Source organism: Marivirga tractuosa (assembly GCF_042140215.1).
GTDB lineage: Bacteria > Bacteroidota > Bacteroidia > Cytophagales > Cyclobacteriaceae > Marivirga > Marivirga tractuosa_A.
On the sequence record NZ_CP159478.1, the window covers coordinates 2,841,102 to 2,898,772 of the forward strand.

Below are 57,671 nucleotides of genomic sequence, written 5' to 3' on the forward strand. Positions count from 1 at the left end.
AAAGGCCCAATAAATGATTTTAGGATTAATTTATCTATTTTTTTCATTCAAATATTATGGATTTGAAATGCAAAATTATTTCTGTTATAAATCTATGCTGCAAATAAACAAGAATTATGCTAAAGATTTAAAAATAGCGGAAAATGAATTATTTTTTTACTTTAAGGCTGATTTTAGAAAACTCCAACTACTATCCCTCACTCCAATCCAATCTTTGGAACGAAGGTCGCTGGCGATAACATGGTTTCCAGTTTTAGGAAATGCAAGTGCTTTTTTATTGGAAGATTCTAACTGGACAAACATTTCTTCCATGGCAGGTACTGAAACTACATCATCTTGATTTTCCTCATCTTTATAGTAATAAGCCATAAAAACTGGACATTTTACTTTTTCAAAGATTTCAGGTTTCATAGTTTCACTTATCATGCTAAAGAGAGAAAAATAAGCATCTAAATGATAATCTTCAGACCAAAAAGCAGCTACTGAATCGGGTCTAATTTCATGGTTTACCTCGCCACCCATCACCATCTTTGTTAAATTCTTTCCCCAGGGTCCTAAAACTAATTTTTCGTTAGAAGGATCTTTTAATGAAATATAGGGGGAATATAACACTAATGCTTCCACTAATTCCGGAAATTGAGCCGCTAGCCAAATAGCTTGGGCTGCACCAGTGGAAGTACCAACCAAAATGATTTTTTCACCCAATTGTTGTCCAATAGCAAGTGCCTCCATAGCAGATAACATATAGGATTCTGCTGTTAATCCTTTAAAAGCTTCCTCAGAAGATAAGCCATGTCCTTTCTGCCGAGCTAAAAATAAATTAGCTTTTAGGCTATCGGCTAAGTTTTTATGAACCGGAGAACCTTCTTGATGGCTTGCACCAAACCCGTGAAGATAAACTAGTGCATATTCCGTCTGAATTAGTTTCTCATCATACCATATAATTTGAGCTTGATTGTTCGGCTTAATGTCATTTTGAAGTGCTTCCTTCTCTTTAAGCCAACTTTCTAATGTGATGATATCAGCTGGAATTTCAGGTAGATTCTGAGAGAAATTTGGCGATTTAATTTTAGGTCCGGCAAAGTATATAATGACCAAAACAACTATAACAGCAATTAATCCAATTAAAATTCTCTTCAATATCTTCATAATTTCTGTTAATTGTTTTTAAAATAATGCCCCAAAATAAATGCCCCACCGGCAAGAGCAATGTCTTTTAATAGTGAGCTTGCAGCTAATTGATCTCCCTCCAGTGCCAATGGAAGATGGACGAAAAGTGCAAATACTAAAAGCATTATTGCTAGTAGATTTGAAATTAGTTGTACTCGTTTTTTAATAATAATGCTTATTCCCGCTGCAATTAAGGCTGCTCCTGTTAGATAAACCCAAAAGGTTTGTCCAGGAATAAAAGAGGGTACTACATTTTGTAAAGTTCTAGTGTTTACAAAATGAAATACCCCAAAAATTACCATAGGAATGGCAAATAAAAATCTTCCGATGTTTGCAATTAGGCTCATTTTAATTCAGATTTATTAAAACAACCCAATATAAAAAAAATTATCCTCTAATCTTATCTAATGCTTCATTAACTGCGGCTGCATCTTTTTCAGATAAAACCATTTCAGAATTATGGAAATCCAAAAGTTCTGGTTCTATTTCCTTCAATAATTTTTGACCTGTCGTTGTTATTACTACATCAACCTGTCTTCTATCATACATGCAAGTGGAACGCTCAGCCAAGCCCTTCTCTACTAATTTATCTACTAAACGAGAAGCATTTGACATTTTGTCTAGCATTCTTTCTTGAATAGAAGATACCGTTAACGGATCTGGAAATTTTCCTCTTAATATTCTCAAAACATTATATTGGGGAGAAGTTAATTTATGTTTCTTGAAAATTTTGTGTTGAACTGATCCAATCCAATTAGCAGTATAAATAACATTCAAAATTGCTTTTTGTCTTTCTGTTTCAAACTTCGACTGCTTAATTTCTTCTTCTAACTTCATCTTATTATAGTTTTAAATCGATTTGTATTAACTTTATATTACGATACTATGTATTGTTAATACATTAAACACGAAAGTATATTAATTGTTTCTATGTTTAATCATTTAATCGACCAACCTGCAAATATTTTTGATAAACGGATGAATATGATCTCATTCAACTGGTTTTGGTGCTATTATATTTGCAAGTAAACGATAAGCACCTGGAACCCCAGCTGGTAGTTCTCTGAAGAAACTTAATCCTGTATAAACAAACTTCCCTTTTCCATAATCTGCTACTAACAAAGCACCTTTTTTTTCACTTTCACCAGGATCGTTTCCAGCTAAAATGGGAATATAGTTTTTATCCCATTTATTAGGGAAGTATAATCCTCTCTCTTGTACCCAACCCTCAAAATCATTATTGGTTATTTTATTAGGGTAATTTAAAGTAGGATGATCTGGGTTTAAAAATTCCATAGATGATTCCTCTACAGTAATTCTATCTCTAGACAAACTCAATGGAAATGGCCAGAAATCTGTATCTGGTAAACTATAAGTAGTATTATATTGCACCATATAAACTCCACCTGAATTCATGTATTCATTCATCTTTCCATAGTGAACTTGCAAAGCAGCATTAACATTATAGGCTCGAATACCAGCAATTATAGCATCGTACTTATTTAATTCTTCAACAGTTATTTTTTCTATATCAATAAAATCTACCTGATATCCCATTGCTTGTAGGGCCTCATCTACAGCATCCCCCGCTCCTTCTATGTAACCGATTTTTTCACCTTTAATTTTTACATCTGCTAAAACCAGCTTTTGTTGGGCGTCTCTCAAAATAATTTGATTGGGGATATGTTCATATTGAATTTCTTGAACACTTTTATCAATTGTTTTATCATTTACCTTGATAAAAGCTTTTAAATCAAATTTACCTTCATTTCCATTCGCAGTAATTTTGATTTTAAATTCCTTGGATGAATTCTTTACTAAATTTTGAAAGGACAAATCGTTTTGTTTTAAATCCGCTTTCCATCCTTTCGGTAAATCCAATTCTAATTCACCAGAAACATTATCTTTCAATGCTTTTACATTAATGGAAACTTCCTTTTCCTGACCTTTTGAAGTGAAAATTGAAACCTCCTCATCAAATTCGATTGAAAGCGGAGGAATGATGTATAATGGTTGAATAATCTCCCCATTAATTCTATCTGATGATTTATAACTTAATGGTGATTGAAATGACAAACTATTACCATTAATATTTAAAGTTACTTCCGCTTTCATGGAAGGTTCATTTTCTGCTTTCCCTATTAATTCTTGATCCTCTACTTTATAGAGTCCATTCGCTGAAGGATCGTCTAGCCAATATGGATTAGAGTAAGGGAAATCCTCAGGAATTTTAAGAGAAAAGCTTTTTAATTTCACTTGATTGTTTTCCAATTTACCTGAAATACTTAAGCTTTCTTTAATAGCCTCCATGTTGACTGAAACTAATTCTATACTCGCAGAAGAACGATTTACCAACTCTAAATTGATATTTAGATTATCTCCAGGAGAGGCGTATTGATTATCATGATAAAGTAAATGATATAAACCAGCACAATTCAGAATAAGCTCGTTAATAGCTTCCAATTTATCGGTTTTTACAGCCGAATCATCAAGTTTCTCAATCAATCCCTTTATTTCAAAAAGCTTATCAATTGAAGCTTCGGGTTGATTAACTTTAAAATCAGCAATCAATTTATCCAATGCTTTTTGGATAGCTTTTCCATTTTTGTATTTATCCCATGAGCTATCTATACCTTCAAATAATTCTTTTTCGTCTTCTGGCCCGTCCCAATATTCAAAATACTCAATTTCATCTCCCCTGCTTCCAGCAGTTCCAAAAGCTTGTGATTTATGTCTGCTTCTACTCAAAGCAGCCATTTCTGTATAAGAAATTCCTAAAAGTGGCGAATAACCACCAGCATTTTCGGTAACATATTTCGATCTGTCAAAATCTTCATTTCTTCTAAAGAACCATGAAGATGTATTCCAATAAATCTTTTTGGGTTGCCATGTATTAACCAATTTTAATTGCTCTGGAAAAGCATTTTCGTCACCAGCCAGCTCAAAAGCTTCATTGGCTAAAATGGCTGAAGCCGTATGATGACCATGCGTAATTCCTGGTGTTTGATTAAACCTAGTGATGATAAGATCAGGTTGAAAATTACGAATTGTCCAGACTACATCAGAAAGCACCTCTTCCTTTCCCCATTTATTAAAGGTTTCATCAGGGTTTTTAGAATATCCAAAATCATTGGCACGAGTAAAAAATTGCTTACCGCCATCAATTTGTCTTGCAGCCAATAATTCTTGGGTTCTAATTAGACCTAAGCCTTCTCTTAATTCTGGACCGATTACATTTTGACCACCATCCCCTCTGGTGAGTGATAAATAAGCGGCATCAAACCTTTTACCATTTTCAACATAGGCTATCAAGCGAGTGTTTTCATCATCTGGATGAGCAGCCACATATAAAACCCTGGTAGTATTTTGCAATTTTTTCATTTGATGCAAAATTTCAGAAGCTGCAACTGGTTCTTTTACTTGAGCATTCGAAAAATTAACTGAAAAAATAAGTATGGAAAGAGTAAGAATATATCTCATTATGGTAAAATTTTAGGTCGATTTAAGTAAAATCCTATCATTGAACAAACAATTATCGTTCAACGGCTTTTTTCTGATTTGAATGCCGCAATAACAATAGAAAGTAATGGAAATAACCAAACTAAATCATTCATCAGTAAATGAAACATGAATTTTTTGGTGAATTGAGATTCCATTATTAAAAAATAGACGGCAATCCCCCCGAATAATTTTGCAAGGAAGGAAAAAAATATTAGCCATTTAAATTTTAAAGGCTTTAAAAAACCCATGAAAAGAAATATTGCTACAACTAATATACCTATAGCTTGATATAACACCCATTGATTATTATTTTGGGCACCTTCCGTCATCCATTTTAAGTAACTTTTAGGACTCCAAAACAGGAAAACTGACCATGCAATATTATAAACTGAGGCAATTAATAAAACACCTCTCATCCAAGCTTGTATCATACTTTATGTTTAAAATTTAAAAATAATATTTAGTGCTAGTATTTCCTATCTTAATCCGTTTTATGGTAATCTTAAATATTGCTCTCATCTTTGCTGATTATCAATAAAGGCTAAACTTAAAAATATCCAAAGAGTTAAAATAGTATGTTTAAAATTATTTCAGCAGAAGTACAAAGAGCTTTATTTCCCTACTTGCTCTTCACTTTAATAATCACATTATCTTCGTGCAAGGTGAGCAAAACTACAGATATAACATATATGGATGAGGGATTTAGTAAGGATCTCCCTGAAAAGCATCTTAATATTTTTTCACCTAAAAATTCAGAAACACTTAAGCCAGTATTTATATTTATTCATGGTGGCAGTTGGAATTCAGGAAAAAAGGAAACCTATAATTTTTTAGGCAAAAGATTAGCTCGAAAAGAGATGGTTGCTGTTATTATTGATTACCCTTTAAGTCCAGAATATATTATTTCAGACATGACTAAAGCAACTGCTCAATCTGTAAAATGGGTAAAGGAAAATATTGAAGAATATGGAGGAGACCCAGACCAAATTTATGTATCCGGACATTCTGCTGGAGGTCATTTAGCAGCATTATTGAGCACTAAAGATGAATACTTTGAAGCTCTAGATATCAAGAACCCTATTAAAGGAGCAATTTTAATAGATGCTGCTGGTTTGGATATGTATACTTTTTTAAAAAACAAAAATTATCCTGCAGGCACCTCATATCTGAAAACATTTACAAATGATTCTCAAGTTTGGAAAAAGCATTCGCCTATTTATTATATCGATGAAAAGGATCCACCGCTACTCATTATGATGGGAGGAAAAACTTTAGATGGAATACTCTCCAGTACTGAAAGGTTTTTAGAAGAGTATAGCAAAATAGTGCCTGAACCTGATTATCATCTTCAAAAAGGCAAGAGGCACATACCAATGATTTTACAATTTTTCAATAGTCATAATAAAACCTACGATTGGATTGAAACTTTTATTGCAACAGATAAATAAAGTTAAAATATTAAACTCATAGGCTTTTCTTCAGTTAGAATCTATAATAGTTTTGCAATAAAATTGATATAAACATTAATGGAAAATATTAATATTTTATTAACCAGTGCATCATCTTATTGTCAGCAAGGTGATTTCAAACAAGGAATACATTTGTACTCTCAATATATCACACAAGATAATCAAAACCCAGTTGCTTTTTACCAGCGTGGCAAAGCATACTTTAAAATTAAGGACTATCAAGCTGCTCAATCTGATTTAAGCAAAGCAATAAAACTAAAGCCCGAAAGTGCTGAACTATTTGCTGAAAGAGGTTTGATTTATTATATGGCAAAGCAAGAAGAAAAAGCCATGTCTGATTTTAATAAAGCAGTAGAAATGGAACCAGAAAACCCTTTTAGATATGCGAGTAGAGCATTTATAAAAGATCACTTGGGTGATTTAGAAGGTGCCAAAATGGATTATCAAAAAGCCTTAGAATTGGATCCTGAAGATGCCATTTCTCATAACAATTTAGGATTGGTATTAGGAAAAATGGGCAATCATAAAAAGGCAGAGCAACATTATAAAGATGCTGAAAAAATAGATCCAAAGAACTTTGGAATGAAAAAATCTGAAGAGAGGAAATCAGATGTTACACCAACTCCTCAGCCTAAACCAGAACCCGCTCCCTTACCCAATATAAAACCTGCTAAAAAAGAAAAACCATCATTTGGAAGTACATTTAAATCACTGTTAACTTCCTCTGAAGAAAGAAGGGAGTTTTGGCAGTTTGTAAGGGAAAAGGTGTTGAAGTGATTAGGTTCGTATGTTTTTAAATTGTCAAGTGAGCATGTAAGCGTAGAAAGGAGTTGAATGAAGGGTGTGGGGTGATGGATGTAGACCGGAAGTAATAAATAAAAGAGCCTTGCTTTTAATCCAAAAGCAACACCACTTTTCCCATAGTTTTACCAGACTGAAAAAGCTTTAAGGCTTCATGCATTTCTTCAAAATTAAATCGGTGGCCTATGTAAGGAGCATCCATATTTAGTTCTTCCAATTCTTTCAAAATTTGTTTCATCAATTCTTTTCGATCGTAAAGCCAGATCAAATTAAAGCCTAAAATACCTTTATTGGTTTCAATCATTTTTTGAGGATCGATTTTTGGACGAGTTAAATAAAGCCAGGCTAAACGAGGCCAGTTGGGGGAATTGCTAGTACCACCATATCGAGCCGAGCCATAATTTATAACTCTTCCCTGTGGAGCCAACATATCATAGCCGATTTTAAAAATCTTCCCTCCTATGCATTCCATTATCAAATTTAACTCTCGACCCTCAAGAGCCTCTTCCAGATCTTTTTTAAAATGCTTTGACCTAACTATGTATTTATGGTAGCCTTCTTTTTTCAGTAAATCGATTTTAGCTGCAGAACCGATAGTCCCAATTGTATATGCACCCATTTTTTGTGCCATCCTATTTGCCAAAAGACCTACTCCGCCTGCTGCAGAATGAATCAAGACAGTATCTCCTTTCTTTAAATTCCCTAAATGAAAAAGTCCATAAAAAGCAGTTAAAGCTTGCACTAAAAAGGAAGCACCTTCTTCAAAAGTCCAAGTTTCAGGGATTTTATTTACGTAAGCTGAATCAATATTGATATGTGAAGTATAAGCTCCGAAGCGAGTCACACCCATCACTCTATCGCCAATTTGAAAATCCCTCACTTCCTCGCCTTTCGCAATTATTTCACCAGAATATTCCAAACCAGGAACAAAACTGCCTTCAGGTGTGGCACTGTACAATCCCAAAATGGCAAACACATCTGCAAAGTTTAATCCAACGGCTTTTACTTTAACTTGTACTTCATGCAGCTGTGGATCAGTTAATTCTTCTTCAACTAATTTTAGTCTGTTAATAGAACCTGCTTTATGAGTTCGATATGATTTTCTGATGAGCATTTTGAAATGTTTTTTTTCAAAAATAGGTAATGATGGGGGAATTTATTGATTAAATTTGGAAAGGTTGAGATTTGAAGGAAGTTGGAAGCTCGAAGTGGGAAGAAAAAACAATCAGCACCTAGTTTTGCTTCGCAATGCACCTTAAGAGCTACTTGATACTAAAATGAGCATGTAGAAGGATGATTCGTAATTCAAAAATTCATAATTCGTAATTATTAAAGAATTATGAGGCTAGAAGTAGGAAGTCTAGATTCTATATTCTTGATTCTAGAATCTATTTTCAAAATTGCTATTATTTCCTTTTTAAGCCTTTTATATTTGCAGGCATTATTCAATCACTAGACTTTCAATTACTAATAATATGCAAAAGAATTTTATAGAAGAGCTTCAATGGAGAGGGATGGTTCATGATATGATGCCAGGAGTTGAAAAACAATTGGCTAAAGAAATGAGCAGTGCTTATGTAGGTATCGACCCAACCGCTGATTCCCTACATATAGGTCATTTAGTGGGCGTTATGATGTTGAAGCATTTTCAGGATGCAGGACATAAACCTATTGTTTTACTAGGTGGCGCCACTGGAATGATTGGTGATCCTTCTGGGAAATCTCAAGAGCGAAATCTATTAGACGAACCAACATTACGCCATAATGAAGCTTCTATAAAAGCACAAATTAAAAACTTCTTGGATTTTGACGCCAAAGAGGATAATAGTGCCGAGTTAGTGAATAACTATGACTGGATGAAAGATTTTAGCTTTCTGGGCTTTATTCGCGATGTTGGAAAACACATTACAGTCAACTATATGATGGCGAAAGATTCTGTCAAGAAAAGATTATCGGCAGAATCGAGTGAAGGCATGAGCTTTACAGAATTCACTTATCAGTTAGTGCAAGGATATGATTTTCTTTATTTATACAGAGAAAAAAACTGTAAGCTTCAAATGGGCGGTTCAGATCAGTGGGGAAATATCACCACAGGAACTGAAATGATCAGAAAAATGGATCAAGGAGAAGCTTTTGCTGTGACTTGTCCATTGATCAAAAAAGCAGATGGGACTAAATTCGGTAAAACTGAAAGCGGAAATATCTGGCTAGATCCAAAGAAAACCTCTCCTTATAAATTCTATCAATTCTGGTTAAATGCTTCTGATGAAGATATGAGCAATTTCATCAGAATATTTAGTACAAAAGGAAAAGAAGAAATTGAAGCTTTGGAAAAAGAACATAATGAAGCTCCACATTTAAGAGTGTTGCAAAAAGCTTTGGCTGAAGAACTAACGGTTAGGGTTCATTCACAAGAAGCTTTAGATATGGCATTAAAAGCATCTTCTATCCTATTTGGAAAGTCGACAACGGAAGAATTGCAAAGTATTGATGAGGACACATTGTTAAGTGTTTTTGAAGGAGTGCCTCAGGTTAGCATTAGCAAATCCGATTTAGATAAAACGGAAAACATAACAGATTTTCTTTCTGAACTAACTCAAGAAGTAATTTTCCCATCGAAAGGAGAAGCAAGAAAGATGATTAAAGGCGGTGGTGTTAGCATCAATAAAGAAAAGGTAATGGATGCCAATGCGCCTGTAGAAATCAGTTTGTTACAAGGTAAATACATTTTGGTTCAAAGAGGAAAAAAGAATTATTATTTGGTGACGGTAGCATAAAGTGTTGCAGTATTTAGGTTTTGAGGTATTGAAATTTTGGAGCTCGAAGCAGGAAGTTGATAATCCATAGCTCGCCAGCTGGCGAGTAAATGGCTGTAGCAAATATTGTAAAATAATTGAAAAATTAGATTCGACTATTGGAACTAATGATGTTATTAATTACTTTATATACAAAATGTATATACAATTATGAAAAATATATCTTTAAGAGTTGATGATGAAATATTTGAGGATACTGAAAAGATGATTTCGCAATTAAAGAAAGCCAGAAATCGCTACATCAATGAAGCCATGGAGTTTTACAATCAGTATCAAAAAAGGACTTTATTAGCCAAGAAGTTGAAAAATGAATCTGAAGTAGTCAGGGCGAACTCCATGGAAATGGTAAAAGAACTAGAAGAACTGGATGATGATTATTAAACAATTTGAAATTTGGCTAGCAAATCTAAATCCTCAAAAGGGAACTGAGGCTGGAAAAATGAGACCTGTTTTGATTGTTCAAACGAATTTATTGAATAAAATAGATCATCCATCAACACTTGTTTTACCCTTAACCTCAAATTTATTTGATACTGAGATTTTAAGAACCAGAATCAAAGCAAAAGAAGTAGAAGGATTACAAAAAGATAGTGATATAATGCTAGACCAGATCAGAGCGATAGATAACAAAAGATTTATTAAGAAACTGGGAATAATTCCCAAAAGGAAAATAAAAACAGTTCAAGAGAATTTAAGGATAGTGTTGGATTTGTGAGAGAGATGGAAGTCTGAAGCTTAAAGCTAGAAGTGGGGTTGATATGATAGTTCTGAGATCCGGATATTACAATGAAATACCGCAGGTCAGACCAAAAAAAACAAATATTGAAATATGATTGAAAAATTAGTTGGAAGTTTTCTAGATACTTGATACTTAAAACCTAAAACTTATTACTTAAAACTATTAAATGAAAGACATAATCATAATTGGTGGTGGAATAGTGGGCTTGGCTACTGCTTTAAAAATCAAGCAGAAGAATGCTAAGCTTTCAGTGCTTTTATTCGAGAAGGAAGAGAAGTTAGCTCAACATCAAACTGGAAATAACAGCGGTGTAATTCACTCTGGAGTTTACTATAAGCCTGGCAGCTTAAAAGCGAAAAACTGCATTGATGGTTATAATCAATTGCTTAAATTCTGCGATGATGAAGATGTTCCTTATGAACTATGCGGAAAGGTAATTGTAGCTACTGATAAAAGCGAGCTCCCTACCCTCTCCATGATAGAAGAAAGAGGAGCACAAAATGGATTGCAAAATTTAAAAAGACTCACTAAGGAAGAAGTAAAGGAACATGAGCCCTATGTAAATGGAATTGCAGGCATTCACGTTCCACAGACTGGAATAATTGACTATACTGCTGTTTCTTTAAAGTATGCTGAAAAGTTTCAGGAATTAGGAGGAGAAATCTCTTTAGGTCAAAAAGTCACGAACATTCAAGAAAAGAATGGAGTAACCACAGTTGTTACTAATAAAGCCAGTTTTGACACCAAATTAATAGTCAATTGTGCAGGTTTGTATTCTGACAAAATTGCTAAACTTACCTCAGAGAAATTAGATTTAAAAATCATTCCTTTCCGTGGGGAATATTTTATGATTAAGCCTGAAAAGCAATATTTAATCAAGAATTTAGTTTATCCTGTTCCTGATCCCAATTTCCCATTTTTGGGGGTTCATTTTACCAGAATGATTAATGGAGGCATAGAGGCTGGGCCAAATGCAGTCTTGGCTTTCAAACGAGAAGGCTACCGAAAGTCATTATTCAATTTGGTAGAATTGGGTGAATCATTAGCCTGGCCAGGCTTTCAAAAAGTGGCCGCCAAATACTGGAAAACCGGCTTTGGGGAAATGTATCGTTCGTTTTCCAAATCAGCTTTTACTACCGCCCTTCAAAAACTATTGCCTGATATTACCGAAAGTGATTTAACTCCGGGTGGAGCAGGCGTTCGTGCTCAAGCATGCGACAGAAATGGAGGATTAATAGATGATTTCTTAATTTTGGAAGAAAGTAATGCTATCAATGTCTGTAATGCACCTTCGCCTGCGGCAACTTCTTCCTTGTCTATTGGAGATCATGTGAGTGATTTGGTTTTGAAGAGGTTTTGATTTTATTCAATTAGGGTTATTTCACACTCTAAATTCCTGATTTTTGTTGTCATTCTTGTCCATTTTTGATGAATTATATCAAATTGGTAAAAATTATCTTCAGTATCCAATACGGAAAAAGAAGGGCTATATTTGGCTTCATAAGAACTTCCTTCGTAAAAAACTGGCAAATCTCTAGAAACTCTATTCTGCTCAACAATAAGAAATTCTACTGCAATGAACATTCCGTCTTCAGGAAAATAGATTACTTCTTCTTCAATTTCAATTTTAGTTATATTTCTCCCCTTCTTTACTGATCCAATAATCGTGTTTTTATTAATCAGTTCTGCTGGTAAACTGTCAGCTCCTAAGCGATAAAACTTTAGTGAAAAAATAGCACCATTAACATCACTTATGGTTTCAACTGCAACAGACTCTACAAATCTGGTTTCCGAAAATTCTTCTTTAAACTCAAAAAATCTAGCGATTTCGTATGGATATCCTGCAGTACCCATCCAAAGCCAATTGTCATTAAACAAATAAGAGGTTTTGACATTTCCAAGTTTATTCCTTTTCTTAAACAGGCCTAATTTCTTTTTATTCTGGACTTCAACTACCTTCATTTCCCGAATATCAAGAGCTAGAAAAATTGTATCATTTAGTTCTGAGTAAGCTAATTCTAGCTTTTGGTATCCAACAGAAGAAATGATTAAAGTATCTGTCTTATCTAATTCTATAGTAAACCAACCATCAAAGCTTGAGCTTGTTCCCTTTTGCTGATTTTTTAAATATACCGATGCATATGGAACTGGTCTTTCGGTTTTTTCATCAATTAAAACACCTTTAAATTGAGAAAAAGATGGGTTAAAATGGATCAAAAATGTAAATAGAAATAAATAGCGCATCTAAAATAAGAAAATGATTATTTAATTTTAACTATTAATTAATTGGTTTTTAAGGAGGTTTTGAAGTAACAGGGAAAAACAATTAATTTCATCTTTTTAATGTTAAGTTTATGCCTAAACTTAAATCAGACTTATTCCATTTTCGCCAATCACCGTTGATATATGAAAATATAATATTTGAATTATCATTTTTATATAATTTAAGCGAGGGGTAATATTCATTCACTGTAACTTCTTGATTGGTATTAAAATCTGTTTCCTCCAAACTGATTTTATTCTGATCAAGAATCAATTTTTCAATCCCGATAAAAAACCCGTTTTCAGGAATTCTAATATCCAAGTCTTTCACATTAATTTTATGAACTTCTTTTCCAACACTAATTGTTCTGATAATATCCTTGAAATAAAGCAGATTTCCCGGTTTTTGATCCTCAGTTGCTTCATAGATCCTAATATTTATTAAACTCTTTTTTTTATTTTTCAAGCTTAAATTTATTTTATCCAATTGATATGAATGAAATTCATCAGCTGCAAAATATTGGGCATTAATAGTAGGTTCAGATTTAGTTGTGCTTAGTGAAACAATTGAAGTTAAATTTTCAAAATCAATACCCATTCTTCCTCTTCTTGGTTCATCTAGTTCCTCAGTTGTTTGTAATCGATTTTCTTTAATTTTATTTAAGTAAACATCGCAAATATTAGACACTGGTTTTAATGTAAGAACTTCATACCCAACCTTATTAAAGGTTAAGAATCTACTTGTATCCAATTCACTAAATTTGAAACTTCCTGTCTCATCTGATGTAGTACCTAATCTGACTTCATCGTTAGAGTACCATATATTGACAAATGATAATTTTTCTCCATTATCTTTATCATAAATAGAACCAGATAACTGTCCTTTCAAACTATTGGAAACTAGAAGAAAAATCAAAATCACAATTACTCGCATATTTATTAAAGAATTAATTAAATTGAAGTTTAAAGCATAAACATAGCAATTAAAAAATGACCGAAGAAATAATTTCATATTTCCAGGAATATTGGCAAATCAAGCCAGCGCTTCAGTACAAAATTTTTTACACTGTTATTGCTATCATTGCTTTAGTCCTGCTCAAAGTGATAGCCTTAAAAATTGTATTTAAAAGGTTTCAGCAAGTGAAGGAGCGATACTTTTGGAAAAATAGCGTCAATAACACCTACTATTTCCTATTGATTGTCTTTCTTTTCAATATTTGGGTAGAACAGGTTGAATCGCTGGCTACACTAGTAGGATTAGTGGGTGCCGGTTTGGTCATAGCCTTGCAAGCCCCTGTCATGAATATAGCAGGTTGGGTTTTTATCGTCATCAGAAAGCCTTTTGATGTTGGGGATAGGATTGAGATTAATGGAGTGGCAGGTGATGTAATTGATATTCGCTTTTTTCAATTTACCATTAATGAAATAGGTAATTGGGTAGCGGCAGATCAAAGTACAGGAAGAATTATCCATATACCAAATGGAGAAGTATTCAAATCAACCCAAGCCAATTATGACCAAGGATTTAGCCACGTTTGGGATGAAATTAGCCTTAGGGTAACTTTTGACAGCGACTGGAAAAAAGCCAAAGAACTATGCGAGAAAATAGTCAATGAACATGCAGAAGAACTTTCATTTTCAGCCAAAAGGAAATTATTAGAAGCTTCAAAAAAGTTTATGATTTTCTATAGTAACCTTACTCCTTTTGTTTACACCTCAGTGGAAGATTACGGTATTAAACTAACCATGAGGTATTTAACCTTACCTAAAAAAAGAAGAGTTGCCCAACATGAAATTTGGGAAGATATATTGGAGACTTTTCAAAAATATCCGAATATACATTATGCTTATCCTTCTCAAAGAATTTATTTTGATTCTCAGAGTGAATTAGGCAAACATGAAAATCCTAAAAAATAAAAGGCAATTTGTCAGCAAAGCTTAAAAGGGATTGGTATTTTATGTTTTATACTTCCTTAGTGAATATAAATTTATATTTTTGCCTAAACACAATACAGAAAACTATGTCAAATAACTTATTAGCAGGAAAAAAAGGAATTATCACAGGAGCTTTAGATGAGAACTCTATTGCCTGGAAAGTAGCATTAAAAGCAAAAGAGCAAGGTGCAAAGTTTGTTTTGACCAATGCTCCAGTAGCCTTAAGAATGGGCGGAATTCAGGAATTGGCTAAAGAATGTAATACTGAGGTGATTCCAGCTGATGCTACTTCAGTTGATGATATCACTAAATTATATACTGAATCTAAAGAAATATTAGGTGGTAATTTTGATTTCCTTTTACATTCAATCGGCATGAGCCCAAATGTGAGAAAAGGAAAAGCTTATCATGATTTGAACTACGATTGGTTACAAAAGACTTATGATATTTCAGCTGTATCATTTCATAAAATGATGCAAACTGCAGATAAAATGGACGTAATGAATCAATATGGTTCTATTTTAGGGCTGTCTTATATTGCAGCTCAGCGAACTTATCCTTTCTATAATGATATGGCGGATGCAAAAGCTTTATTAGAGTCTATTGCAAGAAGCTATGGCTACAGATTTGGTAAAACCAAACAAGTTAGGGTAAATACCATTTCTCAATCCCCTACTCCAACTACAGCTGGTTCAGGAATTGATGGTTTTGATTCATTCTATAAATTCGCTGAAAAAATGTCTCCTTTGGGAAATGCAACGGCTGAAGAATGTGCTGATTATATCATTATGATGTTCTCTGACTTTACTAAAAAAGTAACTATGCAGAACTTATTCCATGATGGTGGTTATTCATTCACTGGTATTTCTGAGGAGTTGATTGAAGAAATGAAATAAATACATTTATAGCTTGTAGGTGAAATCATCTACAAGGGGGATATTTAAAGAATTATTAGATTTTATAAGCTACCCCCCGTTTTGGTGTTTTCACCAAAACTTTTCTTTAAAATGCTTTAACTATTTAACCTTCCAGACTTTTATAAGCTGGAAGGTTTTTATTCAATAACACACCAATGTTAAAATTTCCCAATGCCAAAATCAATTTAGGGCTTAATATCACTGCCAAACGAGCAGACGGTTATCATGATATAGAATCTTGCTTCTATCCTATCCCCCTGAAGGATGCATTGGAAATTATCCCTTCTAAAAAATTAAGCTTTGAAACCACTGGATTAAAAATATCTGGCAATTCTAAGGATAACTTGGTGCTGAAAGCTTATGAATTGTTAAAAACAGATTTTGAATTACCTCCAATAGAAATTATTCTTCATAAAAACATCCCAATGGGTGCTGGAATGGGTGGTGGTTCTGCAGATGGAGCTTTTATGCTGACTTTGCTCAATGAGTATTTCAAACTGAAAATTTCAACTGAAAAATTGGAATCTTATGCTTTAAAATTAGGAAGTGACTGTCCTTTTTTTATTGAGAATAAGCCAAAATTGGTAAGTGGAAGAGGTGAAGTATTTGAAAATACCAAGCTTGATTTATCTGGCTATTATTTAGCATTAGTTTATCCGGATATTCATATCAGTACTGCAGAAGCCTATAGTGGAGTAAAACCTAAAAAGCCTGAAATTTCAGTTAAAGCAATCATTGAGAATCTTCTTGTAGAGGAGTGGAAAGGGAAATTGAAAAATGATTTTGAAAAAGGTGTTTTTGAGAAATATCCTCAATTATCAAAGATTAAAAATAATTTTTATAATGAAGGAGCGGTTTATGCCAGCATGACGGGCAGTGGTTCTACTATGTTTGGAATATTTAATGACGCTATTGATATTGGTAAAATTACAGCAAATCACATCATCAAACTTTAAACTATTGACATAAAAAAACCTCAGAAATCACTCCGAGGTCCAGTAATCAAATCAACAATCAAATAGTATTACTTCATTGATGGTGGCAATATCACTTTGTCAATTACATGAACTACACCATTTGATGCTTTAATGTCAGCTTTTGCAACATTAGCTCCACTTACAGATGCTCCTCCTTTTAAACTGATAGTCACTTCTTCTCCTTGAACGGTTTTAGCCTTCTGCCCTTCTTTCAAATCAGTAGACATTACTTTTGCTGCAATTACATGATACGTCAATACAGCTACTAATTGATCTTTGTTTTCAGGTTTCAATAATGACTCCAAAGTCCCATCTGGTAAAGCTTCAAATGCAGCATTAGTTGGAGCAAAAACTGTGAAAGTGACCATTTCCACTTAGCGTTTCTACTAAACCTGCAGCTTTAACTGCTATAACTAATGTTGAAAGCGATTCAGTTCCTGCTGCTAGTTCAACAATGTTTTTGTTTTGTGCTTTTACTGAAAAGGATAATCCAATAACAAGCGCACTTAATACAATTGATTTTAATAACTTTTTCATACTGTCGTTTTTTAGTGAGTTATCGAAACACTATGTACCTGGTATTGTTTAACTTATCTTTTAGAAAAATTATAAATCAAGATTATTCCTGTAGTATATAAATGGAGGAAGATTACAAGTAGGGAAAATCCTGTGTTATATAATTCTGATGATATAGAATCAAATCTTATCAATAAAACTCCATCTCAATTTTTCGGCTTTACCTTTTCTATTGAATCGCCTGACTTTACGCTGAACATAATTTAATTCACGATATTGATCTTCTAGCCTTCTTAGTTCTATTCTTTGTTCAATTAAAGCTTGTCTATAAGATTGAACTCGATTCACTAATTCACTATTTCTCAACTCATCATCAGTTTCATCTTTTATAGAATAGGTATCAAGATAACTTTTGTTTCTTACTATTGATTTCTCAACATCCTCCAATCGACCTTTTAAATTGATCACTTTACCCTCTTGATTAAATGCTAGTGCATTCACACTACTGGTAATGGCTAAAAGAGCACCTGCATATGGAATAGCTTCATTAGCAACAGTATGGTCTTCAAAAAAAGCTCCAGTAGCACTAAAACTACCCAAGAAAAAGGTAGTGAAGAGCAATCCTTTTTTTAGTCTCTGATTTCTTTGAACTCTGTAGTCCAACTCTCTTATTTGTTTCCTAAGTCCAACCAATAATGCATCCGTAGATTTTTGATAATCAACAAGTTGACGATAGAGTTTTTCTGTATTCACCCCCTCATTTACGGTAACAGTAAAAAACTTACTATCTGTTGCTCCTTCGGGATCCGTCACTGTAAATAAAACATCAAATTGAACAGGTATTCCATCAGCTTTTACAATATCAAATCCCAAAGTATCACTCATAAGAAATAATCGATCACCTTCTTGTTGTACATAGAGCCAATCAGGTTCGTTTTCAAGCGAATATTTTAATTCTGATATTGGATGATTATTATCTTGAATAAAAACCCTTCTTTTTATATCATACCCTTCCCTTACACTAAGATTGCTTAGTTTGGTTATTAAAGGTGGGTCATTTTTCTCACTTTTGAGAATGGTAATCTCTTTCTCCACAAAATGCTTTGAATCTTCCGCTTCTTCTGCCTTCAATTTAATTTTGAGAGGGAAAATTGAGCTTATATTGCTCATTTCCATAGAACTTAGTTTCCATGTGAAAATTCCTTTCTCATTGATATTTGGGGCTCCTACTGTGACTGGAATATCAACAGAATAAACCACAGGATCATTATTGGGGTCATAAACGGAAAAATCAATATCTAATTCCTGATCAGCAGTTATAATATAGGTATCATTGACATTATTTCGCAACTTAGGAGGTAGCTCCTGTCCTATTATTTGGAATCGATATTTTCTTCTATATACCGCATTAGTATTATCGATAGCAATTAAATCAAGGTCAAAATATTTCTTCACTACTTGTTTCTGGCTAGGTGTCCAATCCAATATCAGTCTGTTCCCTATTACGTGGGTGTCTGCCTGATCAATAGTTGTTAAATCACTATCATTATTCCAAATATAACTTAAAACAACATCATCTGGATTTGCACTATTTCGAGTAGTAGCTACAAATTCAAGATTATATTCTTCTCCTTGTAATAACTTTATAAATGCCCTACTATCTAAAGAGTCAGGCTCCATTTCAATTGAAGGAACTGAAGCTCTAGCTGATATTTTAATCAAAGTTTTTGAAGATGAAACAATATTATCAATCGAATCTTTTAAATAAAAATAAACAGAATGTAGCCCTCTATCCTCTCCATCAGTTTCCCAATAGAACTCTCCTTCTTGATCATCAAAATTAGCATCTAAAATATCGCTTTTCCATGTAAGTTTAAGGTTCTGATTCTCTTCTTTATTGTACTTAACTAAGAATACGACTCCTTCCCCTACCATAGCTTCCACCAATTCAGGAGATTCTAACACATTTTCATCTTGAGCATAAGTGTTAAATGAAAGAAAAAATATAAAAATTAAAAAATACTTGATTCTCAACATTTTAGATTGAATTACCTAATTAAATCGCTTTGTAATGCTCTTCTTTTCATTATCCTATTAATCATTGGATAAGTAAGTACTGACAACAAAATGATCGCTGTACCTACATAAAAGCCAAAGCTCATTTTTTCCTCTTCACCAAAAATAAGAAAAGCTAGGATAATTCCATATATAGGCTCTAAGTTTACTGTAAGGTTTACCACAAAAGCACTTATAACTTTTTGTACTTTTATTGACATAGAAAAAGCCAATACTGTACAGATTCCAGCTAAAATAATGAGGTAAAACCAATCCCATTGAAACGGAATAAAATTGATGATTTCAGTATCGAAATAATAAAGGTAAAGCGGAATTAGCAATATTGAACCCAAAAAAGCACCCATCATCTCATAAAAAGTAATTACATAATGATTATGTCGGTGGGTAAGTTTCCCATTCAATACGGTAAATACACTGGCTAACATAGCTGCCAATATAGCCATGATCAAACCTTCAATATATTGGAACTCCACACTGAATATAATGTATAGTCCAATTACCACCATTACGCCCAGTGCCAATTCGTAAACTTTTACTTTTCTACTACTCATCAGAGGTTCAATTAAACTGGTCCAAAAAGAACAGGTGGCTATTCCTACCAAACATACTGAGGCCGTGGATACTCTGGCAGCAGCAAAAAATAAAATCCAATGCAAGCCAATAATTAAACCCACTCCGGTGATTTTGAGAAATTCTTTAAAGCCTACTTTAAAGCTGAGTTTCCAAAAATATAGTAGAAATAACAGTATAATAGTGGCAAAAAGTGTACGGTAAAAAACTACTGCAACTGCTGAGATATTAATCAATAAACCTAAGATAGCGGTAAGCCCCCAGATCAAAACTATAAAATGCAGTTGAATATAATTTTTTACCTCATTTGTCATCGGGGTACAAATTTATACAGAAACAATCCTACTAAACTAAATGTGATATTAGGTAACCAAACTGCCAATAGCGGATTCATGGTAGAGTTTTCAGCAATTGCTTTACTTAAAATGAAGAATATTATAAAAACGAAGGCTATAACAAACCCAAGTGCAATCTGAAAACCAGTTCCTCCCCTTTTCTTTTTGGAGGAAACTATTACTCCAATAAATGTCAAAATTATAGCTGCAAAAGGTGCCATAAACCTGATATATCTTTCAATAAGATAAATTTTCACATTATCTGCTCCCCTTTCCCTTAGCAAATTGATATAATCGTTCAATTCAGTTAAGGTAAGGGTCTCTTGTAAACCATATGTATTACCAAAATCTTTTGGAGTAATATTAAGAACGGTATCCATTTCTTTTCCTTCTGAAAAGGTCTCTTCCATTCCATCGAACTTTCTTAGCGTCCAATCTTTTATTTTCCAATTACTTTGGGCTGAATCCCATTCAATTCTTCTGGCACTTAACTTTTCTTTAAGATTTCTATCCTCAATATGCTCTAAGGTAAACCTATAACCAACATCTCTTTGGTTATTATAGCTTTCCATATATGCATAAGTTTCAGGAGCTATTTTAAGATGAATGTCACGATCAGTAAAATAGAATGGCTTTTTTATGTAGGCCGTTTCAAATGCTATTCTGGTTTTATTGGCATCTGGTATGACATAGGCATTTAAATAAAAACTGGAGATAGCCACTAAGCCTGCACCCATCATATAAGGCACGAGAAGTCTTCTGAAACTCATACCACTGGCCAACATAGCCACAATTTCTGTATGCCCAGCCATTTTTGAGGTAACGAATACAGCTGCTATAAAAATCGTGATGGGAGTAATTAAATTACCAATCCAAGGAATAAATGCCCCATAATAAGGCAATATCTCAAGAAAGGTTAAATTATGTTCCATGAAATCATCATTCTTTTCCGTATAGTCTATCACGGTGACTATAGCCAAGATGATAATCACCACAAAAACGAATGTGGATAAGAACTTTTTAAGTATGTATTTATCTAATAGCTTCATAACTCTTAAAGTCGGGTCATTAGTTTTTTGACCATTTTCTCCTTCCACTCATAAAATGTGCCAGATGTAATTTGTTCTCTTGCTTGTTCTACTAACCAAAGGTAAAAAGTTAAATTATGAATACTGGCAATTTGCGCCCCCAGAATTTCTTTTGAATGAATTAAATGTCTCAAATAGGCCTTAGTGTAAAATGTGTCCACATAAGTCCCTAAAGTTGGGTCGATAGGTGAAAAATCATCTTCCCATTTTTTATTTTTAATATTGATGATGCCTTCTGTGGTAAAAAGCATACCATTTCTTGCATTTCGAGTAGGCATAACACAATCAAACATATCCACACCCAGTGCAATACATTCCAAAATATTGGCAGGTGTCCCCACTCCCATCAAATAACGAGGTTTATCTTGAGGAAGTATATCACAAACCAACTCGGTCATTTCATACATATCTTCAGCCGGCTCACCAACGGACAATCCGCCTATGGCATTCCCTGCCCTATCTTTGGATGCTATTTCTTCAGCTGATCTTTTCCTTAAATCTTTATAAGTACTTCCTTGCACAATCGGAAATAGAGATTGTTCATAGCCATAATGTCCTTCGGTAGTATCAAACTGCTGGATACACCTATCCAACCATCGATGCGTCATATCCATAGATTTCCTTGCATATTCATAATCGCATGGGTAAGGTGTGCATTCATCAAAAGCCATAATGATATCGGCACCAATCTTTCTCTGAATATCCATTACACCTTCCGGACTAAAAATATGAGAAGATCCATCAATGTGAGACTTGAAAGTCACTCCTTCTTCTTTAATTTTTCTTGTTCCAGATAGGCTATATACCTGATATCCACCGCTATCAGTTAAAATAGGTTTCTCCCAACCATTGAATTTATGAAGACCACCCGCTTTTTGTAGAACATCCAAACCAGGACGTAGATATAAATGGTAAGTGTTTCCCAAAATAATTTGAGCCTGAATATCCTCTTTTAATTCCCGCTGATGTACGGCTTTTACCGAACCAGCCGTTCCAACAGGCATGAAAATAGGAGTTTTTATATTACCATGCTCGGTAGTGAGTTCACCAGCCCGAGCATTTGAGTTTTTATCTTTATTAGAAATCGTAAATTGCATAAGAATGCAAAAATATAGCTTCTTAAGAATTTATAGTTTTTATTTTCTAATATCTTTGTCAAAAAGCAGAATCAATTTCAAAGTATGGGTCAAATCCACCTAATAAGTATTATTTTTTTTATTGTATTTTTGATTCAAGCTTATTTTCATTTCCGATATTTTTTCTCATTAGTCTTTAAAAAGCATCAGACTTCAACGGAAATTCATAAAAAAGAAGCAGTATCCGTTATTATTTGTGCACATAATGAGCTTGAAAATCTAAAACAGAACCTAACGCTATTTTTAAATCAAGACTTTGAAGAATTTGAAGTAATAGTAGTCATTGACCGCTCTGATGACGGAAGCAAAGAATGGTTAAAGGGTCAATTAGACTTGTATTCTCATTTAAAAGTTATTCCCATTGAAGAGACTCCTGAAAATTTTAATCCAAAAAAATATGCCTTAATGATAGGAATAGAAACGGCTGAAAACGATATAATTCTATTGAGTGACGCAGATTGCAAGCCAGTTTCTGCTCACTGGGTTGACAGAATGTCACGATCTTTCACGAAATCTGTTTCAATCGTTTTGGGTGCTTCTTTGTATGAAAAAGAAAAAGGCTTTTTAAATCAGTTCATCTGCTATGAAACTTTACAAACTGCTCTTCTTTATATCTCTTTTGCTTACAAAAAAGAAGCCTATATGGGAGTGGGAAGAAATCTAGCTTATAGAAGATCCTTTTTCTTAGCCAATAAAGGGTTTAAAGATTTAAGCCACATCATGGGTGGAGATGATGATTTATGGGTCAACAGGCATGCAAACAAGGAAAACACCAGTATTTGCCCCCATCCTGAAAGTTTAACATTTTCAAACCCTAAGGAATCATGGCATTCATTTTTTAGGCAGAAAAAAAGACATCTATCAGTAGGAAAATATTATAAAACCAAAGATAAAATTAAACTAGGACTTTTTCATTTAACCCAAAGTTTGCTGTGGATATTATTTATATTAGGCTTAATGTTGGGAAGTCCGACTGATTGTTTAATTTTAAGTTTCCTTATGTTAATGTATTTAGCAGGACAATATGTCGTATTTTTTAAGCTTAGCATTAATTTTGGGATTAGATTTATGCATTATAATTTACCCGTTTTAGAAATCCTTTTTATATTTTATTATTGGATTTGGGGAATTTATGCTTCACTAACAAAGCATCTTAAATGGAAATAAATAAAAATAGAAATTTTTCAGAAAAGGCATTAAAGGATTTTAGACTCATTGACCAAGCAGTGATAGCCAAAGATCAAATGGCATATGCAGAGTTAATGAAAAGATATAAAAAACCTGTTTATCACATGGTGTTGAAAATGGTGAGGAATGTGGATGATGCAGAGGATTTAACAATCGAAGCATTTTCAAAAGCTTTCAAAAGTCTTCATCGATTTAAAAAAGATTATACTTTCAGTACCTGGTTGTTTAGAATTGCTACTAATAATGCAATTGACTTCATTCGTAAGAAGAAATTAAGGACTATTAGTATTCATTCTTCTTATACTGATGATAATGGTGATGCTGTAGAATTAGATGTAGAAGATAAAGGAAACCTAACTCCTCAAGACAGAGCCATCAAAGATCAAAGGATTGAATTAATGCGCATGTTTGTGGATAAATTGCCTGCTAAATATCAGCGTTTGGTGAAATTAAGATATTTCCAAGAGCTCTCCTATGAAGAGATTGCTACTGAATTGGAGGCTCCATTAGGTACAATTAAAGCGCAATTACACCGATCTAGAGAGTTAATGCGTGAACTAATCACAGGAAAAGAAACCCAATTCTAAGATGGATAGCAGTGCTATAGTGGAAAAGTATTTTCCTCAGCTGAGTGCACAGCAAAAAGCACAATTTCAAGAACTAGGTAATCTTTATGCAGAATGGAATGAGAAGATCAATGTTATTTCAAGAAAAGACATTGAGCATATCTATGAAAAGCATATCCTACATGCATTAGCCATAGCTAAATTCCAAGACCTTTCTGGCAAGAAAATATTAGATGTAGGTACTGGTGGTGGATTTCCAGGAATTCCTTTGGCTATTTTATTTCCTGAAGCGCATTTCACTTTGGTAGATTCTATTGGAAAGAAAATTAAAGTAGTAAAAGCTGTAGCTGAAGCCTTAGGGTTAGAAAATGTTGAGGCTTACCACCAAAGAGCAGAGAAAACAAAAGGAAAATTTGATTTTGTAATAAGCCGAGCAGTCACTAGAATGAAAGCCTTTATTCACTGGGTAGTTGAAAAAGTTCATTCAGATAAACCCGAAGATAATAGTGGAATCATTGCTTTAAAAGGTGGCAATTTAGAAGAAGAAATGGCAGAAATCAAAAGAATGTACCAAGAGATTTCTATTTCAGATTACTTCTCAGAACCATTCTTTGAAACTAAAAAAATTGTATTTGTACCCTTCTAATCATTAAGAAATGAAAGTTTTAAAGTGGATTTTAATTGTATTAGTTGCTCTGGGATTAATCGGGTTTATTGCCTATCTCGTAGTGGATGAGGATTTACCTCAAGGTGAAAAAGGAGAGAAAGCAGAACAACTTGCTGATAAAACGCTTGAAGCCGTCAATGATTCCGCTTGGCAGGAAATAGCTGTTGTGAAATGGAGTCTTGGTGGAATTAATAATCTGGTTTGGGATAAGGAAAGACATTGGGCAAAAGTTTCCTGGGATAATTATGATGTCTTTATAAAATTAGACTCCAAAACAGGAGTGGCATATGCAAAAGGGAAAAAGGTAGAAAGAGATGAAGTTCTTAATAAGCTCTTGAATGATGCTTATGAAATTTGGGCCAATGACTCCTTTTGGTTAAACCCTATCACAAAAATTAGAGATGCTGGAACAGAAAGAAGATATGTCCCTCAAAAAGAAGAAAACCTTGAAGGCTTATTAATAACCTATAAAAGTGGAGGCGTAACGCCTGGTGATTCTTATTTATGGCTTATCGATAAGGAAACTGGAATGCCTGAGTTTGTTAAGATGTGGGTGCAAATTATTCCTTTAGGTGGTGTGAAATTTAGCTGGGAAAACTGGCATACAACCTCAGGTGGTGCCAAAATATCACAAACGCATAAAAGCATTTTCACCATCAATCTTTCAGAACTTAAAACATGGACTTCTATTACTGCTTATCCAGAAAAGGATGAATTTAAAGTTTTAGAAGGAATTAATTAATTGTACAATCTTCCAAAATCTAAATATATTTTATCATTAATTCCCTAATTGTGAAAGCATTCCAAAAACTGCTCAGAAATTTTAACATTAATATCCTAAATAGATGAAGATTTTAAAATGCTTATACTACCTTTGTATCCCATAAGTATATCAGGCATTTCAAAAACAACTTATGGCATCTCAAAAAAATACTAAATACATTTTTGTTACAGGCGGTGTAACCTCTTCCTTGGGAAAAGGGATTATCGCAGCTTCTCTGGCAAAATTATTACAAGCTCGTGGTTTCTCTGTTACGATCCAAAAATTAGACCCTTATATTAATATAGATCCCGGAACGCTTAATCCTTATGAGCATGGAGAATGTTTTGTTACGGAAGATGGGGCAGAAACTGATTTGGATTTAGGACATTATGAAAGGTTCTTAAACATCAATACTTCTCAAGAGAATAATGTTACTACAGGAAGAATCTATAATAATGTAATCACAAAAGAGCGAGAAGGTGCCTATTTAGGCAAAACAGTTCAAGTTATTCCGCATATCACGGATGAAATTAAGCGTAATATTTATGCTGTAGCCGAGAAAAATGAATATGACATTGTTATAACTGAAATTGGAGGTTGTGTAGGTGATATTGAATCCTTGCCATTTATTGAAGCAGTAAGACAGGTCAAGTGGGATGTAGGTCCTAATAATTTTCTAGTTATAAATCTGACGCTTATCCCCTATTTGAAAGCTGCTGGAGAATTAAAGACTAAACCTACACAACATGCGGTTAAGCAATTATTAGAATCTGGTATTCAACCAGATATTTTGGTATGCCGAACGGAGCATAAATTACCACAAGAAATCAGAAAGAAACTAGCTCTTTTTTGCAATGTGAACATCAATTCAGTTATAGAGGCCATGGATGCTGATTCCATTTATGATGTGCCTTTATTGATGAGAAAAGAAAAATTGGACGAAAGGGTATTAGCCAAATTAAAACTTTCTCATAAAGTTGAGCCTGAATTGACCCAATGGAAAAACTTCTTAGGGAAATTAAAAAACCCAATATCAGATATCAATATTGCATTAGTAGGTAAATACATTGAATTGCCAGATGCCTACAAATCAATTACAGAATCCTTTATACATGCTGGAGCAGAAAATGAAACCAAGGTTAATGTAAAATGGATTCATTCTGAAGAGGTAAATGCGGAAAATGTAAAGTCTCTTTTAGATAATGTACATGGTGTATTGGTAGCACCTGGCTTTGGGGAAAGAGGTATTGAAGGTAAGATTGAAACCATAAAATATTGTAGAGAAGAAAAATTACCGTTTTTTGGTATTTGTTTAGGAATGCAGTGTGCGGTAGTTGAATTTGCAAGGAATGTTTTGGGATTGAAAGACGCATCTTCTACAGAAATGGAGATGAAGACCAAAAATCCTATTATAGATTTAATGGAAGAACAAAAAAGCATTACCCAAAAAGGAGGTACTATGCGTTTAGGATCCTATGCTTGCGAACTTAAAAAACATACTAAAGCTTACCAAGCTTACGGAAAAACAAAAATTAATGAGCGTCATAGGCATAGATACGAATTTAATAACAGATATTTGCAGGATATTGAAGCTGCTGGCATGAAAGCTACAGGAATTAATCCTGAAACAGGATTAGTAGAAATAGTTGAAATTCCAGAACACCCTTGGTTTGTGGGTACTCAATTTCACCCTGAGCTTAAAAGTACTGTTTTAAATCCACATCCTTTGTTTGTGCGATTTGTAAAAGCAAGTTTAGAACATAAAATATTATCAGAATCGAATTAATTACAATTTAGATGGACAAAAATCAAGCAACAGGACTTATCCTGATTTCTATTTTAATGATTGCCTATTTCTGGTTTTTTGCAGACACACCGCAACAACCTGAGAATATTGAAGGTAATCAAGTAGAACAAAACGATCAAAAACAAGAAGAACCTGCTCCAGAACAAGAAACTGAAGTTGAGGAATTTGAAAGCGATTCGAGTTTAAACCAAGCACTAGTTCAAAAATATGGTGCTTTTGCAAGTGTTGCTAAAGGTGAATCTGAAATAACTACTTTCGATACCGAGACTTTAGCTATTCAATTTAATTCGAAAGGTGGAAGAGTAAAAAGTGTAGAGTTAAAAGATTTCAAAACTTTTGACGGTCAGCCCCTTATCATCACAAATGAAGAAGATGAGGAAAAAGAACTTTTATTCAATACATCAGCAGGAGCAGTTAATTTATATGATCTTCATTTTGAAATGGAGGGCTCTCCTAGCAGGAATTTAAGCAATGGAGATACTATCCAAATTAAATTTGTAGCTAATATTGCTCCCAATAAAAGTATAGAACAAATTTATACACTTTCTGGAAATCAATATCAGGTAGGTTATTCATTGGCTTTCAATGGTTTCACTAACGAAATACTAGGTGACCAATTGACTCTTCGTTGGAATAAAAAAATGCGGAAGTTCGAAAAGGATCTCGAACAAAGTAGAACGAAAGTAACCATGAACTACTATTCCGAAGAAGAAGGAATGGATGGTTTAAGTGAACGATCAGATGACGATAGCGAGGAAGTTTCAGAAGCTGTTAAATGGTTCTCTTTTAAGCAAAACTTCTTTACTGAAGCCTTGATTACAGATATTCCAATGAAAAGGGCTGAATTTTCTACTGATATTGAAGGTCTATCTGATGATTACGTAAAAAGAGGAAAGGCTAAAATGGAAATTCCTTTAGCTGAAGTAAGCAATAAGGCTGGTGAATTCAAATATTACTTTGGGCCTAACAATTACAAGATATTACAAAAAGTTGCTCCAGATTTCGAGGAGAACGTTTATTTGGGATGGTTCCCAATTAGTTTGGTGAATAAATATATCATCATCAACGTATTTTATGTATTAGAGAAATACATTAGCAGCTACGGATGGATTATCATCATTCTGGTATTATTAATTAAATTAGCACTCTCCCCTCTTTCTTATAAGTCTTATGTTTCCATGGCCAAAACAAAAGTACTGAAGCCACAATTGGACGAGATTAAGGAAAAGCATGGAGGGGATATGCAAAAAGCTCAGGCAGATCAAATGGATCTCTATCGAAAGGTAGGTGTGAACCCGCTTTCTGGTTGTATACCATTATTGCTACAAATGCCTATTTTATTCGCCATGTTCTATTTCTTCCCTAGTTCAATTGAGCTTAGGCAAGAATCATTCTTATGGGCAAGTGATTTATCAACATATGACAGTGTGTTAAGTTTACCATTTGAAATTCCATTTTATGGTGACCATGTGAGTTTGTTCACTATCCTAATGACATTGTCAACATTATTGATTACATGGTCACAAGGACAAGTAAGCTCAGTTCAAGGGCCAATGAAAAACATACAGTATTTCATGCCTGTAATCTTCATGTTTGTATTAAATAACTTCCCAGCAGCTTTAAGTTTCTATTATTTGATAGCCAACTTAATCACTTTTGGTCAGCAGACTTTAATTAGAAGAATGATTGATGAAGATAAAATCATTGCAATTCTGGAAGAGAATAAAAAGAAAAATGCTAATAAAAAGACCTCTAAATTCCAGCAAAGACTACAAGAAGCAATGAAAGCAAGTGAGGAAGCTAAGAAGGAAAAAGAAAAAGGTAAAAACAAAAAGAAGAAAAAGTAATTCTTCTTCATAAGCAGATATAAATAAAAAGGTGAGTCAGCAATGGCTCACCTTTTTTTATTCAATTTCTCAAAAGGATATTCCTACCCATTTTTATGATCTTTAGTTTTTCTAAAATTATAAAAATAATTTACCGTGCTTATGTCAGACATTTCAAATGTCTGACATTAATCAGTTGGATTATCTTAAAATATCTTGAATTTTCTAACTGTGCCAATAAAATGTCCGACATAGATTAACTTTATCAGTAGATCTTATTGAATGAGACTAGAAAAAGGAGATTACAAAATTGGCTGGTTAAGTAGAATGTCTGACATGGCTAACTCTCCTTGTGAAGCTTTGAGTTGACCTTTGAGAATCTCTGTAGTTAACCCCTTTCCTAGCCTTAGGCTGACTTTTGTTCTCTGTAGTTAAAATATCTTCAAAAAAATACAGATTTATAGGTATTGTTTTCTAATTTAATTATTCAAATAATTGCTATATGAAAAAATACCTGAGCACAGGCTTTATTTTTCTTTTCTTTCTATCTCATTTGTTTGGCCAGCAATTCCCAATGGAGTTTAAACATCTGGATAAAGATGCAGGATTAGATCAACCTTTTCCTTATAGCATCATTCAAGATCAAAAAGGTTTTGTGTGGATTGGAGGTGAAAATGGGCTTTGGAGATATAGTGGGAGTGAATTCAAACATTTTCATCATAGTATTTCTGATAGCAATTCGTTGGCATATGATTTTGTTTGGACCCTATTTGAAGATAGTAAAGGAAATATTTGGGCAGGAACTTATGGCGGAGGACTATCAAAATATAACGCTATAAGTGATCAATTCACTAATTACACTCATAAAAAAGGAGATACCACTACCATAAGTAATAATCAAGTAAGAGGAATAGAAGAAGATCATGAAGGGAATATTTGGGTAGGGTCTAATAAAGGATTGAATAAATTGAATCCAACTACAGGGAAGTTTCGACATTATGATCTTAAGGATGGTTTAGCAGATTTAACGGTTAGAACCATCAAACTATCTAAAGATGGAGAAAAACTATTTATATGCACTGGTAAAGGCGTTAATATATTTGACTTTAAAACTCAGCAGTTTAAATTAATTGGCAAATCAACTAAAGACAAAAAAGGGCTTAGATATGATTATACTTATGATATATTGGAAACTGATGACCAGAAACTATGGGTAGCAACTGGTGCAGGTTTGGATGTAATTGATTTAAAAACTGGTGATATTGAATATATTCCTAATAATCCTGCACAGGGAAAGGGATTAAGTCATAAAGTTTGTTTTTCAATTTATGAAAGCCCTTCGAATCCTGGAAAAATATGGTTTGGTACATTAAATGGAATAAATTTCTATGATCGTTCAGAAGAAAAATTTTATTGGGTTGATAGCTACCAAAAGAATATTGACAATATAGGTGGAAATGGGATTTATAATATCTTCGAAGATAAAAATGGAGGTGTTTGGGCATCGGTAAATAATGGAGGTGTTTATTATTCTCATCCTTCATTAAATAAATTTCAGTATGAAGCATTTCTTCCGAATACAACAGATAAGTTTCTTAATAGATATACTAGTTTCACTAAACATAGTGAAGATGAATACTTAATCACTACTTATTCTGGGTTAATCATATGGAATCCAAAATCTAATAAAGCTCAATTATTCAAATTAGAAAATGGCGATCCTTCAGTCATAAACCGAATGACTCAAATTACCAAATGGAAAGAAAATGAGTATCTTATTTCAGTCTGGGGAAATTTTATTTATCATTGGAACCACCAGAAAAAAGAATTAACAGCTCTTCAGAATAATAGCGAAGATTCAAATTTAAATTTCAACTTAAGGATTTATGTAGATAGTCGTAAAAGAATTTGGTTAGGAAATAGCTTAAATGGATTGTACCAGTACGACTTAGAGAACAAAAAATTAATAGCTAGTTCTGTCAGTGACTTATCTGAAATCGAAAACAGTGGTGATGAATATGTAAAATACATCACAGAAGATAGCGAAAACAGGTTATGGGTGGGTACAGCTGATGGCTTACATCTTTATAATGAAACAAAACAAACATTTTCTAAGATTGAAGCATCTGAAAAAGAAGGTCATTTAAGTAATGGGAACATCAATCATATTGCAAAAAGTAATAAAAACGGATTATGGATAAGTACTGAAGTTGGATTGAATTTCTTTAACTTTTCTGATAGTAGTTTTACTCGCTATTTCAAACAAGACGGATTATCATCAAATGTTATAAGTGGTGCTATTGAAGACGATAATGGAAATGTATGGGTTTCTACTGCATCAGGCTTAGATAAAATGAATAATGAAAATAAGTTCTCCAATTATAATCAAAATGACGGGCTAAGGGAAGAATATTTTATTTTTGGATCCGCCTTTAAGGATAATGATGGGAAACTATATTTTGGAACTTCAAGGGAAATAATTCACTTTCATCCAGATAGCATTAAATACAATAAAAATCCTCCAACACCTTATTTTGACCAACTAACTATCAATAATGAAAAGGTCAACCTTAGAACAAGGCCTGACATCCTAAGCAACTCTCTAGCCCTTACAAAAAGCATAACCATAAAACCTGAAGATTATATAATCAACTTAAATTACGATGCTTTAAATCTAATTAATGGACAAAAAAATAAATATACTCTTAAAATCGAAGGGCTGGAAGAAAATTGGCGAGCGCTAACTTCAAAAAAATCAGTCACATTAAGTAAACTCCCTCCAGGTGATTATACCATAAGATTAAAAGCTATCAATGATGAAAATATATGGAGTAAAGAGCAAGCTTCATTGGGAATAACAGTTCTACCCTATTGGTATAAATCAGTCTGGTTCAGAACCCTACTGAGTATTACAATTATATTAACAGTAGGATTGATATTAAGGTGGCGATTTAACCAAATAAGAAAAATTAATAAGAAACTAGAAAGGTTAGTTAGTAATAGGACTGAAGAGGTGATGGCTCAAAAAGAAGAAATAGAAAGCCAAAATGATAAATTACATTCAAGAAATAGTAGGATTGAACTACTTTTAAGAGAGCTAAACCATAGGATAAAGAACAACTTACAGCTTATTTCCAGCATTTTAAATCTTCATAGCCGTAGCACTGAAAATATAGATGCAAAAATGGCTCTCACCGAAGGAAAATTGAGGATGCAGGCATTGTCTTTATTGCATCAAAAGCTTTACATGACTGAAAAATATACAGAGGTTAATTGTAAAGATTATATAAATGAATTGATTGATTATCTATCTATTGCTTTTAAAAGCAACTATTCAGATGTTCATTTTAACCTAGATATTGACAATTTTAAATTAAACTTAGACCAAGCTGTTCCTTTGGGATTGATCCTCAACGAATTGGTGACCAACTCATTAAAGCATAGCGGAAAGGATGACTTGATAATTGACTTCACTGCCAAAAAAGATAAGGATAATATCTGTATTACCCTGAAAGATAATGGAGATGGAATCAGTCAGGAACAGTTTGAAAATAGTAGCTCATTTGGCATCAGTATGGTTAAATCGTTAATTGATCAAATAGATGGCGAATTTAGTGTAGGTTGTAAAGGTGGGCCTCATTTCAAACTTGAGTTTAGGAGCAAGGAAACCGAATTGTAAGATGAAAGCCTATAAAAATATATTGATTATTGAAGATGAGTTATTAATTGCTCAGGATCTCTCCTACCTCTTAGAAGATTTAGGTTTTAAATGCGTGGGCATTGCTAAAAATTTTGAAAGAGCCATGTTTTTATTTAACACCAATGATGTTCACCTTATTCTCTGTGATATTAATATTGATGGAGATAAAGATGGAATAGAAACCATTTTTGAGCTAAACAAAATTAGGAATGTTCCCACCATATATCTTTCAGCCTATTCTGATCACGAATTGATTACCAGAACTACTGACACATCTACTTATGGTTATCTCGTTAAACCTTATAATGAAAGAAGCTTAGATGTAGCCATTAATTTGGCGTTAAATAAATTTTATCAAAATGATTTTAAAGCTGTAAATGATGACTTTCTATCAAATTTTACTTCTCGCGAAATTGAAATAATTAAACTATTGGCAGCAGGAAAATCTAGTTCTGAAATAGCAGACATACTTTTTATAAGCCCTCAAACAGTATCAAAACATAGAAGCAATATTTTAAAAAAATCAGGCTGTAAGAGTTCAACTGAATTATTACATCAGTATTATAAGCAATAATTTTTCAATAAGACTTAAAATTCAGCTGTTTAGTCGAATAATGAGTAAAGAAATACTTGAATAGTGCTATTCTTAAAAATAATTTTTTAACTTATTTCTTGAATTGTAGTAATAAATCAGGTTGATATGCGGTTATATACTCATCCAAAGCTTAGAATAACAGTCGAAGAAATCAATAATATTCCCTATATCAAGGAAGTTTGGAGAGGTATTTTAAACCCTGTAGTATTCAGAGATTTAATAGATACTTCTTTAGATATTTACGCCAAAGAAATCAAAAAACACAAAATCACTGGCCAGGAAAAATTCTTATTATATGCCGATGTTACGGAATTAGAAATGATCAGACAGGAAGAAATAACCTGGTTGGATACTGAAATTAATCCTCAATATGAAAAATTGGGATTTACCCATCAGGCTGTGTTGTCTCCGATTACTTTAATAGCTGCAAATAAGGTGGATGAATACAATACCGATGATGAAAATGCATCCTTTATCACCAAAGTATTCAGAGATCATAAAAAGGCTTTAAAATGGTTTTTGGATGATTCCAAAATATAAATGTCTCTATTAATAACCCCATAATTAATCATTATATTATTAAATTCATTCAAACAACTTCACATCCTCTATCAGCTCAGGGGTAACTTTAAAGAATTCTTCATGTATATTGAATGCAGGCTCTCCGTTTCTGTCAAGCTCTTTGTAGAAGCTCTCTTCATTCATTTCATAGGAGTTTACATTATCCCATAAATTATACCTTAGGATATTCATGACTTGCCTTTTCAAGGTCTCATCTACTATTAAGAATAAAGACTCCAATCTTCTTTCAAATGAACGAACCATCATATCAGCACTTCCGCCATATACTTTTGGCTCTCCATTATTATGGAAATAATAAATTCTGGAATGTTCCAAATAATTTCCGACTATTGACCTCACTGTTATATTGTCACTCAAGCCCTTTCTTCCTGGTCTTAGGCAGCAAATACCTCTTACGATCAATTTAATCCTTACCCCTGCTTGAGAGGCTGCATATAATTCTTCAATGGTTTCTTTATCTTCCAAAGAATTGATTTTGATACAAATACCTGAAGGCAAACCTGCTTTGGCATTTTCAGCTTCTTGCTGGATCAAATGAATCAAGCGGGTTCGCATGTCTTTAGGAGCAGTAATCAATCGCTCATATTCATGTGGTAAGCTATGACCAGTAATTACATTAAAGAACTCAGAAATATCCTGAGCATAAACTTCATCAGTAGTCATCAGACCAATATCCGTATATAACCTAGCTGTTTCTTCATTATAATTACCACTAGCCATATGTAAATAGCGGGTTACTTTCTCTTTTTCCTTACGGACAATCATCAAAAGCTTAGTATGCGTCTTATAACGACTTATTCCATAAATCACAAAGCAACCAGCTTTTTGTAGTCTTTTTGCTTCCCTTATATTATTCTCTTCATCAAATCTAGCTTTAACTTCAAATAGAACGGAAACGTGAATTCCATTTTCAGCGGCTTTAAGTAAGGCATTGGTAATTCTTGAATCTTCTGCTAAGCGATAAATGGTGAGTTTTATGGACAAGACTTTTGGATCTTCAGCAGCTCTTTCCAACATATCAATAACCGGCTCAATATTATTGTATGGATGATGCAACAATATGTCCCTATCTTTTAATATCTCGAAAATATTATCTGAATCAGATTTATGTTCCGGAAATGCTAAAGGCGGAACCGGGTCTGGAGTAGACGGTATTTTATCTTTAAATTCAGTATGCTTAATGATTTGCCATAGGGCACTATAATCTACCAAATCACCTTTCTTGAATTTAAAAATATTGTCTTTGTCGATTTCCCAACGGTCACAAAGGATTTTCATCATCCATTTATCGTAATCCTTATCGATTTCAATACGCACTACCCTACCAGTTTTTCGAGTTTTAAGCTTTTTGCGCATTTCTTCCAAGAAATTAGCTTCAATGTCATCACTTTCTTCTAAGGTGAAATCTCCGTTCCTTGTAATTCGGAAAAGGTTTACAGATAGAATTTCTATATTTCTAAAAAGCTTATCAATATTGGCTTTCACCAACTCTTCAATAGGTATAAAAAAGATTTTATCATCTCTTTCAACTTCATAAAAACGCTGGATATTCTGTGGAATCTGTATAAATGAAAGTTTCTTATTATCCTTTTTCTCTCCGAAAGAACGGGTTACCACTGAGAAAATAAGTAGTTTATTCATCAAAATCGGGAAGGTGTGATAATTATCATAGACCATAGGCGTCAGCATAGGGAATATGATTTTATCGAAAAAACTGTTCGCTTTCTTTAGTTCGGCTGGAGTTAGATCACTTAGTTCAGCAATTTTGAAGTTGTTTTCTTCAAAAATTGGCTCAAGCTCCTCTTCAAAAAGCTTGTTTTGTGATTTTACAAAATTCTGACATTCTGTTAATAATTTCTTCCTGAATGGTAATTCTCGTAAACCTGAGTAATCAATCCTTTCTCTTCCATAATCAATGTAATTATAGAGTGAGCCTACACGAATCATGAAAAACTCATCTAAATTAGAGGCGGTGATAGCTAAGAATTTCAGTCTATCAAATATGTTTCGATCGGGCTTACGTGCCAAATCCAATACTCTATAATTGAACTGCAACCAGCTTAAATCTCGGCTAACTAAATTACTTTTATTAATTAAGGATGTTATTCTATCTATTGCCATGGATAATGTTTCAATTTCTAAATTTAAAAAGCTTTTAGCTTATTTGTTCGATAAAGAAGAAAATTTTAGTTTGGGGTTTGAACTCAACCTTAAACAACAAATTAAAGAAAATGCGCCTAATTATAAGCTTAATTTGTATTAATCTATTGTTAATCTGCCAAACTCAAGCACAAAAGAAAACGAAAATTAAGTTTTCAACAAATGAATGGCAAAATGAAACGCTGATTTTGGAAAAAACCGATCAGCATTTTATTCCAGAATATTATGCTTTTAAAGAAATTCAACCTCAAAGTAAAGAATATGTTTTTGAATTGAAAACTGCTGATTTCTATAATTTAAGAGTTGCCGATAATACTTATGGAATTTATTTACAGCCAGGATTTAACTACAACTTAAAATTAGAAAATGGGAGGCTAGATGTAGATTCAGAAGATCCATTGAACTATTTACTGGCAGAAAACCAAAAACAGTTTGAAGATTTCCAGAAACAGAACACTAATTTATTAGGTAAGCGGAAGAAAAATTATGATCCGAATTATGAAAAATATGTTGAAGAAATTAAGAATGTAGTAGAGTCGAAAGAGCTTACAGAATATGCCGAAGATGTTATTTATTACGAACTTAAACGCAAGGAATTTAAAACATTAAAAAACAACAGTCAATTTAAAGATTTTGAAAGCAATATTATAAATAATGGTGTTTATTTGGATAACAAAGCATTCATCAGGCTTGTAAACAACATATATCCAATAAAAGCATTGATGCTATATTTGAGAGAAAGTAATACACCTCCATCTCAACCTACACCTTATTTTTTAGATGAAGCGAAATACGTTCCAAATGATGCCCTACAACAGCTTGTGGAATTAGTTACAATCAACAAATTAATTTACGGGTCATACAAATTTGAACCTAATGATAGTTTGATTAACAATACTTTGAAAAAAATACTTAATGAACCAGTAAATCCTACAATTCTAAAATTTGCTCAAGTACTCGAGGGAAAAATGAACCAGTTGAAAAAAGGAGAAAAAGTGCCGGACTTTAAATTTGAATTATTAGATCTACCTTCAAAGAAACTATCAGAATATTCCGGGCAATATGTATTGCTTGATTTTTGGTACTCCGGCTGCGCACCTTGTCTCAAAGCTGTACCAAAATTAAATGGCTTAGAAAAGGAAAATGAAAGTCTCAGTATAATTGGTATCAATCCAGTTGATACTGAAAAAAGATTTTTAAAAGCAATTGATAAATTCAATATAAAATATGCTCAAACCTTAGTGGATAAAAATTCAGAGCTACCCTCCTACTTTAATGTTGGTGGGTATCCAACTTATGTGCTGATTGGTCCTGAAGGAAAATATATGAAAGAATTTAATAGTACTAACCTAGATGAAATTCAAGGCTATTTAAAATAAATGGGAATTACTCATTTGAAACAAAAGGAAAAAGCATGCCTGATATAAAGTGAAAGCTTAATTCAGCAATTAATAAACCTATGATTACAAATAGAATAAATTTAAAGTACTTTTTCATTTTAGAGTGCTTCTATAAGTTCAATTTTAAAATTGAATAATCTTACGGCATATTCAAAATTTTAAATCATAATTTTTTCATCTATTGAAGCAGAGCTTATGAGAGACTTTTCTTTACTTTACGACTGCAGAACTTGAATACTATGTAACCTTTGCTTGTTGAAAAGCATCAAAATAGCAAGAAGACAATTATTTAAAACTTCAACTTATACCAAATGAAACGAATTATTATTTGTATTTATTTATTGACACTGACAACAACCCTTAATGCTCAGAAGAACTATTGGCAGCAAGAGGTTAATTATGAAATTGAGGTGAAACTTGATGACAAAACTCATACGCTACATGCTTATGAAGAAATAGAATATATTAATAAGTCACCTGACAAACTTAATTTTATATGGTTTCATATTTGGCCAAATGCTTATAAAAATACTAAAACAGCTTTTGCGAAACAGAAAATCACAAACGGCTTTACCCGATTTCACTTTTCTGAAGAATCAAAAAGAGGCTACATCGACAGCCTTAACTTCAAAGCAAATGAAGAGGTATTGAAATGGGAATATCATCCAAAACATAAAGATATTGCCAAAGTGTACCTGCAAAAGCCATTAGCTCCAGGTGAAAAAATAGTAATTTCCACACCTTTTAAAGTAAAGCTTCCTGCTTCTTTCTCTCGACTTGGTCACGTGGGTAAGCAATACCAAATCACGCAATGGTATCCTAAGCCTGCTGTTTATGATCAAGATGGCTGGCACCCTATGCCCTATCTTGACCAAGGCGAATTTTACTCAGAATTTGGAAGCTTTGAAGTGTCCATTACAATACCTGAAACCTATGTAGTGGGAGCAACTGGAAATTTAAAAACTGAAAAAGAAGTAAATTTTCTAGATTCCTTGGCAAAAACCGATAAAAAACACTTACTCTCAGAGGAATCTTCAGATACTAAAAAATCAAATAGTGATGATAAAGAGCCAAGAAACAGAAAATTCAAGACCATTACTTATACTCAAGATAATGTACATGATTTTGCATGGTTTGCTGATCAAACCTATGAAGTACTTAAAGGTCAAGTACAATTGCCCAACTCAGATCGTACTGTAACATTATATGCACTTTTTAATAAACAAAACTATGAAGTTTGGCAAGACATCATAGAGTATATGCATGATGCTACTTTTTATTACTCCAAATGGATTGGTGATTACCCTTATGATGTGGTTACTGTGGTAGACGGTGCACTTAGTGCTGGCGCTGGCATGGAATACCCAACCATAACTGTATTGGGAGGAAGTACTCCTTTTGGTTTGGATCAGGTTACTACACATGAAATAGGACATAATTGGTTCTACGGGATTTTAGGAAGCAATGAGCGAAAAAACCCCTGGATGGATGAGGGCATCAATTCTTTTTATGAGAATCGATATATAGAATTAAAATATCCAGAGCAGAAACTAATCAGTATGATGGGCATTGAGGAAGATGATGGGATTGGAGGATGGTTTGCCAGAACTACTCGACTTAATGATTTGGAATATGGTAAATTATCTGAATTGGCTTATTTAATTAATGCTCGTAGAAATCTTGATCAACCAATTAATTTGGCAGCAGATGATTTCACTTCCATGAATTATGGTACTATTGTTTATATGAAATCAGCCATGGCAGTAAAGCATTTAATGGAGTATTTAGGACAAGAGGAGTTTGATCGAATCATGAATTTATACTATGAGAACTGGAAATTTAAACATCCAAAACCTGAAGATTTCAAAGCACTTTTTGAAGAAGAAACCGAAAAAGACTTGAGTTGGTTTTTTGATGATCTTGTAGAAAGCACCAAAAAGATTGATTATAAAATCAGTAAAGTTAACAAAACAGAGAAAGGTTATAATGTCACAGTCAAAAATAAAGGTGACATAGTATCTCCTCTTCCAATCATAGCAATTGCTGGTCAGGATACTGTCCTAAATCGTTATGTTGAAGGAATAACACGAAAAGAAAAAATTGAAATTCCCAATACGAAGATTGATAGAGTTATTATTGACCCTGAGCATCATACGCTTGATTTATATAGAAAAGACAACCAGGTATATTTAAATCAAACATTTAAAAAATATGATGGGTTGGATATTGTCCCAATAGGAGGCGTGGAAACAGGGCCTGAAAAGCGTATCAATTTCCTACCTTCTATGGGTGCTAATACACGAGACAAGTATATGATCGGTGCAGTTTTTTATAATAATGTGGCGCCTCAGAATAAATTTAATTATGTAATCATGCCCATGTATAGTTTTGGGCTGAATCAATTAGCAGGTTCTGCAGAGCTAAATTACTCTGTTTTCCCTTCCAGCCTTTTTCAGGAAATAACTTTTGGAGGAAAAGGGAAACAATATGCTGGCTATCAAAAAGCGGAGCCGAGCATCACATTTACCTTTAAGCCAAATAAACTACGGGCAAGTCCTAAACAATGGCTAAAATTTAGATATACTGCTTTTGGTGTGGATACTGAATTACAACCCACTTATGAATCAGATTATCAAATTCTATCTGCTATTTACAATATTGAAAATGGAAATGCCCTTACAGAATATAGCTTCAATAGTGAAATTCAACATAAACCTCAGGATTTTACACTATGGAAAAACAAGGCTGTACTAAAACATCAATATCAGCAAAGAAAATTTGCTTCATTAAATTTATTTCTTGGTACATTTTTAAATAATGACAATGTCCACCCATCTTTTCTGTTAGGAATGAGCGGTAGCACTGATTACATGATGGAATCCACATTTTTAGACAGGGTACAGATCTCGAATACATTTACAGCATTTGAGCATCAGACGGACCTTGAACATGGTGGCTTTCGAGCATTCCTGCCCACTGCCTTTACCAATAATTGGCTGGCTGCTGCTAATGTGGATATAGACATGCCTTTTATCAATCTAGTTTCTCTCTATGGTGATGTAGGTGTAATTTCAAATGATGTTTATTACGGATCAGGTTTAAAAATAGATTTATTTAATGATGCACTAGGTTTCTACTTCCCATTAGTAGGTACTAATTATAATGGTGTAGTGGAAAACTTTACTAGTTTTAGGGATCATATCCGTTTTTCATTAAATCTAAAGCAAATAAACCCTTTTAATATTATTAATGACATTGGAAAATAGATTAGGAAAGGAATTATAGGAATATGGTTTGATTTCAACAGAAGGTTAAAATAAGGGTGAGCTTTTTCAGCTCACCCTTTTCTATTTAAAGAATCCTTAGCAATAGGCCTCTCATGATTAATACTACCAATCTTCAAAACCAAATAATATTTGCTCGAAGAGGGCGGGCAGGAGGACAAAAGGTGGGCCAGCGATGGTATGTAGCGATGAAGCATCTTTTTGTTCCCGAGCGTTCGGGACAAAAAGGAAAAGTAGAAACTACAAAATATAATTTTGGGTATAAATCTAGATTTAATATCTAAAACCTCAGATTTCCTCTAAATCAAAGCTTTTTGAGGTTTTAGATATGATAAAATTTCAAAAAATGAGACTTTATATTTGCTTTGAATGATAATTAGAGACACGTTTTAATTTTCAAGAGAACCCTAGCAATACATACAGGATTTTAAATTCTTCTATCGTGCTGTTTTTAGCATAATTGCACTAAAATTTAAAATCCTATGAACCTCTTTTGGAAAAAAATTAATCATTTTATTTTGATACATCGTATTATGATGTATATTTACACTATGTATTCAAAAGAATTGTTAAAAGGCACGCTAGGAGTTATCATTTTAAAGCTCCTGGAAGAAAACGGAAAAATGTACGGCTATGAAATCTGCCAAAAGGTAAAAGATATTTCTGATGGGAAGATTCTTATCAAAGATGGAAGCCTCTATCCTACTCTCCATAAACTTCTAAAAGATGGTATCTTAACCACTGAGGAAGTGAGTATTGGTAAAAGAGTAAGAAAATACTACACACTGACCCCAAAAGGAAAAGGTGAGAAAAAGATTGTAGTGAAAGAACTGGAAGATTTTATGGAAACATTGAACAAAATAGTTTTTACAGACAACAAAACCTCTCCTGCGCTATGATTACGGATGAACAATTTACTTTTATCAGCCAAAAAATCAAAAGAAGTGGGATTTCACAAAAAGAAATTCAAGATGATTTGATTGATCATTTTTGCTGTTTAGTAGAAATCGAAATGCAAAAAGGAAGTTCTTTTGAAGAGGCCTATAAAGGTGCTTACCAACAAACCACTCCAAATGGATTTGAAGAAATACAGTTTGAAACTTTCTTTTTATTAAACCATAAAAAAATAATACTTATGAAACAATTCACTTACATTTCGGGCTATTTATTTGCCCTATCGACTACAGCGGGAGCATTTTTTAAAGTAATGCATTTCCCGGGTGCTAACATTATGTTATTCTCTGGATTACTAGGTATATCATTTATTTTCTTGCCTTTATTATTGTTCAACAAATTTAAAGACAAGGTTTTTAAAGTGATGTCTGAAAAACTCAAATGGATATTTGGGACTTTAAGTTTAATGCTAATATTGGTGGGAAGCAGTTTAAGAGTACTTCATTTACCTGGAGCAATGGTTCTTTTAGGATTAGGAATGTTGACATTTGGCATTTTGTTTTTACCATTCTTATTTTTCAGAATGTTTAAGTCCAGTCAAGAAGAAGCTATCAGTAATTAATTTATGAAAAAAATTGTTTTTATATCAGCCTGGTTATTCAGTTTAATCTTTGTTGTTGGATTTCTATTCAACACATTGAAATTTCCCTACTCCTATATTTTACTTTATTTGGGAGGAACTGTAGCTGGGCTGATTTGCTACCCATTGGTTTTCTTTTATAAATGGCGAGAGCATAAATTGAATGAAAATAGATTGCTGTTTCAGTGGATTTTTGGTCAATCAGCTATTGTTATTTTTGTAATTTCCACTTGGCTCAGGTTTACTAATGGATTTTCAGCCAATATTGTATTAGGAGTTTCTTTTTCCATTATGGCTTTCGCATTCTTTCCGCTTTTATTTTATAATATGTATAAACAGTCTTTGGAAGAACTTTAAATAATGAATACTTCGAATAATATCCTATTATCTTCTAAGCCTATACCTCAAACTTATTTCATGATTATTGAAGTTTATTTTCTGCACATTAGATGAGAGAGGAATTTCATAAAAATAATTGAAGTCTAAACCGTTGATAAACTCAAATCCTACCATAAAATTCACATAGGAAATTGATCTATACCCTAGTCCAAGCCTGATTTTATCCTTTAGTTCTAAAATAGCATTACCATCTATTTGCAAGGGTGAGCCTTTAACCATTTTTATTAAACTATTCAGTTGAATTTTAGATTTAGGATTTAAAATCAATTCATATCCTGAATTTAAAAATAAGTGCCTACTTAAATTTAAATTTTGATCCTCCCAAATGGTTAAAATCTCGGGAATTGAAAGCCCAGCAAAAAACTTATTTTTACTATAATAAATGCCTAATCCAACACTAGGAGTTACTATACTGATATTCTTTTCAAAATTGGGATCATCATCAATATCCAAACTCCTGAGGTTTTCGTTAAAAAAAGACACGCCCGCTCTTAAGCCAAAGGATAAAACATGAGGATGGAAACCCCATGAGGTAAAGGAATTTTTATTTTTTGAAATCAACGAATAGGAATAGCTTCCATAAACGCCATTTGTGCTAGTAACCCCAATTTTATCACTAAAAAAATTGAGACCTAATCCTACCTTTGGACTTAAAGCCTTTCCATGTGTAGAAAAAAACATACTTCTTGGAGCTCCATCCATTCCTTGAAAGGAACCCTTTGCTGACAAATTAAATATAGGGTCAAACTCATATCCTGCCATTGCGGGATTTATAGAAAACGGATCTATTAAATAATTATAGTTCGAAGGTTGTTGCTGCGCCATACTAGAAAATGCCATTAATAGCATGCTAATTAGAATTACAAATATTCTCATAATAATGACTAATTTTTAAGGTTTGAATTATCTTTTCAGGACTATGAATCCTTCTAGTTGGGAATCTCTTTCTTGAAGATGAATTTTATAGAAATAAGTGCCTTCAGGTAATTCCCCTCCACCTAGTTTATTGTTTCTATTAGCTGTCCCATCAAATACATTATATTGATTATCATAGCCTTTAATTGCGAATACAATATTTCCCCATCGGTTATAAATCAGCACTTCATTTTTTTGGTACTCTTTTATTCCATGTATTTTCCAGATATCATTTATTCCATCGTTATCTGGTGAAAATCCTTTTGAAACCCTAATACCCTCTTCCACTTTTACTGTCATTTCGGCTTCGACTGAACATCCAAATTTATTGGTAAATACCACAGAGTAGTTAGTGCTCTTATCAGGGCTGGCTGTAGGATTTGCTATAGTTGGATTATCAAGCCCAAATGAAGGGAACCACTGATAGCTCCCCTCAGATGAAGCATTCGCATTTAGCTCTACTGATTCACCGGCATTAATTTTAACATCCTCACTTATTTCAAGTGTAGGTGAGCTTTCGCCATTCACTTTCAAATTAAAATTGCAGGATACTTTATTTCCTAACACATCTATCACCTCGATGCTCACTTCCGAATCTTCAAAAACAACTGTTCCAGCACTAGGTGATTGGGTAATACGCTCTATTTCACTACAAGCCTCTTCAACTTCAATCAATTCTGTGAAATCAGGGATGACAGCTTCACAATTTTCCGTCATGTTAATTTCCTGATCATCCAGACAAGCAATTGATAGATCGCTTCTATCTTCTAAGACATCAAATGTACAGCTTGAAGTATTTCCGGCAGCATCCTCTGCTGTTATGGTAATTAGCATACCTTCCGCGAAAGGGCTTCCAGCTGACGGGGATTGAGTAATTTTAGGATTTGAATCCCTATTATCAGTCACACTTACATATTCCCGAAAATCAGGGATTTCAGTTTCATTACAAGACAGCGTTTGAGAATCAGGGCAGGTTATTTCTGGTGCGATTGTGTCCGGACCAGAATCTACTTCAATTTGAAAACTACAGGTGGTTGAATTTCCACTTTTATCTTCAACTGTGATAGACAGCTCCATATCTTCCACAACCTCAAAACCAGCCTCAGGGCTTTGGTTAATCTTAAGATTATCATCACAATTGTCGGAAACTGAAACTTCAGCTGTATAATCTGGCAAAGACTGACCCTCTTCTAAGGTTTGGGTTTCGAGACAAGTAACTTCAGGGGCTTGTGTATCTTCACTGAATACAAAGAATTCGCAGTTAGAAGTGTTTCCAGACTTATCCTCAGCTGTAATTATAATCGTCATTCCATCAGTAAAAGAAGTACCTGCCGCTGGTGACTGTGTTATTAGCGGATCAGGATCTCTATTATCTTCTACGCTGATCATATTGGTAAAGTCAGGAATTGAATTTTGATCACAAGATACGTTCTGATCGTTTATACAGCTGATATTAGGAGGTGTTGTATCCGGTTCAGTTGTTGCAATTATTTGGAACTTACAATTTTCTATATTTCCACTTGCATCTTCAGCGGTAATGGTAATAGTTAAATCTTCGGTAACTTCTGTACCTGCCGGAATAGATTGGTGTACTTCAGGATCAGCATCACAATTATCACTTACCATCACAATCTCAGTATAGTCTGGTAAACTTTCACCAATTGTTATGGTTTGGTCTTCAATGCAAATAATAGATGGAGATGTAGAATCAGCTTCTCTATGAACTTCAAAATCACAGCTACCAACATTTCCATATACATCTTCTGCAGAAATTGTGATAGTCATACCCTCAGTAAATTCACTTCCAGCTGTAGGACTTTGTGTAACCACAGGACTTGAATCTCTATCATCCGTCACGCTAACTAAGTCAGTATAATCAGGGATTTCAGTAGCATCACAAGCTAAAGTTTGATTTTCCGGACAAGTGATTTCTGGTGCTTCTGTATCAGGAGTTACTTCAATTAAAAAAGTACAAGACTTCGTGTTTCCACTTTCGTCTTCAGCAGTTAAAGTAACAGTTGTTGCTTCCGTAAATTCAGTACCTGCTTCGGGAGACTGACTCACGGAAACATCTGAATCACAATTATCCGATAGTGTTGCATGAGATGTATAATCTGGTATATTTTCACCGGGAATTAATTCCTGATCATCAAGGCACTCAACAACAGGAGATTCGGTATCCTCTTCAAGATTAACCAAAAATTCGCAGGTAGATTCATTTCCTGCAGCATCTTTGGCTGTGATTGTAATCGTTATACCATCGGTAAAAGTACCTCCAACAGAAGGGGATTGAGTTACAACAGGATCAGAATCTCTATTATCAGAAACACTGACCAAATCTGTATAATCAGGGATTTCAGTAGCATCACAAGCTAAAGTTTGATTTTCCGGACAAGTGATTTCTGGTGCTTCTGTATCAGGAGTTACTTCTATTAAGAATGTACAAATTTTCGTATTTCCACTGGCATCCTCAGCAGTTAAAATAACAGTAGTTTCTTCTGTAAATTCAGTACCTGCTTCGGGAGACTGACTCACTGAAACATCAGAATCACAATTATCCGATAAAGTAAGAGGAGATGTATAATCCGGTATATTTTCACCGGGAATTAATTCTTGATCTTCTGGGCAGGTAATCTCCGGTTCTTCAGTATCGGCTCCGTCATTGAGTGTAATTTCTTTAGTAAAAAAGCAATCTGCTGTAGTTTCCACTTTAAGTGTGTAGGTTCCAGCTCCAATATTTTCCAGTATTGCATCCTCACCAATTAAGTCACCTTCCTCATTATACCATTTAAAGTCAACATCATGAAGTGATGAAGATCCATCCAAAATCGCATCTGAAGCTCCTGGGCAGGACACTTCCTGATTTACAGTAATAATGGCTTCATTTGTTAATTTCCCATCATCAAATATAGTCCAATTAAAATCATCTATAATCTTTTGTCTGTATACTTCAGCATCAGCATTGTAGAGTGACCATCCGCCCCAAAAAATTAAATCATTCTGAAGAGTTAGGTGGGACCATCCTTCTAATGTAGCCGAATAATTACAGGGAGAAAGTCCATTTTGATAGAAGAACGATATAAAACTTTCAACATTTGAAATATCCCAAGCTCCCAAATTTTGGTCAAAATCAGATGCTTTGTAGAAAGTACTTCTCATAGTTTCTACCTTACTCACATCCCACCCACCAATATCTTGGTTGAAATTTGAAGCTTCTGCGAACATATAATCCATTTCTGTATTCTGACTTACATCCCATTTACTTATATCTTGATTAAATGCTGAGGCTTTATAAAACATTCTTGACATGGAGATAACTTTTGACACATCCCAATCTCCAATGTCTTGATTAAATTGGCTTTCATTAAACATCCTAGCCATATTCGTTACCTTGCTTACATCCCAATCACTAATGTCCTGATTAAAAACACTAGCACCTTGGAACATGCCGTTCATATTGGTAACATTACGGACGTCCCAATTCGTAATATCTGAATTAAAGGAAGTTGCTGAATTAAATGTATAGACCATATCGGTAACATTGCTTACCTCCCAGTTATCCAAATCTTGATTAAAGCTAGATGCATTTGAAAATAGATATCTAAAATTAGTGACATTTGATACGTCCCAATCATTAATATCAGTATTGAATTGTGTAGCTCCACCAAACATAAACTCCATACTAGTTACATTCGATAAATCGGGAATATCGGTAGCAGGCATGGTCATATTAGAACATCTCAAAAACATTCTTTCCATAGAGCCCCACTGTGTAGTTCCCCATTGCTCAACCGTAAGTAATTTTTTAGAATCATTAGGATAGGAACTTGTAAAATAAAATCGATGTATTGAATTAGATATAGCTACTTTATATTTTCCAACTTCAGGAAAAGTGATGGTAGTAGTTCCTGTTAGATCTTCAAGCACTCCATTTATAGAGGGGTCAGCTAATTTTTCCCATTGAATGTCATAAGAACTAGCAGAAGCTACAAATCGGATTTGATTACTATTTGATTCACCTTCCTTTTCAGTATCCCAGGTCGTAACAAAGGCAGTTTCCGGATCAAATAAAGTCTTAATTTCTTCAAAAGAATAGATTTCACCGATATTATCAGCCTCATCCTCAAAATATAAATGCACATCATATTTTGTACTTGATTTTAAACCATCTATCAATTTAGTAATCTCAGTATTTTCAGAATTAACAGGAAATTCACCATGCATAATTGCATCCGAACCTGAGTTTATGGCTTCATAATTTACTGAATAATAGGTACTACTTTCAAAAACAGCATAATGTACCTTTCCTTTTTCTTGCGCTTTTACATTTATTAAAAAACTTTCTGTTGTGATATCCTCTATTTTAGGATAATTTTCATGAAAAGGGATTGCAAAATGATCCCCTCCAAAAACTAAATAAACATTTCTATCATCATAAGTTCTATCCGTAAAAATAAAATCTGCTTTACCGTCCCCATTAAAATCTTTTCCACCATCAATCCCTCTTCCTGTACCGTCTAAATCATCAATCAGAAACCCATTAGTTCCGTCTATAACTTCTCTATCAAATTCTACTGGAAAACCGTCTGAAGAACCATAAACGATGTTTATCATATCACTTCCTACAATTATAAAATCATCAATACCATCAAAGTTAAGATCTCCAGCAGGAGACATACTACTAACATGATCTTTCACTAAAAAACCTATATCCTCATCAAAATCAGCTTCTCAACAAGGCTGAGGGAAAAGGATCGTTCGAACCAAAAATGACATTATTTTCTGAAAAGCAATCGTCAATTCCATCTCCATTTATATCTCCTATTCCTCTTAGATGTGTGATGAAACTATTATCTCTATTATCAATTGAAAATCCATCACTTCCATCTACATCCGTAATCTCAATTAATGGGTCGAATGGCTCGTTTTTACCGAATAAAGCATAGCTGATTTTTTCTTCATCAGGGCCGCTACTGTGTGTATTCCAACTACCAATTAAGATATCATTGATTCCATCATTATTGATATCTCCTGCACCACCCACAATATAGGAAGCTCTCGAAGCAGGGAATGAAGTTGTGCTAAATCCTTTTGTTCCATCAAGGTAGGATTCGTCTATTTCAATGGGGAAATTATTGGTTCGACCAAAAACAATCCGTGCTCGGCCTGACCAGTGAGGGGTACCAATAATAAAATCATTAATTCCATCACCATTAACATCTCCTAAGCCTGCAACTGAATTACTTCCAGAAAAAGTGATTACAAAACCATTATTCCCGTCAATATCAGAAGATTCAATTAAAGCTGGAAAAGAACTTCTTCCATATAGCACTATCACATTTTGACTTGATTGATCACTTCCAATGATCACATCATCAATTCCGTCACCATTGATATCACCCACTCCTGCATTAATCCCTCCTCTTCTTTCATCTTCTGCAATTCCTTCCACCACAAAGCCGTTATCTCCATTTAAATTATTTAAATCGAAAGTATCATCAAATTCATCCTCAGTGCCGAAAACAACATATACTTTACCTGTAAAATCATTACCATCAATTACAGCATAATCGCTCGAGATGGCTATATCTTCCAAACCATCATTATTAATATCTCCAATAAAATTAACGTCATTTCCATAACTATTGGAGCCCTCTAAATCTATATTTGGAAATATTATCCCTTTCCCTCCTTTCAGTGTGCTTTTATCTAATACTGGTGGATAATTTTGTGCCGAAAGATTGCTTCGAAAAATCAGTAAAAAAATAAGAGTAAAAAATTGTATTAAGAGTAGTAGTTTGTTCATCGTTAAAAAGGTTCTGATTTAGATTAAAATCTATCTGTGCTAATAGTCAAATCATTTACATTTGAACAGAAGCAAATCTAGGATTGGTTGGAATGGAATAAACCATCATAAAAGAGTAAGTATAAAAATCACTAAAAATGGTGAAGAGAGCGATAAGCTGATTTCAAGTTTAAATTAAAATCAGCTTCGCTTTTTCATACTAATCCTTTCCTTCTTTTTCCATCTGTCTTTTGTATTGATCATACATAAACAATGGATCCAAATTTTTCTGATAATCTGATGGGTAAATCGAAATAGGTTCTGATGGATCATCCATTAAATAGACTTTCAATACTTGATTTCCATATTGGGTATTGGAATGAAACAAAGCATAGCGATCTTTTCCAGGTATTTGGGTAGTTACATACTGATAGTCTTTGAATCTTTTTTCACTTCTCTGCCATTCCTTCTTATACTTATAAATTTTACCATCAAGTGGATCATCCACTCCAGAAATTTGAATCAACATTTCTTCATTTTCCTTCTCTCCTATTCTTAATAACTTTATTCTAAAAGTTCTAGCTCCCTTTTTACCTTCATATTGTTCGATATACTTTCCTAATTCCTGCGCTTGAATTTTTGTTGAAAGAAATAGACTTCCGAATACCATTGAAAAAAATAACATTAAATACATTTGACTTTTCATAATTACATCCATTAGTTTTAAGTTCTGATTTATTTTTATCAAAATTAGGAAAGCCACTAACTGCAAACATCATCAGATATAACCATAAAAATAAATCACCAAAAATGATGAGCTATCTTATTAAAACTATGCTTAATTATGTGATACACAATAATGATAGCTGATATGAAGGGTAAACTGTATTATATAATTTTTATATTTTTTACTTCCATTTTCTTTTATTCAAAGAGTATTGCGCAGGAAAAAGAACAAAAATCAGAGGTGATGGATAGAATTCATGCCCTATTAGATGATTTTGACACAAAAATCACTTCTGAACCTGCCCGGGCAAAAAGTTTGATTAACCAAGCGATTGTATTAAGTAAGGAATATAGTTTAGAAATTGAGGAAGCCAATAGTTACTTCCGATTAGGTAAACTACTCCTAAATGAAGGAAATTATGATTCTTCAAAAGTATTTTTAAAAAAATCATTAACAACTTATTTAAAACAGAAAGATTATAAAGGAATTAGTAAATGTTATAAAGAAATTGGTGTCCTTTTGGAAGAAACAGGACATAGAGAGGAAAGCTTAACTCACTATACCAAAGGATTGAAAATTGCAAGAGATCATGACTTCAATGAATTAATCCCTCCTTTCATCAATAATATTGGAACCATCTATCTTAAGCAACAACATTATGAAAAGGCATCTGAATTATTCAAAGAAAGTGCTTCCCTAAGCAAAGAAGGCTATCAATATGCTATTACCATCAATAATATTGGAGTTGTCAAGTATCAACAGGGACTCTTTGATGAAGCTAGGGATTATTATAAAAAAAGCCTTGAAGCATGTAATAATATAAAGGATGATTATTGCAGTTTAACACCTCTAAATGGTATTGCAAATACATATTTACAACAAAATGCTTTTGAAAAGGCATTGAAAACTACCCAGAAGGCAATCCAGATTCAGAAAAGAAAGAAATTAGATAAAGATCTATTGGTCAGTTATAATCGTCTAGGTTTGACATATAATGCAATGGGAGAATATATAAAAGCCATTGAGGAGTATGAAAGGAGTCTCAGAATATCCAAAAAAATAAATTCTATCCATACTCCTTATATACATGCGAACATATCCGACTGTTACCAAAATTTAAGAGATTATAAAAATGCACTTTCACACAGTAAAAAGTTTTATGAATTAAAAGACAGTATCAATTCCTTAGAGTATAAAATTAAAACCGAAGAATTATTGGCCCAATATGAAACAGAAAAAAAGGATAAGGAAATAGAACTCTTGAGAAAAAATAAAGCCTTGCGTGAAATCCAGCGAGAAAAAGAAATCGCCCTTTACGAACAAGAACTATTAAACAAGTCTTTGGAGGAACAAGAAAATAAATATGAGTTATTGCAAAGAGATAAAAAGATAGACCTTCTAAACAAAAACCGAGAACTTCAAAAGGCGAATATAATCAATCAGGAAAATGAACTGAAACGTCAAGCACTAATTAAGAATATTGTAATTGTCAGTTCAATCACCATCTTAATTCCTGTTATTATTTTATTGATCGTTTATAGACAAAAAGTAAAAAGCAGAGAGCAATTGGCAGCAAAAACTGAAGAGGTAAATCAACAAAAAACTCTTGAACTCATAAGAGAATTTGAAATTAAAACAATCAGAGCACAGATAGAGGGACAAGAAAATGAGAAAAAACGTATTGCCAAGGAATTACATGATGGGATAGCTGGAGGTTTAGCTGCCATAAAAATGAATTTACAATCATTGGATAATACTTCAAATCAAAACCTGCAGTTGAAAAAACTTATTAAAGGTGTTGATGCAATTTATTCTGAAGTAAGAACCATATCGCATAACTTAACGCCTCCAGAAATGCTTAATCACTCTTTTGCAGATTTTTTGAAGAAGTACCTGTCTGATGTTTCTGAAATTGCCACTTTTAAAATAGAATACATTTTTCATAATGAAAAAATACTGAATAAACTGCAAGATCATTTTAAAGTTGAGATTTATCGAATCTTACAAGAACTAATAACCAATATTATAAAACACGCTAAAACAGATTTTGTAGAAATTCAAATCTTGACTGATGATAATAATATCAATTTAATAGTGGATGAACGATGGTAAGGGCTTTGATTATAAAGAAAAATCCAACGGCTTAGGATTACAAAACATAAGATCTAGAATTCAAGCCTTAAATGGTAACATTAACATTGATTCGGTAAAAGGAAGAGGTACAATTATTAATATAGACATAGAATACAATTTAAAACCTGAAGTTAACATAGTGAATTAAAAATATGGAAAAAACTATCAATATTATTATAGTCGATGATCATCAAATGTTTTTAGAAGGAATAAGTGCGCTTTTGGAAAATATTGAAGATTTCAAAATAATTGAAACCTGCGAAAACGGAAAAATGGTTTTCCCTATTATTGAACAGCACTCTATTGATATCATCGTTACCGATATTAATATGCCAGAAATGGATGGAATAGAATTAAGTAAAAGAATAAAGCAAGAGTACCCTGATATAAAAACCTTAATATTAAGTACTCATAGTGACATTAATATGATTCAAAAATGCATTAAAAACGGAGTAGATGGTTATTTGCTCAAGAATGCTGAAAAAGAAGAATTAATAACCGCATTAAAAGAAATATATAAAGGAGAGAAATACTTTAGTCAATCCGTTAAAGATGACTATATGAATAGTGTATTCACTAAGACAAAAAACAAGAATTCATTAATTCAACTGAGCAGAAGGGAACTTGAGGTATTGAAATTAATTACTAAAGAATATACTGCACAAGAAATCGCTGATAAGCTATTTATCAGTCAGAATACAGTAAACACTCATAGGAAAAACTTACTTAGTAAGCTCAATGCAAAAAACACTGCTGGATTGGTGATGTATGCTGTTCAAAATGGGCTATTAAATGAAGATTGATTTAGAAAAGCTATTCCAAAACAAACACCATGCAGTGTTGCCACGGTAGATTATCAATATTTTCTTTCAATTGAAAACCAGCAGCCTCCATTTCTTTCACTGCTTGTTTTTCACTCATTTTATGTATTTCTTTAATGGGTACACTTTTGTCCTCAGCTCTATATTCGATCAAATAGATTTCACCCTTATCCTTTAAGGCATTTTTAATGGATTTCATCATCTCAATTGGGTAACTGAATTCATGATAAACATCAACCATCAAGACTTTATCAACGGAATTTTCTGGTAAATTAACGCTTCTTTCAGTTCCTTTTACCAATTCGATGTTATCAATACCCTCTTTTGATTTCCGCTCTCGAATGGCTTGCAACATTTCCTCTTGAATATCAACAGCATAAATTAATCCTTCTTCAGCTTTAGGAGCCATTTTAAAAACGTGATATCCAGATCCTGCCCCTATATCGGCAATTACATCGTTTGACTGAATGTTCATATTCTTCATCAACTTAGATGTATTTTCTTCTTTTTCTCTTTCTGGTCTTTCCAGCCAATTAATGCCTTGATACCCCATCACATGAGCTATTTCCCTGCCCATATACCACTTACCAGTTCCAAATCGATCACCTGATTTATAGGTGTAATCCTGATTAGTATCAGTAGTTTGAGCACTACAACTAAAGAAATATAAGGAGGTAATGAAGTATAGAGCTAGCTTTTTCATGTGGTTACTTTATAAAATAGAAACCAATCAAAAGTCAAATGGTTTAATTAATATAAAAGATTCTAATACAAAAAAAAGGACTGCAAAACAGTCCTTTTAAATCAATTTAAAAAAATCAAATTATTTATTATAAATCCTTTTTAGGATCCCATTTTTCTAAATAGTCAGCCACTCTTCTTACTACCATTCCTCCTAATGAACCATCCACAACGCGGTGGTCATAAGAGTGTGATAAGAACATTTTATGTCTGATGGCAATTACGTCTCCTTGAGGAGTTTCTAAGACAGCAGGTTTCTTTACAATCGCTCCTAATGCCAAAATACCAACTTGTGGTTGCATAATGATAGGTGTACCCATCACATTACCAAATGAACCTACATTAGAAATGGTAAATGTACCACCTTCTAATTCTTCCGCTTTCAATTTTCCATCACGGGCTCTTCTGGCTAAATCATTCACTTTATTAGCCAATCCTCTGATGTTTAATTGATCAGCATCTTTAATCACAGGTACAATCAGATTACCACTTGGCAAGGCTACAGCCATACCAATATTAATGTGTTTCTTTTTGATGATTCGATCACCATCAACTTGAACATTAATCATCGGGTAATCCTTGATAGCTTTAACAACTGCCTCAATAAAGATTGGCGTAAAGGTTAAGTTACCGTTTTCTTGTTCCTTAAAAGTATTTTTATGCTTGTTTCTCCATTGCACCACGCTGGTCATATCCGCCTCCACAAATGAGGTTACATGTGGGGAAATACGTTTTGAATCCACCATTCTACCCGCAATCATCTTACGCATTCTATCCATTTCGATGATTTCATCATCACCAGAAATACTAACCGGAACTCCTTGTGGAGCAGCTTGGGCTGTAGGCTGTGAATTTGCAGCAGGCTGAGCAGCACTTGGCTGAGGTGCAGCTTGTGCAGGTGCATCTCCTCTATTATCTAAATAGGATAAAATATCTTTTTTGGTAACTCTTCCATCTTTTCCAGTACCTGAAATGGATTCTAATTCAGCCATTGCAATATTTTCTTCCTTAGCAATATTCCTCACTAAAGGAGAATAAAATCTTCCTGACTCAGAACGAGCAGCAATGTCATGCCCATTAGTTCCAGCACTTGAAGATAGGCTAGTTTCAGCTGTTGCAGTTGCAGGCGCTGAGCTTTCCTGCTTTTCAGGTTTTGCAGCAGCTTCGTTATCGGCAGCGGCAGCACCTCCTTCAGTCTCTATAATAGCTATTGGCTTTCCAACCGCCACTATATCTCCTTCTTGAACCAATATTTGTTTTAATACTCCAGCTTCTAATGCAGGAACTTCAGTATCTACTTTATCAGTGGCTACTTCCAATACTGATTCATCTTCTTCAATAGTGTCACCTTCTTTTTTCAACCAGGTAAGCACTGTTGCTTCCATTATACTTTCACCCATTTTGGGCATTACCATTTCTACCGTTGCCATGAAATAATTAGTCGTTTATTGAAATGAAAAAACTTTTTGAAATATACTCAATTTTTCAAAGGACGTTTTCCTTTATTCTATAATTAAACAAATTCGACAGTTTTAGTTTCCATAGTAAAACCAAATCAAATTTGTACAAAATTAACATTTATAAACTTTTTCTCAATTATTTTGAGCTTAAAGTTTGTCGAACCAAATTTAATAATGTATTTGAGGTAATCTCGATATTACTCTCCCTATCAAACTGGAAATGATACAATTTCGTTTGGGTATTCTCTCCATCTGCCAAAGCTACCCATGTAGTTCCCACTGGTTTCTCTTTAGTTGCCCCTCCAGGCCCCGCAATTCCACTAGTTGAAATACCAATATCCGCACCAAAAAGTTCACGTACTCTCTCTGCCATTTCAATCACAGTTTGCTCGCTAACCGCTCCATTTTGCTCTATGGTTTCCTTTTTTACACCCAAAATATTAATTTTCAAGTCATTATGGTAAGGATTAATGCCTCCTCTATAATATTCGGAGCTTCCTGCATTGGATGTAAATAAATGGGCAATATAACCACCAGTGCAACTTTCAGCACAAGCAATAGTCAAGCCTTTTTCTCTTAGCAACTCCCCTATTTTGGCAGGTAAATTACTTTCATCTGTACCATAAATATATTTCCCAATTTGACTGTAAAGCTTATCAACCTCCTCATTTATTAGCTTTTGTAATTGTCCTTCATCCTCACCAGAGGCAGTCAATCGTAATTTCACTTGATTTAATCCAGGCAAATAAGCCAACTTTATTTCTTTTGGAAGATTATTTTCCCAATCCTCTAATTTTTCTGCCAATATGCTTTCTTGAATACCTACGGTCTTCACCATTTTATGGATGAGCACAGGAGTTTTATAAATTTCCTTGAACTTAGGCAAGATGGTATCTTCCATCATATATTTCATCTCCTTAGGAACACCTGGCATTGAAATAAAGACTTTTTCATTTTTTTTAAACCACATTCCAGGAGCAGTACCATATTTATTTTCTATTGGAGTACATTGTTCAGGTAACTCAGCCTGACCTTTATTCAATTCATTCAGTTCCCTACCTCTTTTAGCGAACCGCTGTCTTAAATCCTCTAAAATATCTTCATGTATCTTCATTCCAGAATTAAAATATTCTGCTAACAAGGGCTTCGTTAAATCATCTTTTGTAGGCCCTAACCCTCCAGTAATAATAATAATATCAGCATTTGACTCAGCTTCTTCAAAAGCTCTCATCATAGCATCTCTATTATCAGCAACAGTAACTTTTCGTTTAACTCGTATGCCTAGTTTATCTAATTCAGCACTGATGTAATGAGAATTAGTATCTAATGTTTGTCCATACAATATCTCATCTCCTACGGAAATGAGTTCTGCGTAAATATCCTTCATAAAATAAAATATGTTAACGTCTGATTACAAATAAAAAGGAGGCTTCCTGCTTTCCTTTCCTAATAATCAAATAATAAGCTCCTTGTTTTAATTCTGAAACATCGATTATTTCTGTTTGCAATATAGGCTTATCATTACTTGCCTTTAATACTTCTTTGCCTTTAGTATCAATTATGCTATAAGTATCGAATTTAAATTGATTTTTACCCGTCAGGTGAACAAATTTATCAGCAGGGTTGGGGAAAATAGAAAAGTATGATTTTAACTCGTTTTTATTTCCTAGCAAGGGATCATTAAAAACTACAATCTGTTTCTCTGAAAACTCACTACACCCCAAGGAGTCAGAAACTTCTAATTGAATCTTAAATACACCAGCTTCAGAAAACACATGATTGGCTCTAGCATTCTCCCCAATTGATTGATCATCTATTTCCCAAGTCCATTCGCTCGCACTTTCCGATAAGGATTCCAATTTGATTTCTTCATCAAATGCTAAATTGATGGTATCATGTGAAAGGGAGAAATCGGCATTCAAATCACTTACAAAAACTGGGACTTCAACTATTTCTGAAGGATTAACATTATCTACATTCACCGCAAATACGGTCATGTTTTCACTTACTTCATCTATATTTACCTCTGATCCTTTTCCTAAGAATTGAGTTAGTTCCCGATCTTCAAAATAATAAACCTTATCGGAATTTAAAGCTGAAAGTGTTACGCTCTCACTTTGACACAAGAAATAATTTTCAAATTCGGGGTTTTCACTTGGAGCGTTCTTAAATAAAACAGAATCCACACAATTAGTCTCTGATATTGCAATTAATTTAAGATTACCATTATTGAGTTTATTCAAATCAAAATAAACTTCATTTACTATTCCCAAAGTATCTTCATTTATCATCCAGATATGCTCTTGAGAT

At 33.5% G+C, this 57,671-nt stretch carries 49 protein-coding genes and 1 pseudogene (2 of these 50 cut by a window edge); 27 read left to right on the forward strand and 23 right to left on the reverse strand.

The window, feature by feature from the left end; genetic code table 11:
* The 6 genes from ABWH96_RS12805 to ABWH96_RS12830 form a co-directional block, all read right to left on the reverse strand.
* Window positions 1-47: the beginning of an LptF/LptG family permease gene (locus tag ABWH96_RS12805; RefSeq protein ID WP_375577925.1), read on the reverse strand. Its footprint begins 1,570 nt before the window's first position; 47 of the gene's 1,617 nt are visible here — the first part of the coding sequence; its start codon is at window positions 45-47; its stop codon lies off the left edge, out of view.
* Between the two features lie 109 nt (window positions 48-156).
* Window positions 157-1,149, reverse strand: coding sequence for an alpha/beta hydrolase (locus tag ABWH96_RS12810; RefSeq protein WP_375577926.1), 993 nt, complete (start codon window positions 1,147-1,149; stop codon window positions 157-159).
* Window positions 1,150-1,157: 8 nt separating this feature from the next.
* Window positions 1,158-1,517, reverse strand: coding sequence for a DoxX family protein (locus ABWH96_RS12815; protein WP_375577927.1), 360 nt, complete (start codon window positions 1,515-1,517; stop codon window positions 1,158-1,160).
* Window positions 1,518-1,557: 40 nt separating this feature from the next.
* Window positions 1,558-2,007, reverse strand: coding sequence for a MarR family winged helix-turn-helix transcriptional regulator (locus ABWH96_RS12820; protein ID WP_375577928.1), 450 nt, complete (start codon window positions 2,005-2,007; stop codon window positions 1,558-1,560).
* 153 nt (window positions 2,008-2,160) lie between these two features.
* The gene (locus tag ABWH96_RS12825; RefSeq protein ID WP_375577929.1) at window positions 2,161-4,650 is read right to left on the reverse strand and encodes a PIG-L family deacetylase; all 2,490 of its coding nucleotides are present in this window, start codon (window positions 4,648-4,650) and stop codon (window positions 2,161-2,163) included.
* A 59-nt stretch (window positions 4,651-4,709) separates the two neighbouring features.
* Window positions 4,710-5,000, reverse strand: a complete 291-nt coding sequence (locus tag ABWH96_RS12830) for a hypothetical protein (protein ID WP_375577930.1) — start codon at window positions 4,998-5,000, stop codon at window positions 4,710-4,712.
* 246 nt (window positions 5,001-5,246) lie between these two features.
* Here ABWH96_RS12830 and ABWH96_RS12835 point away from each other — a divergent pair, with 246 nt between their 5' ends.
* Both ABWH96_RS12835 and ABWH96_RS12840 read left to right on the forward strand, forming a co-directional pair.
* Entirely contained in the window at window positions 5,247-6,119 is an 873-nt protein-coding gene (locus ABWH96_RS12835; protein WP_375577931.1) for an alpha/beta hydrolase, read from the forward strand.
* A 78-nt stretch (window positions 6,120-6,197) separates the two neighbouring features.
* Entirely contained in the window at window positions 6,198-6,917 is a 720-nt protein-coding gene (locus tag ABWH96_RS12840; protein ID WP_375577932.1) for a tetratricopeptide repeat protein, read from the forward strand.
* Window positions 6,918-7,032: 115 nt separating this feature from the next.
* Here the strand turns inward: ABWH96_RS12840 and ABWH96_RS12845 are convergent, their stop codons facing one another.
* Window positions 7,033-8,055 carry a medium chain dehydrogenase/reductase family protein gene (locus ABWH96_RS12845; protein ID WP_375577933.1) on the reverse strand — a complete coding sequence of 341 codons (1,023 nt, stop codon included), beginning with the start codon at window positions 8,053-8,055 and terminating at the stop codon, window positions 7,033-7,035.
* Window positions 8,056-8,416: 361 nt separating this feature from the next.
* Between ABWH96_RS12845 and tyrS the strand changes: the two genes are divergently transcribed.
* From tyrS to lhgO, 4 genes are all read left to right on the forward strand, one after another.
* Window positions 8,417-9,718 (forward strand): tyrosine--tRNA ligase, encoded by a 1,302-nt coding sequence (tyrS, locus tag ABWH96_RS12850; protein ID WP_375577934.1) that lies wholly within the window; start codon window positions 8,417-8,419, stop codon window positions 9,716-9,718.
* A gap of 189 nt (window positions 9,719-9,907) precedes the next feature.
* On the forward strand, window positions 9,908-10,138 hold the full coding sequence (locus tag ABWH96_RS12855) for a hypothetical protein (protein WP_375577935.1): 231 nt from the start codon (window positions 9,908-9,910) through the stop codon (window positions 10,136-10,138).
* Window positions 10,125-10,472, forward strand: coding sequence for a type II toxin-antitoxin system PemK/MazF family toxin (locus tag ABWH96_RS12860; RefSeq protein WP_375577936.1), 348 nt, complete (start codon window positions 10,125-10,127; stop codon window positions 10,470-10,472). Before ABWH96_RS12855 ends, ABWH96_RS12860 begins: the two co-directional genes overlap by 14 nt.
* Window positions 10,473-10,662: 190 nt before the next feature.
* Entirely contained in the window at window positions 10,663-11,856 is a 1,194-nt protein-coding gene (gene lhgO, locus ABWH96_RS12865) for an L-2-hydroxyglutarate oxidase (RefSeq protein ID WP_375577937.1), read from the forward strand.
* Window positions 11,857-11,858: 2 nt separating this feature from the next.
* Here the strand turns inward: lhgO and ABWH96_RS12870 are convergent, their stop codons facing one another.
* Both ABWH96_RS12870 and ABWH96_RS12875 read right to left on the reverse strand, forming a co-directional pair.
* Window positions 11,859-12,740: a carboxypeptidase-like regulatory domain-containing protein gene (locus tag ABWH96_RS12870; protein WP_375577938.1), complete on the reverse strand. Its 882-nt coding sequence runs from the start codon at window positions 12,738-12,740 to the stop codon at window positions 11,859-11,861.
* A gap of 88 nt (window positions 12,741-12,828) precedes the next feature.
* Window positions 12,829-13,692, reverse strand: a complete 864-nt coding sequence (locus tag ABWH96_RS12875; RefSeq protein WP_375577939.1) for a carboxypeptidase-like regulatory domain-containing protein — start codon at window positions 13,690-13,692, stop codon at window positions 12,829-12,831.
* Between the two features lie 56 nt (window positions 13,693-13,748).
* On the opposite strand from ABWH96_RS12875, the gene ABWH96_RS12880 reads away from it, so the two are divergent.
* From ABWH96_RS12880 to ispE, 3 genes are all read left to right on the forward strand, one after another.
* The gene (locus tag ABWH96_RS12880; protein ID WP_375577940.1) at window positions 13,749-14,675 is read left to right on the forward strand and encodes a mechanosensitive ion channel family protein; all 927 of its coding nucleotides are present in this window, start codon (window positions 13,749-13,751) and stop codon (window positions 14,673-14,675) included.
* Between the two features lie 104 nt (window positions 14,676-14,779).
* A complete protein-coding gene (locus ABWH96_RS12885; RefSeq protein WP_296619957.1) occupies window positions 14,780-15,589 on the forward strand; it encodes an enoyl-ACP reductase in 810 nt (269 codons plus the stop codon).
* Between the two features lie 176 nt (window positions 15,590-15,765).
* A complete protein-coding gene (ispE, locus tag ABWH96_RS12890) occupies window positions 15,766-16,566 on the forward strand; it encodes a 4-(cytidine 5'-diphospho)-2-C-methyl-D-erythritol kinase (RefSeq protein WP_375577941.1) in 801 nt (266 codons plus the stop codon).
* A gap of 68 nt (window positions 16,567-16,634) precedes the next feature.
* Here the strand turns inward: ispE and ABWH96_RS12895 are convergent.
* From ABWH96_RS12895 to tgt, 5 genes and pseudogenes are all read right to left on the reverse strand, one after another.
* A pseudogene (locus tag ABWH96_RS12895) lies at window positions 16,635-17,124 on the reverse strand (fasciclin domain-containing protein).
* 159 nt (window positions 17,125-17,283) lie between these two features.
* Window positions 17,284-19,140 (reverse strand): hypothetical protein, encoded by a 1,857-nt coding sequence (locus ABWH96_RS12900; RefSeq protein ID WP_375577942.1) that lies wholly within the window; start codon window positions 19,138-19,140, stop codon window positions 17,284-17,286.
* A gap of 11 nt (window positions 19,141-19,151) precedes the next feature.
* Complete coding sequence (locus ABWH96_RS12905) at window positions 19,152-20,063, reverse strand: DMT family transporter (RefSeq protein ID WP_375577943.1); 912 nt, start codon at window positions 20,061-20,063, stop codon at window positions 19,152-19,154.
* Window positions 20,060-21,133: an LptF/LptG family permease gene (locus ABWH96_RS12910; RefSeq protein WP_375577944.1), complete on the reverse strand. Its 1,074-nt coding sequence runs from the start codon at window positions 21,131-21,133 to the stop codon at window positions 20,060-20,062. The genes ABWH96_RS12905 and ABWH96_RS12910 overlap by 4 nt, the downstream gene beginning before the upstream one ends.
* 5 nt (window positions 21,134-21,138) lie before the next feature.
* Window positions 21,139-22,269 carry a tRNA guanosine(34) transglycosylase Tgt gene (gene tgt / locus ABWH96_RS12915; protein WP_375577945.1) on the reverse strand — a complete coding sequence of 377 codons (1,131 nt, stop codon included), beginning with the start codon at window positions 22,267-22,269 and terminating at the stop codon, window positions 21,139-21,141.
* 84 nt (window positions 22,270-22,353) lie between these two features.
* On the opposite strand from tgt, the gene ABWH96_RS12920 reads away from it, so the two are divergent.
* The 9 genes from ABWH96_RS12920 (at window position 22,354) to ABWH96_RS12960 (ending at window position 33,960) form a co-directional block, all read left to right on the forward strand.
* On the forward strand, window positions 22,354-23,475 hold the full coding sequence (locus tag ABWH96_RS12920; protein ID WP_375577946.1) for a glycosyltransferase: 1,122 nt from the start codon (window positions 22,354-22,356) through the stop codon (window positions 23,473-23,475).
* Window positions 23,466-24,083, forward strand: coding sequence for an RNA polymerase sigma factor (locus ABWH96_RS12925; protein ID WP_375577947.1), 618 nt, complete (start codon window positions 23,466-23,468; stop codon window positions 24,081-24,083). The genes ABWH96_RS12920 and ABWH96_RS12925 overlap by 10 nt, the downstream gene beginning before the upstream one ends.
* Window position 24,084: 1 nt before the next feature.
* Window positions 24,085-24,708, forward strand: a complete 624-nt coding sequence (gene rsmG / locus ABWH96_RS12930; protein WP_375577948.1) for a 16S rRNA (guanine(527)-N(7))-methyltransferase RsmG — start codon at window positions 24,085-24,087, stop codon at window positions 24,706-24,708.
* Window positions 24,709-24,718: 10 nt separating this feature from the next.
* Window positions 24,719-25,471, forward strand: a complete 753-nt coding sequence (locus tag ABWH96_RS12935; RefSeq protein ID WP_375577949.1) for a hypothetical protein — start codon at window positions 24,719-24,721, stop codon at window positions 25,469-25,471.
* A gap of 172 nt (window positions 25,472-25,643) precedes the next feature.
* Window positions 25,644-27,278 (forward strand): CTP synthase, encoded by a 1,635-nt coding sequence (locus tag ABWH96_RS12940; protein WP_375577950.1) that lies wholly within the window; start codon window positions 25,644-25,646, stop codon window positions 27,276-27,278.
* Window positions 27,279-27,289: 11 nt separating this feature from the next.
* Complete coding sequence (gene yidC / locus ABWH96_RS12945) at window positions 27,290-29,146, forward strand: membrane protein insertase YidC (protein WP_375577951.1); 1,857 nt, start codon at window positions 27,290-27,292, stop codon at window positions 29,144-29,146.
* A 481-nt stretch (window positions 29,147-29,627) separates the two neighbouring features.
* Window positions 29,628-32,804 (forward strand): two-component regulator propeller domain-containing protein, encoded by a 3,177-nt coding sequence (locus ABWH96_RS12950; RefSeq protein ID WP_375577952.1) that lies wholly within the window; start codon window positions 29,628-29,630, stop codon window positions 32,802-32,804.
* A gap of 1 nt (window position 32,805) precedes the next feature.
* Window positions 32,806-33,399, forward strand: a complete 594-nt coding sequence (locus ABWH96_RS12955) for a response regulator transcription factor (protein ID WP_375577953.1) — start codon at window positions 32,806-32,808, stop codon at window positions 33,397-33,399.
* A gap of 126 nt (window positions 33,400-33,525) precedes the next feature.
* Entirely contained in the window at window positions 33,526-33,960 is a 435-nt protein-coding gene (locus ABWH96_RS12960) for a hypothetical protein (RefSeq protein ID WP_375577954.1), read from the forward strand.
* 45 nt (window positions 33,961-34,005) lie between these two features.
* Here the strand turns inward: ABWH96_RS12960 and ppk1 are convergent, their stop codons facing one another.
* A complete protein-coding gene (ppk1, locus tag ABWH96_RS12965) occupies window positions 34,006-36,123 on the reverse strand; it encodes a polyphosphate kinase 1 (protein ID WP_375577955.1) in 2,118 nt (705 codons plus the stop codon).
* Between the two features lie 227 nt (window positions 36,124-36,350).
* Between ppk1 and ABWH96_RS12970 the strand changes: the two genes are divergently transcribed.
* The 6 genes from ABWH96_RS12970 (at window position 36,351) to ABWH96_RS12995 (ending at window position 42,737) form a co-directional block, all read left to right on the forward strand.
* Window positions 36,351-37,541 (forward strand): redoxin domain-containing protein, encoded by a 1,191-nt coding sequence (locus ABWH96_RS12970; protein WP_375577956.1) that lies wholly within the window; start codon window positions 36,351-36,353, stop codon window positions 37,539-37,541.
* A gap of 332 nt (window positions 37,542-37,873) precedes the next feature.
* Complete coding sequence (locus ABWH96_RS12975) at window positions 37,874-40,828, forward strand: M1 family metallopeptidase (RefSeq protein ID WP_375577957.1); 2,955 nt, start codon at window positions 37,874-37,876, stop codon at window positions 40,826-40,828.
* A gap of 113 nt (window positions 40,829-40,941) precedes the next feature.
* Window positions 40,942-41,130 (forward strand): hypothetical protein, encoded by a 189-nt coding sequence (locus tag ABWH96_RS12980; protein WP_375577958.1) that lies wholly within the window; start codon window positions 40,942-40,944, stop codon window positions 41,128-41,130.
* Window positions 41,131-41,382: 252 nt separating this feature from the next.
* Window positions 41,383-41,745 carry a PadR family transcriptional regulator gene (locus ABWH96_RS12985; RefSeq protein WP_375581484.1) on the forward strand — a complete coding sequence of 121 codons (363 nt, stop codon included), beginning with the start codon at window positions 41,383-41,385 and terminating at the stop codon, window positions 41,743-41,745.
* Complete coding sequence (locus ABWH96_RS12990) at window positions 41,742-42,362, forward strand: hypothetical protein (RefSeq protein WP_375577959.1); 621 nt, start codon at window positions 41,742-41,744, stop codon at window positions 42,360-42,362. Before ABWH96_RS12985 ends, ABWH96_RS12990 begins: the two co-directional genes overlap by 4 nt.
* A 3-nt stretch (window positions 42,363-42,365) precedes the next feature.
* Entirely contained in the window at window positions 42,366-42,737 is a 372-nt protein-coding gene (locus ABWH96_RS12995; RefSeq protein WP_375577960.1) for a hypothetical protein, read from the forward strand.
* Between the two features lie 27 nt (window positions 42,738-42,764).
* On the opposite strand, the gene ABWH96_RS13000 is transcribed toward ABWH96_RS12995, so the two are convergent.
* The 4 genes from ABWH96_RS13000 to ABWH96_RS13015 form a co-directional block, all read right to left on the reverse strand.
* Window positions 42,765-43,655 carry a PorP/SprF family type IX secretion system membrane protein gene (locus ABWH96_RS13000; RefSeq protein WP_375577961.1) on the reverse strand — a complete coding sequence of 297 codons (891 nt, stop codon included), beginning with the start codon at window positions 43,653-43,655 and terminating at the stop codon, window positions 42,765-42,767.
* A gap of 27 nt (window positions 43,656-43,682) precedes the next feature.
* Window positions 43,683-48,392, reverse strand: a complete 4,710-nt coding sequence (locus ABWH96_RS13005; protein WP_375577962.1) for a BspA family leucine-rich repeat surface protein — start codon at window positions 48,390-48,392, stop codon at window positions 43,683-43,685.
* 25 nt (window positions 48,393-48,417) lie between these two features.
* Window positions 48,418-49,500: an integrin alpha gene (locus tag ABWH96_RS13010; RefSeq protein WP_375577963.1), complete on the reverse strand. Its 1,083-nt coding sequence runs from the start codon at window positions 49,498-49,500 to the stop codon at window positions 48,418-48,420.
* Between the two features lie 199 nt (window positions 49,501-49,699).
* The gene (locus tag ABWH96_RS13015; protein ID WP_375577964.1) at window positions 49,700-50,164 is read right to left on the reverse strand and encodes a hypothetical protein; all 465 of its coding nucleotides are present in this window, start codon (window positions 50,162-50,164) and stop codon (window positions 49,700-49,702) included.
* Between the two features lie 186 nt (window positions 50,165-50,350).
* Between ABWH96_RS13015 and ABWH96_RS13020 the strand changes: the two genes are divergently transcribed.
* Genes ABWH96_RS13020 through ABWH96_RS13030 form a run of 3 tightly spaced genes read left to right on the forward strand, consistent with a single transcriptional unit; the run spans window position 50,351 to window position 53,142 of the window.
* Entirely contained in the window at window positions 50,351-52,318 is a 1,968-nt protein-coding gene (locus ABWH96_RS13020; RefSeq protein WP_375577965.1) for a tetratricopeptide repeat protein, read from the forward strand.
* Entirely contained in the window at window positions 52,305-52,487 is a 183-nt protein-coding gene (locus ABWH96_RS13025; RefSeq protein ID WP_375577966.1) for a hypothetical protein, read from the forward strand. The genes ABWH96_RS13020 and ABWH96_RS13025 overlap by 14 nt, the downstream gene beginning before the upstream one ends.
* A gap of 4 nt (window positions 52,488-52,491) precedes the next feature.
* Complete coding sequence (locus ABWH96_RS13030; RefSeq protein ID WP_375577967.1) at window positions 52,492-53,142, forward strand: response regulator; 651 nt, start codon at window positions 52,492-52,494, stop codon at window positions 53,140-53,142.
* 10 nt (window positions 53,143-53,152) lie between these two features.
* Here the strand turns inward: ABWH96_RS13030 and ABWH96_RS13035 are convergent, their stop codons facing one another.
* The 4 genes from ABWH96_RS13035 to ABWH96_RS13050 form a co-directional block, all read right to left on the reverse strand.
* Complete coding sequence (locus ABWH96_RS13035; RefSeq protein WP_375577968.1) at window positions 53,153-53,863, reverse strand: class I SAM-dependent methyltransferase; 711 nt, start codon at window positions 53,861-53,863, stop codon at window positions 53,153-53,155.
* Between the two features lie 127 nt (window positions 53,864-53,990).
* The gene (locus ABWH96_RS13040) at window positions 53,991-55,331 is read right to left on the reverse strand and encodes a dihydrolipoamide acetyltransferase family protein (protein ID WP_375577969.1); all 1,341 of its coding nucleotides are present in this window, start codon (window positions 55,329-55,331) and stop codon (window positions 53,991-53,993) included.
* 166 nt (window positions 55,332-55,497) lie between these two features.
* Window positions 55,498-56,748, reverse strand: coding sequence for a competence/damage-inducible protein A (locus tag ABWH96_RS13045; protein WP_375577970.1), 1,251 nt, complete (start codon window positions 56,746-56,748; stop codon window positions 55,498-55,500).
* 13 nt (window positions 56,749-56,761) lie between these two features.
* A protein-coding gene (locus tag ABWH96_RS13050) for a S8 family serine peptidase (protein ID WP_375577971.1) crosses the window boundary here: on the reverse strand, window positions 56,762-57,671 show its final stretch. Its footprint extends 3,296 nt past the window's final position; only the last 910 of its 4,206 coding nucleotides appear in the window; the start codon falls outside the window, past its right edge; it ends in the stop codon at window positions 56,762-56,764.

What these genes read in the sequence shown, in the direction of transcription:
- ABWH96_RS13025 (WP_375577966.1), top strand. Translation starts at nt 52,305, where the DNA reads ATGAACGATGGTAAGGGCTTTGATTATAAAGAAAAATCCAACGGCTTA.
- ABWH96_RS12820 (WP_375577928.1), bottom strand. Translation starts at nt 2,007, where the DNA reads ATGAAGTTAGAAGAAGAAATTAAGCAGTCGAAGTTTGAAACAGAAAGA.
- ABWH96_RS12950 (WP_375577952.1), top strand. Translation starts at nt 29,628, where the DNA reads ATGAAAAAATACCTGAGCACAGGCTTTATTTTTCTTTTCTTTCTATCT.
- ABWH96_RS12870 (WP_375577938.1), bottom strand. Translation starts at nt 12,740, where the DNA reads ATGCGCTATTTATTTCTATTTACATTTTTGATCCATTTTAACCCATCT.
- ABWH96_RS12860 (WP_375577936.1), top strand. Translation starts at nt 10,125, where the DNA reads ATGATGATTATTAAACAATTTGAAATTTGGCTAGCAAATCTAAATCCT.
- tgt (WP_375577945.1), bottom strand. Translation starts at nt 22,269, where the DNA reads ATGCAATTTACGATTTCTAATAAAGATAAAAACTCAAATGCTCGGGCT.
- ABWH96_RS13020 (WP_375577965.1), top strand. Translation starts at nt 50,351, where the DNA reads ATGAAGGGTAAACTGTATTATATAATTTTTATATTTTTTACTTCCATT.
- ispE (WP_375577941.1), top strand. Translation starts at nt 15,766, where the DNA reads ATGTTAAAATTTCCCAATGCCAAAATCAATTTAGGGCTTAATATCACT.
- ABWH96_RS12900 (WP_375577942.1), bottom strand. Translation starts at nt 19,140, where the DNA reads ATGTTGAGAATCAAGTATTTTTTAATTTTTATATTTTTTCTTTCATTT.
- ABWH96_RS12810 (WP_375577926.1), bottom strand. Translation starts at nt 1,149, where the DNA reads ATGAAGATATTGAAGAGAATTTTAATTGGATTAATTGCTGTTATAGTT.
- ABWH96_RS12855 (WP_375577935.1), top strand. Translation starts at nt 9,908, where the DNA reads ATGAAAAATATATCTTTAAGAGTTGATGATGAAATATTTGAGGATACT.
- ABWH96_RS13000 (WP_375577961.1), bottom strand. Translation starts at nt 43,655, where the DNA reads ATGAGAATATTTGTAATTCTAATTAGCATGCTATTAATGGCATTTTCT.
- yidC (WP_375577951.1), top strand. Translation starts at nt 27,290, where the DNA reads ATGGACAAAAATCAAGCAACAGGACTTATCCTGATTTCTATTTTAATG.
- ABWH96_RS12825 (WP_375577929.1), bottom strand. Translation starts at nt 4,650, where the DNA reads ATGAGATATATTCTTACTCTTTCCATACTTATTTTTTCAGTTAATTTT.
- ABWH96_RS13015 (WP_375577964.1), bottom strand. Translation starts at nt 50,164, where the DNA reads ATGTTATTTTTTTCAATGGTATTCGGAAGTCTATTTCTTTCAACAAAA.
- ABWH96_RS12955 (WP_375577953.1), top strand. Translation starts at nt 32,806, where the DNA reads ATGAAAGCCTATAAAAATATATTGATTATTGAAGATGAGTTATTAATT.
- ABWH96_RS12960 (WP_375577954.1), top strand. Translation starts at nt 33,526, where the DNA reads ATGCGGTTATATACTCATCCAAAGCTTAGAATAACAGTCGAAGAAATC.
- ABWH96_RS12980 (WP_375577958.1), top strand. Translation starts at nt 40,942, where the DNA reads ATGATTAATACTACCAATCTTCAAAACCAAATAATATTTGCTCGAAGA.
- ABWH96_RS13045 (WP_375577970.1), bottom strand. Translation starts at nt 56,748, where the DNA reads ATGAAGGATATTTACGCAGAACTCATTTCCGTAGGAGATGAGATATTG.
- ABWH96_RS12885 (WP_296619957.1), top strand. Translation starts at nt 14,780, where the DNA reads ATGTCAAATAACTTATTAGCAGGAAAAAAAGGAATTATCACAGGAGCT.
- ABWH96_RS13035 (WP_375577968.1), bottom strand. Translation starts at nt 53,863, where the DNA reads ATGAAAAAGCTAGCTCTATACTTCATTACCTCCTTATATTTCTTTAGT.
- ABWH96_RS12875 (WP_375577939.1), bottom strand. Translation starts at nt 13,692, where the DNA reads ATGCGAGTAATTGTGATTTTGATTTTTCTTCTAGTTTCCAATAGTTTG.
- ABWH96_RS12910 (WP_375577944.1), bottom strand. Translation starts at nt 21,133, where the DNA reads ATGAAGCTATTAGATAAATACATACTTAAAAAGTTCTTATCCACATTC.
- ABWH96_RS12920 (WP_375577946.1), top strand. Translation starts at nt 22,354, where the DNA reads ATGGGTCAAATCCACCTAATAAGTATTATTTTTTTTATTGTATTTTTG.
- ABWH96_RS13030 (WP_375577967.1), top strand. Translation starts at nt 52,492, where the DNA reads ATGGAAAAAACTATCAATATTATTATAGTCGATGATCATCAAATGTTT.
- ABWH96_RS12840 (WP_375577932.1), top strand. Translation starts at nt 6,198, where the DNA reads ATGGAAAATATTAATATTTTATTAACCAGTGCATCATCTTATTGTCAG.
- ABWH96_RS12990 (WP_375577959.1), top strand. Translation starts at nt 41,742, where the DNA reads ATGATTACGGATGAACAATTTACTTTTATCAGCCAAAAAATCAAAAGA.
- ABWH96_RS12835 (WP_375577931.1), top strand. Translation starts at nt 5,247, where the DNA reads ATGTTTAAAATTATTTCAGCAGAAGTACAAAGAGCTTTATTTCCCTAC.
- ABWH96_RS12905 (WP_375577943.1), bottom strand. Translation starts at nt 20,063, where the DNA reads ATGACAAATGAGGTAAAAAATTATATTCAACTGCATTTTATAGTTTTG.
- ABWH96_RS12995 (WP_375577960.1), top strand. Translation starts at nt 42,366, where the DNA reads ATGAAAAAAATTGTTTTTATATCAGCCTGGTTATTCAGTTTAATCTTT.
- ABWH96_RS12985 (WP_375581484.1), top strand. Translation starts at nt 41,383, where the DNA reads ATGTATATTTACACTATGTATTCAAAAGAATTGTTAAAAGGCACGCTA.
- ABWH96_RS12935 (WP_375577949.1), top strand. Translation starts at nt 24,719, where the DNA reads ATGAAAGTTTTAAAGTGGATTTTAATTGTATTAGTTGCTCTGGGATTA.
- ABWH96_RS12880 (WP_375577940.1), top strand. Translation starts at nt 13,749, where the DNA reads ATGACCGAAGAAATAATTTCATATTTCCAGGAATATTGGCAAATCAAG.
- ABWH96_RS12815 (WP_375577927.1), bottom strand. Translation starts at nt 1,517, where the DNA reads ATGAGCCTAATTGCAAACATCGGAAGATTTTTATTTGCCATTCCTATG.
- rsmG (WP_375577948.1), top strand. Translation starts at nt 24,085, where the DNA reads ATGGATAGCAGTGCTATAGTGGAAAAGTATTTTCCTCAGCTGAGTGCA.
- ABWH96_RS12975 (WP_375577957.1), top strand. Translation starts at nt 37,874, where the DNA reads ATGAAACGAATTATTATTTGTATTTATTTATTGACACTGACAACAACC.
- ppk1 (WP_375577955.1), bottom strand. Translation starts at nt 36,123, where the DNA reads ATGGCAATAGATAGAATAACATCCTTAATTAATAAAAGTAATTTAGTT.
- ABWH96_RS12925 (WP_375577947.1), top strand. Translation starts at nt 23,466, where the DNA reads ATGGAAATAAATAAAAATAGAAATTTTTCAGAAAAGGCATTAAAGGAT.
- tyrS (WP_375577934.1), top strand. Translation starts at nt 8,417, where the DNA reads ATGCAAAAGAATTTTATAGAAGAGCTTCAATGGAGAGGGATGGTTCAT.
- ABWH96_RS13040 (WP_375577969.1), bottom strand. Translation starts at nt 55,331, where the DNA reads ATGGCAACGGTAGAAATGGTAATGCCCAAAATGGGTGAAAGTATAATG.
- ABWH96_RS12940 (WP_375577950.1), top strand. Translation starts at nt 25,644, where the DNA reads ATGGCATCTCAAAAAAATACTAAATACATTTTTGTTACAGGCGGTGTA.
- lhgO (WP_375577937.1), top strand. Translation starts at nt 10,663, where the DNA reads ATGAAAGACATAATCATAATTGGTGGTGGAATAGTGGGCTTGGCTACT.
- ABWH96_RS12845 (WP_375577933.1), bottom strand. Translation starts at nt 8,055, where the DNA reads ATGCTCATCAGAAAATCATATCGAACTCATAAAGCAGGTTCTATTAAC.
- ABWH96_RS13010 (WP_375577963.1), bottom strand. Translation starts at nt 49,500, where the DNA reads ATGAACAAACTACTACTCTTAATACAATTTTTTACTCTTATTTTTTTA.
- ABWH96_RS12830 (WP_375577930.1), bottom strand. Translation starts at nt 5,000, where the DNA reads ATGACGGAAGGTGCCCAAAATAATAATCAATGGGTGTTATATCAAGCT.